59 protein-coding genes (2 of these 59 only partly in view) are annotated in these 55,065 nt (G+C 72.7%); 31 read left to right on the plus strand and 28 right to left on the minus strand.

Annotated elements, in window-relative coordinates:
- Nucleotides 1-91, plus strand: partial view of a hypothetical protein gene (locus tag IF30_RS0114720; RefSeq protein WP_030237389.1) — the end only. Its footprint begins 692 nt before the window's first position; 91 of the gene's 783 nt are visible here — the last part of the coding sequence; the start codon falls outside the window, past its left edge; its stop codon occupies nt 89-91.
- A 210-nt stretch (nt 92-301) separates the two neighbouring features.
- On the opposite strand, the gene IF30_RS46670 is transcribed toward IF30_RS0114720, so the two are convergent.
- From IF30_RS46670 to IF30_RS43570, 3 genes are all read right to left on the minus strand, one after another.
- Nucleotides 302-814 (minus strand): Pycsar system effector family protein, encoded by a 513-nt coding sequence (locus tag IF30_RS46670; protein ID WP_234322701.1) that lies wholly within the window; start codon nt 812-814, stop codon nt 302-304.
- A 243-nt stretch (nt 815-1,057) separates the two neighbouring features.
- Nucleotides 1,058-1,588: a hypothetical protein gene (locus tag IF30_RS46675; protein ID WP_030237394.1), complete on the minus strand. Its 531-nt coding sequence runs from the start codon at nt 1,586-1,588 to the stop codon at nt 1,058-1,060.
- A 51-nt stretch (nt 1,589-1,639) separates the two neighbouring features.
- Entirely contained in the window at nt 1,640-2,404 is a 765-nt protein-coding gene (locus IF30_RS43570) for a hypothetical protein (RefSeq protein WP_158835049.1), read from the minus strand.
- Between the two features lie 134 nt (nt 2,405-2,538).
- Here IF30_RS43570 and IF30_RS0114740 point away from each other — a divergent pair, with 134 nt between their 5' ends.
- The 3 genes from IF30_RS0114740 (at nt 2,539) to IF30_RS0114750 (ending at nt 4,556) form a co-directional block, all read left to right on the plus strand.
- Nucleotides 2,539-2,832: a hypothetical protein gene (locus IF30_RS0114740; protein ID WP_158835052.1), complete on the plus strand. Its 294-nt coding sequence runs from the start codon at nt 2,539-2,541 to the stop codon at nt 2,830-2,832.
- Between the two features lie 117 nt (nt 2,833-2,949).
- Nucleotides 2,950-3,375: a hypothetical protein gene (locus tag IF30_RS0114745; protein WP_030237402.1), complete on the plus strand. Its 426-nt coding sequence runs from the start codon at nt 2,950-2,952 to the stop codon at nt 3,373-3,375.
- 167 nt (nt 3,376-3,542) lie between these two features.
- Complete coding sequence (locus IF30_RS0114750) at nt 3,543-4,556, plus strand: hypothetical protein (protein ID WP_030237404.1); 1,014 nt, start codon at nt 3,543-3,545, stop codon at nt 4,554-4,556.
- An 18-nt stretch (nt 4,557-4,574) separates the two neighbouring features.
- Here IF30_RS0114750 and IF30_RS47795 read toward each other — a convergent pair whose 3' ends face one another.
- Nucleotides 4,575-4,808, minus strand: a complete 234-nt coding sequence (locus IF30_RS47795; protein ID WP_158835055.1) for a hypothetical protein — start codon at nt 4,806-4,808, stop codon at nt 4,575-4,577.
- A 91-nt stretch (nt 4,809-4,899) separates the two neighbouring features.
- Nucleotides 4,900-5,289 carry a hypothetical protein gene (locus IF30_RS0114755; RefSeq protein ID WP_030237407.1) on the minus strand — a complete coding sequence of 130 codons (390 nt, stop codon included), beginning with the start codon at nt 5,287-5,289 and terminating at the stop codon, nt 4,900-4,902.
- Nucleotides 5,290-5,737: 448 nt separating this feature from the next.
- On the opposite strand from IF30_RS0114755, the gene IF30_RS48635 reads away from it, so the two are divergent.
- From IF30_RS48635 to IF30_RS0114790, 7 genes are all read left to right on the plus strand, one after another.
- Entirely contained in the window at nt 5,738-6,370 is a 633-nt protein-coding gene (locus IF30_RS48635; protein WP_030237410.1) for a hypothetical protein, read from the plus strand.
- Between the two features lie 5 nt (nt 6,371-6,375).
- Nucleotides 6,376-8,580 carry a hypothetical protein gene (locus IF30_RS0114765; protein ID WP_030237412.1) on the plus strand — a complete coding sequence of 735 codons (2,205 nt, stop codon included), beginning with the start codon at nt 6,376-6,378 and terminating at the stop codon, nt 8,578-8,580.
- Nucleotides 8,577-9,278 carry a hypothetical protein gene (locus IF30_RS0114770; RefSeq protein WP_030237415.1) on the plus strand — a complete coding sequence of 234 codons (702 nt, stop codon included), beginning with the start codon at nt 8,577-8,579 and terminating at the stop codon, nt 9,276-9,278. Before IF30_RS0114765 ends, IF30_RS0114770 begins: the two co-directional genes overlap by 4 nt.
- A 71-nt stretch (nt 9,279-9,349) precedes the next feature.
- Nucleotides 9,350-11,818 carry a DEAD/DEAH box helicase gene (locus IF30_RS41500; RefSeq protein ID WP_051710304.1) on the plus strand — a complete coding sequence of 823 codons (2,469 nt, stop codon included), beginning with the start codon at nt 9,350-9,352 and terminating at the stop codon, nt 11,816-11,818.
- Nucleotides 11,815-12,486 carry a hypothetical protein gene (locus IF30_RS0114780; RefSeq protein ID WP_030237419.1) on the plus strand — a complete coding sequence of 224 codons (672 nt, stop codon included), beginning with the start codon at nt 11,815-11,817 and terminating at the stop codon, nt 12,484-12,486. Before IF30_RS41500 ends, IF30_RS0114780 begins: the two co-directional genes overlap by 4 nt.
- Nucleotides 12,487-12,581: 95 nt before the next feature.
- Nucleotides 12,582-13,073, plus strand: coding sequence for a hypothetical protein (locus IF30_RS0114785; protein ID WP_051710307.1), 492 nt, complete (start codon nt 12,582-12,584; stop codon nt 13,071-13,073).
- A 224-nt stretch (nt 13,074-13,297) separates the two neighbouring features.
- Nucleotides 13,298-13,609 (plus strand): hypothetical protein, encoded by a 312-nt coding sequence (locus IF30_RS0114790; protein ID WP_158835060.1) that lies wholly within the window; start codon nt 13,298-13,300, stop codon nt 13,607-13,609.
- 96 nt (nt 13,610-13,705) lie between these two features.
- Here IF30_RS0114790 and IF30_RS48640 read toward each other — a convergent pair whose 3' ends face one another.
- Nucleotides 13,706-14,413, minus strand: a complete 708-nt coding sequence (locus tag IF30_RS48640) for a hypothetical protein (protein WP_030237429.1) — start codon at nt 14,411-14,413, stop codon at nt 13,706-13,708.
- A gap of 343 nt (nt 14,414-14,756) precedes the next feature.
- Between IF30_RS48640 and IF30_RS0114800 the strand changes: the two genes are divergently transcribed.
- From IF30_RS0114800 to IF30_RS0114825, 6 genes are all read left to right on the plus strand, one after another.
- Nucleotides 14,757-16,535 carry a hypothetical protein gene (locus tag IF30_RS0114800; RefSeq protein ID WP_030237432.1) on the plus strand — a complete coding sequence of 593 codons (1,779 nt, stop codon included), beginning with the start codon at nt 14,757-14,759 and terminating at the stop codon, nt 16,533-16,535.
- A gap of 60 nt (nt 16,536-16,595) precedes the next feature.
- The gene (locus IF30_RS0114805; RefSeq protein ID WP_030237436.1) at nt 16,596-16,829 is read left to right on the plus strand and encodes a hypothetical protein; all 234 of its coding nucleotides are present in this window, start codon (nt 16,596-16,598) and stop codon (nt 16,827-16,829) included.
- A gap of 335 nt (nt 16,830-17,164) precedes the next feature.
- Nucleotides 17,165-18,235, plus strand: a complete 1,071-nt coding sequence (locus IF30_RS47800) for a hypothetical protein (protein ID WP_030237439.1) — start codon at nt 17,165-17,167, stop codon at nt 18,233-18,235.
- Nucleotides 18,225-18,971 carry a hypothetical protein gene (locus IF30_RS0114815; protein ID WP_030237442.1) on the plus strand — a complete coding sequence of 249 codons (747 nt, stop codon included), beginning with the start codon at nt 18,225-18,227 and terminating at the stop codon, nt 18,969-18,971. Before IF30_RS47800 ends, IF30_RS0114815 begins: the two co-directional genes overlap by 11 nt.
- 37 nt (nt 18,972-19,008) lie before the next feature.
- Nucleotides 19,009-19,560, plus strand: coding sequence for a hypothetical protein (locus tag IF30_RS0114820; RefSeq protein ID WP_158835062.1), 552 nt, complete (start codon nt 19,009-19,011; stop codon nt 19,558-19,560).
- 138 nt (nt 19,561-19,698) lie between these two features.
- Nucleotides 19,699-20,112 carry a hypothetical protein gene (locus IF30_RS0114825; protein WP_030237447.1) on the plus strand — a complete coding sequence of 138 codons (414 nt, stop codon included), beginning with the start codon at nt 19,699-19,701 and terminating at the stop codon, nt 20,110-20,112.
- Between the two features lie 51 nt (nt 20,113-20,163).
- On the opposite strand, the gene IF30_RS0114830 is transcribed toward IF30_RS0114825, so the two are convergent.
- Both IF30_RS0114830 and IF30_RS0114835 read right to left on the minus strand, forming a co-directional pair.
- Nucleotides 20,164-20,514 (minus strand): hypothetical protein, encoded by a 351-nt coding sequence (locus IF30_RS0114830; RefSeq protein WP_234322702.1) that lies wholly within the window; start codon nt 20,512-20,514, stop codon nt 20,164-20,166.
- An 87-nt stretch (nt 20,515-20,601) separates the two neighbouring features.
- Entirely contained in the window at nt 20,602-21,591 is a 990-nt protein-coding gene (locus tag IF30_RS0114835; protein WP_158835064.1) for an ATP-dependent DNA ligase, read from the minus strand.
- A gap of 120 nt (nt 21,592-21,711) precedes the next feature.
- Between IF30_RS0114835 and IF30_RS0114840 the strand changes: the two genes are divergently transcribed.
- Entirely contained in the window at nt 21,712-22,104 is a 393-nt protein-coding gene (locus tag IF30_RS0114840; protein ID WP_158835066.1) for a hypothetical protein, read from the plus strand.
- A 51-nt stretch (nt 22,105-22,155) separates the two neighbouring features.
- On the opposite strand, the gene IF30_RS0114845 is transcribed toward IF30_RS0114840, so the two are convergent.
- A complete protein-coding gene (locus IF30_RS0114845; RefSeq protein ID WP_030237458.1) occupies nt 22,156-22,473 on the minus strand; it encodes a hypothetical protein in 318 nt (105 codons plus the stop codon).
- 301 nt (nt 22,474-22,774) lie between these two features.
- Between IF30_RS0114845 and IF30_RS0114850 the strand changes: the two genes are divergently transcribed.
- Nucleotides 22,775-23,311, plus strand: coding sequence for a hypothetical protein (locus IF30_RS0114850; RefSeq protein WP_158835068.1), 537 nt, complete (start codon nt 22,775-22,777; stop codon nt 23,309-23,311).
- 49 nt (nt 23,312-23,360) lie between these two features.
- The gene (locus IF30_RS47805; RefSeq protein WP_158835070.1) at nt 23,361-23,999 is read left to right on the plus strand and encodes a hypothetical protein; all 639 of its coding nucleotides are present in this window, start codon (nt 23,361-23,363) and stop codon (nt 23,997-23,999) included.
- A 313-nt stretch (nt 24,000-24,312) separates the two neighbouring features.
- On the opposite strand, the gene IF30_RS44570 is transcribed toward IF30_RS47805, so the two are convergent.
- Genes IF30_RS44570 through IF30_RS0114910 form a run of 10 tightly spaced genes read right to left on the minus strand, consistent with a single transcriptional unit; the run spans nt 24,313 to nt 33,291 of the window.
- Nucleotides 24,313-25,593, minus strand: coding sequence for a GNAT family N-acetyltransferase (locus IF30_RS44570; protein WP_063752632.1), 1,281 nt, complete (start codon nt 25,591-25,593; stop codon nt 24,313-24,315).
- Entirely contained in the window at nt 25,590-26,267 is a 678-nt protein-coding gene (locus IF30_RS0114870; RefSeq protein WP_030237471.1) for a DUF402 domain-containing protein, read from the minus strand. Before IF30_RS0114870 ends, IF30_RS44570 begins: the two co-directional genes overlap by 4 nt.
- A 58-nt stretch (nt 26,268-26,325) precedes the next feature.
- On the minus strand, nt 26,326-26,871 hold the full coding sequence (locus IF30_RS0114875; protein ID WP_030237474.1) for a GNAT family N-acetyltransferase: 546 nt from the start codon (nt 26,869-26,871) through the stop codon (nt 26,326-26,328).
- 49 nt (nt 26,872-26,920) lie between these two features.
- Nucleotides 26,921-27,673 (minus strand): NAD-dependent epimerase/dehydratase family protein, encoded by a 753-nt coding sequence (locus IF30_RS0114880; protein ID WP_030237476.1) that lies wholly within the window; start codon nt 27,671-27,673, stop codon nt 26,921-26,923.
- Nucleotides 27,670-28,410, minus strand: a complete 741-nt coding sequence (locus tag IF30_RS0114885) for a coenzyme F420-0:L-glutamate ligase (RefSeq protein ID WP_030237479.1) — start codon at nt 28,408-28,410, stop codon at nt 27,670-27,672. The genes IF30_RS0114880 and IF30_RS0114885 overlap by 4 nt, the downstream gene beginning before the upstream one ends.
- Complete coding sequence (locus tag IF30_RS0114890; protein ID WP_051710311.1) at nt 28,407-29,459, minus strand: glycosyltransferase; 1,053 nt, start codon at nt 29,457-29,459, stop codon at nt 28,407-28,409. The genes IF30_RS0114885 and IF30_RS0114890 overlap by 4 nt, the downstream gene beginning before the upstream one ends.
- Complete coding sequence (locus tag IF30_RS0114895; protein ID WP_030237484.1) at nt 29,456-30,334, minus strand: hypothetical protein; 879 nt, start codon at nt 30,332-30,334, stop codon at nt 29,456-29,458. Before IF30_RS0114895 ends, IF30_RS0114890 begins: the two co-directional genes overlap by 4 nt.
- A complete protein-coding gene (locus IF30_RS0114900; protein ID WP_030237487.1) occupies nt 30,331-31,563 on the minus strand; it encodes a methionine adenosyltransferase in 1,233 nt (410 codons plus the stop codon). The genes IF30_RS0114895 and IF30_RS0114900 overlap by 4 nt, the downstream gene beginning before the upstream one ends.
- On the minus strand, nt 31,511-32,431 hold the full coding sequence (locus IF30_RS0114905; RefSeq protein ID WP_234322703.1) for a Gfo/Idh/MocA family oxidoreductase: 921 nt from the start codon (nt 32,429-32,431) through the stop codon (nt 31,511-31,513). The genes IF30_RS0114900 and IF30_RS0114905 overlap by 53 nt, the downstream gene beginning before the upstream one ends.
- An 11-nt stretch (nt 32,432-32,442) precedes the next feature.
- On the minus strand, nt 32,443-33,291 hold the full coding sequence (locus IF30_RS0114910; RefSeq protein WP_030237492.1) for a sugar phosphate isomerase/epimerase family protein: 849 nt from the start codon (nt 33,289-33,291) through the stop codon (nt 32,443-32,445).
- A gap of 346 nt (nt 33,292-33,637) precedes the next feature.
- Between IF30_RS0114910 and IF30_RS0114915 the strand changes: the two genes are divergently transcribed.
- Together IF30_RS0114915 and IF30_RS0114920 are read left to right on the plus strand one after the other, a co-directional pair.
- The gene (locus IF30_RS0114915) at nt 33,638-35,023 is read left to right on the plus strand and encodes a hypothetical protein (protein ID WP_030237495.1); all 1,386 of its coding nucleotides are present in this window, start codon (nt 33,638-33,640) and stop codon (nt 35,021-35,023) included.
- A gap of 5 nt (nt 35,024-35,028) precedes the next feature.
- Nucleotides 35,029-35,337 (plus strand): hypothetical protein, encoded by a 309-nt coding sequence (locus tag IF30_RS0114920; RefSeq protein ID WP_030237496.1) that lies wholly within the window; start codon nt 35,029-35,031, stop codon nt 35,335-35,337.
- Nucleotides 35,338-35,442: 105 nt separating this feature from the next.
- On the opposite strand, the gene IF30_RS49295 is transcribed toward IF30_RS0114920, so the two are convergent.
- Nucleotides 35,443-36,684, minus strand: a complete 1,242-nt coding sequence (locus IF30_RS49295; RefSeq protein ID WP_030237499.1) for an endonuclease domain-containing protein — start codon at nt 36,682-36,684, stop codon at nt 35,443-35,445.
- A 207-nt stretch (nt 36,685-36,891) separates the two neighbouring features.
- On the opposite strand from IF30_RS49295, the gene IF30_RS43590 reads away from it, so the two are divergent.
- Complete coding sequence (locus IF30_RS43590; RefSeq protein ID WP_030237502.1) at nt 36,892-38,352, plus strand: helix-turn-helix domain-containing protein; 1,461 nt, start codon at nt 36,892-36,894, stop codon at nt 38,350-38,352.
- A gap of 4 nt (nt 38,353-38,356) precedes the next feature.
- Nucleotides 38,357-38,512 (plus strand): hypothetical protein, encoded by a 156-nt coding sequence (locus IF30_RS47810; protein ID WP_158835072.1) that lies wholly within the window; start codon nt 38,357-38,359, stop codon nt 38,510-38,512.
- Here IF30_RS47810 and IF30_RS50210 read toward each other — a convergent pair.
- The 4 genes from IF30_RS50210 to IF30_RS47815 all read right to left on the minus strand — a co-directional run bounded on the left by IF30_RS50210 (nt 38,494) and on the right by IF30_RS47815 (nt 43,290).
- A complete protein-coding gene (locus tag IF30_RS50210; RefSeq protein WP_051710314.1) occupies nt 38,494-40,434 on the minus strand; it encodes an ATP-binding cassette domain-containing protein in 1,941 nt (646 codons plus the stop codon). The genes IF30_RS47810 and IF30_RS50210 overlap by 19 nt on opposite strands.
- A gap of 66 nt (nt 40,435-40,500) precedes the next feature.
- Nucleotides 40,501-41,199, minus strand: coding sequence for a lasso peptide biosynthesis B2 protein (locus IF30_RS45210; protein WP_234322704.1), 699 nt, complete (start codon nt 41,197-41,199; stop codon nt 40,501-40,503).
- Entirely contained in the window at nt 41,196-43,040 is a 1,845-nt protein-coding gene (locus IF30_RS0114950) for an asparagine synthase-related protein (protein ID WP_030237511.1), read from the minus strand. Before IF30_RS0114950 ends, IF30_RS45210 begins: the two co-directional genes overlap by 4 nt.
- A gap of 109 nt (nt 43,041-43,149) precedes the next feature.
- Entirely contained in the window at nt 43,150-43,290 is a 141-nt protein-coding gene (locus IF30_RS47815; RefSeq protein ID WP_158835074.1) for a lasso RiPP family leader peptide-containing protein, read from the minus strand.
- 223 nt (nt 43,291-43,513) lie between these two features.
- On the opposite strand from IF30_RS47815, the gene IF30_RS41520 reads away from it, so the two are divergent.
- On the plus strand, nt 43,514-44,806 hold the full coding sequence (locus tag IF30_RS41520) for a helix-turn-helix domain-containing protein (protein ID WP_158835076.1): 1,293 nt from the start codon (nt 43,514-43,516) through the stop codon (nt 44,804-44,806).
- Between the two features lie 160 nt (nt 44,807-44,966).
- On the opposite strand, the gene IF30_RS0114965 is transcribed toward IF30_RS41520, so the two are convergent.
- Entirely contained in the window at nt 44,967-45,524 is a 558-nt protein-coding gene (locus tag IF30_RS0114965) for a hypothetical protein (RefSeq protein ID WP_030237518.1), read from the minus strand.
- A gap of 314 nt (nt 45,525-45,838) precedes the next feature.
- On the opposite strand from IF30_RS0114965, the gene IF30_RS0114970 reads away from it, so the two are divergent.
- Nucleotides 45,839-46,081 carry a hypothetical protein gene (locus tag IF30_RS0114970; RefSeq protein WP_030237520.1) on the plus strand — a complete coding sequence of 81 codons (243 nt, stop codon included), beginning with the start codon at nt 45,839-45,841 and terminating at the stop codon, nt 46,079-46,081.
- Between the two features lie 85 nt (nt 46,082-46,166).
- Here IF30_RS0114970 and IF30_RS0114975 read toward each other — a convergent pair whose 3' ends face one another.
- On the minus strand, nt 46,167-46,553 hold the full coding sequence (locus IF30_RS0114975; RefSeq protein ID WP_030237523.1) for a hypothetical protein: 387 nt from the start codon (nt 46,551-46,553) through the stop codon (nt 46,167-46,169).
- Between the two features lie 244 nt (nt 46,554-46,797).
- Between IF30_RS0114975 and IF30_RS0114980 the strand changes: the two genes are divergently transcribed.
- The 3 genes from IF30_RS0114980 to IF30_RS0114990 all read left to right on the plus strand — a co-directional run bounded on the left by IF30_RS0114980 (nt 46,798) and on the right by IF30_RS0114990 (nt 49,257).
- Nucleotides 46,798-47,340, plus strand: a complete 543-nt coding sequence (locus IF30_RS0114980; RefSeq protein WP_030237525.1) for a hypothetical protein — start codon at nt 46,798-46,800, stop codon at nt 47,338-47,340.
- A 33-nt stretch (nt 47,341-47,373) separates the two neighbouring features.
- The gene (locus IF30_RS0114985; protein ID WP_030237528.1) at nt 47,374-47,787 is read left to right on the plus strand and encodes a hypothetical protein; all 414 of its coding nucleotides are present in this window, start codon (nt 47,374-47,376) and stop codon (nt 47,785-47,787) included.
- A 294-nt stretch (nt 47,788-48,081) separates the two neighbouring features.
- The gene (locus tag IF30_RS0114990) at nt 48,082-49,257 is read left to right on the plus strand and encodes a hypothetical protein (protein WP_030237530.1); all 1,176 of its coding nucleotides are present in this window, start codon (nt 48,082-48,084) and stop codon (nt 49,255-49,257) included.
- A gap of 100 nt (nt 49,258-49,357) precedes the next feature.
- On the opposite strand, the gene IF30_RS0114995 is transcribed toward IF30_RS0114990, so the two are convergent.
- Nucleotides 49,358-49,861 (minus strand): hypothetical protein, encoded by a 504-nt coding sequence (locus tag IF30_RS0114995; RefSeq protein WP_030237533.1) that lies wholly within the window; start codon nt 49,859-49,861, stop codon nt 49,358-49,360.
- Nucleotides 49,862-50,136: 275 nt separating this feature from the next.
- On the opposite strand from IF30_RS0114995, the gene IF30_RS41525 reads away from it, so the two are divergent.
- Nucleotides 50,137-50,673: a hypothetical protein gene (locus tag IF30_RS41525; protein ID WP_037900002.1), complete on the plus strand. Its 537-nt coding sequence runs from the start codon at nt 50,137-50,139 to the stop codon at nt 50,671-50,673.
- A gap of 83 nt (nt 50,674-50,756) precedes the next feature.
- On the opposite strand, the gene IF30_RS0115005 is transcribed toward IF30_RS41525, so the two are convergent.
- On the minus strand, nt 50,757-51,500 hold the full coding sequence (locus IF30_RS0115005) for an SOS response-associated peptidase (RefSeq protein ID WP_030237535.1): 744 nt from the start codon (nt 51,498-51,500) through the stop codon (nt 50,757-50,759).
- Nucleotides 51,501-51,836: 336 nt separating this feature from the next.
- Between IF30_RS0115005 and dnaE the strand changes: the two genes are divergently transcribed.
- Nucleotides 51,837-55,065, plus strand: the 5' portion of a protein-coding gene (gene dnaE, locus IF30_RS0115010) for a DNA polymerase III subunit alpha (RefSeq protein WP_063752640.1). Its footprint extends 188 nt past the window's final position; only the first 3,229 of its 3,417 coding nucleotides appear in the window; the start codon lies at nt 51,837-51,839; the stop codon falls past the right edge of the window.

Below are 55,065 nucleotides of genomic sequence, written 5' to 3' on the forward strand. Positions count from 1 at the left end.
CACCGGGTTCGTCCGCGAGCGCGGCGAGCGCCAGCTGTGCCTGGGCCTCATCGGCGAGCTGCCGTTGGGCCCCGTCGGCACCGGCCGCTGATTCCGGCAGAGCATGAACGCAGAAGGCCCGCCACCGTCCCCGGTGGCGGGCCTTCTGTCGTTGTACGGCCAGCACGCCGAACGCAGCTGCGGCGGCTCGCCACCCGGCAACCGGGTGCACCGCAGACGCGCGCCCGGGAGCAGCAGGAAGGTGCGGGACCCCTTCTTCGGGAGTCCCGCACCTTCGTTGTCCGCGTCCGGTGCCGATGGGTCAGATCAGCCCCGCGGGCAGGGCGAGCGCGAGGAGAACCAGCGAGACGACGGTGATGTCCACCGCACGGCGCAGCAGGACGTACTTCGCGCGGGCAATACCCGACAGGGCGAGGATGCGGCCAGCGGGGTCGGGTGCCGCGAGGTCCGCGTCGAGGCTGGCGCGGTCGCATCCGGCCCAGTGGACCCAGGTGCCGGGCGCGGCGGGTGCCAGGCGGGGGCGGACGACGGACAGGGCGACGGTCATGGCGAGGACCAAGCCGGCACCGCCGGTGACCACGAGGACGGCGGCGAGCGGCGAGAGGTCGTGTCCGGGTACGACGGCAACGAGGACGGCGAAGGGCAGGGCCAGGGCCGTCAACAGGGCACCGGCCTTCCCGTCCGTTCTGGCCACCTCGGCGGTGACGGCCTTGTCGGCGGCGGCGTACTGGGCGGCGGTGGCGCTCGGCGCCGACGGCTGTTCGGGGATGTCGGCCGCGTTGGGCTCGGTCTGCGTACTGGTCGTGGGTTGCATGGTTCCCTCCCGAGGTGCCCGCCGCCGGAGCGACGGGGCAAGGGCGTGCCGACGGTCGGCCCGCCCGGTTCGCCTCCGGCCAGCCACCGACCGGAGGGTATGGGCCTAACGGGTGTTCAGGCGGTATCTGCTGGCGATCTCTTGCGGGTCCGCCACAGGTGGTGTGATCGGTCGGGGGCTGGCGCGTGGGGGCCGTCCTGCCCAGACCCGTCGGCCCTGGTGTGGTCGGGCGTCGGATCGGGGCTACCGGCGGCGGGCCGCCTCCCACAGGTCCCGATACGGGCTCTCGCCGCAGATGCGCTGAGCCTCGACGCAGGCCTTCGCCATCGCGGTCCGCACGGCGATCTCGTCGGTGCCGCGGGCGGAGGCTTCGGTCAGCGCACTGGAGCCGGGCCGATGCTCGACGCGCGCAACCCCCGGCTGGTTGGTGTAGCGGTCCCGCTCGAAGTCCCAGGCGAACGACCAGCGTTCGGAGCGACTGAGCCACGTCTCCAGCTCTCGGCCGTCCGGCGACCACGCGCGCGGCCCCAGGGCGAGGATGCGCACCCGGGCGGGCACCGCCTGCCGGATCGCCAGCAGTACGCCGGGTCCGTGCTGCTGCCAGCGCTCCCGGGGCCAGACCTCGACGACCGCCGGGCGGTCGCGGTCCTCGGCCCACTGCTGCGTGAGGGCCTCGGCGTGCTCCTGTCGGGCGAAGGGGATCTTCTCGGCGACGGATGAGGTCGTGCTGCCGAGCAGCGCGACGTACACCGGGCTTCCGTCATGACCGGTCATCTCGTTCTCCTGATCTTTCGGGCTCGAGTGTGTTGGGCGCCTGTCCGGCCGCTACTGGCCGGACGGGCTGAGCAGGGTCTGGGCGGTGAGCGCGCGACGGCGCTCGTGCTCGGTGTCCAACTCGGTGCGCAGCCGGGCGGCCTCCACGGCCGGGTCCGACAGCGGGGTCAGGCGCTGCTCCCCGGGCACGGTCTCGGCGTAGACGGCGAACTGTCCCTGATCCGGGACCGGCACGGCGTAGCACGCCTGCGCCGCCTCTTCCCAGGCCGAGATGGCCTTGTGGGCCTTGTCGTGGGCGACGATCCAGGAGTGGTGGGCGGCCTGGAAGTTGGGTGTGGTGGACAGGGCGCTCCAGGTGACCTCGACCTGGTGGAGGGCGCGGTCCCGTTCGGCGCGGGCCTCGCTCTCGGCAGGGAGCAGCTCCACGAGGGTGTTGTGCCAGCGCAGCGGGAAGTACAGGTCCATGACCAGCCGGGTCGCCTGGGACTGCTCCTGCTGGCTGCCACCTCGCGCCGCGATGTCGTGGTGGAGGCGTCGGATCTGGTCCATGTGGGTGTCGGCGGTGCCGGTGATGCCCTGGTATTCGATCTTCTGGAACACGGTGGTCTCCTGTGTCCGGTCACGGGCGTCGATCCCGTGGGAGTCGAGGTCGGTGTAGATCGTCTGGCGGGTGGTGCGGGCCGCCTCGGCGAGCGCCGCGATGTTGCGGTTGCCTGCGCGCCAGGCGCGGGCGACGAGATCCGCCCGGACCTCGCCGGGCGGTTTGGCCCCCCACGCTCGCAATTCCGCCATCGTCTGGTCACGTGGAGTACTCATGCCTCCAGGTTGTGTCTAATCACTAGACATGTCAATTCATTAGACACATGGTGGCCGAGAAGCTTCCCTCCCCGGCGCGATCGCGTTCCCGGAGGCGGCGACGGGTGTCTGCGGCATGGTGCAAGATCGTCGCTATGGGTTCGATCGTCGATGCGGTGTTGCTCGGGTGGTGGTGGCCGCTCGCGGTCTCAGTGGCGGTGGTGGCCGTAGAACATCGGCGCCGCGACGCCGCGCCCGACCGGGCCCGCGAGTATGCCGACATCGCCAAGGCCGTCCTCGCGCTCTCCGCTCCCGCGTTCTGGCTGCTGGCCACCGGGCGGCAGGACGAGATGGCCGGGCAGCTCATCATGGCGGTCTTGGTCGCGCTGCTCGGCTACGGAGGCGCTGGATCGGTGGTCGACTACGTCCGAGGCCGGCGGCGCCCGTGAGAACTGGGCCTCCCTGGCCGGTTGGCACCAGACGCTCCCCTGCCGCGAGCGGCTACCGGGCACCTGCCGCATGGTCCACAATGCGAGCGGGAGACCACTGGTAGCGAGGAGCCGAGCATGGGGTGGAAGGACGCGGCAGCCGCTGCCGAACGTGCCCTGGAGAACCGCGAGGCAAGGCACCCCGACCCCTACCTGGAGCTCCTCCGCCTTGGGGTGCAGCACACCGACGAGGACCTCCAGGTCACCCTCATCGTCCCCGGCGCGATCGTCACAGGCACGATCGTCACGCTCGACCAGTGGGAGCGCTTGATGCTCAAGCAGCTCAAGCAGCAGTCGAGCGCGTTGCGCAACGTCGCCGGAGGAGCGATGGGGGCGCTGGACGACCGGGCGAGTGAGCAGAACCGGCCCCGGCCGGACGAGGACAGCCCCTTCATCCACCTGCGGGACGCGACCTACCGGGCCGGCGGCGCCGAGGTGCCCCTGCCCACCTGGCGCGGGCCCGTCGCCGGACTCGTCGGCTGGACGGTCGGCACCCCCGGCTAGAACTCCCGGAAATCGGGCTGGCTCCGTCGGTGACGACCGCTAGCATGCGCACAGGTCGGTCGTGGGCCGAGCAGCAGCCCACGACCGATCAGTCTCCGGCGTACAGCCCTGCCCGGCCGGGTAACCCCCGTCGCGCCGGAACTCCTCGACGTGAAAGGGCCTCTGACGTGACGGCCAACCTCGACAAGCCCCCGTCCGTGGAGGCCGTGGCGCGACCGGCCTTCGACCCCGCCCTGCCCGAGTCGGTCGTGCACATGGTCGCTGACCTGGCCGACGCCGTTCCGCAGTTGCTCGCCGACGACAGCACTGAGACCCTCACCGTCTCGAGCACCGAGGGCCGCTTCATCCTGGGCAAGTCCTTCAAGGCCGTGGTGTCCGGCGTCATCGTCAGCGCCGGAACTTGGCTGGCAGAACACCTTCTCGGGCAACCCCTGGCGGCTCCCGACACCGACCTCGGCCACCGCACGGAGCAGATCGACACCCTGGCGCGCTCCGCCCTCGACCTGCTCCAGACCGGCGGCGCGACCGTCGCCGCCGCCGGCGCGTGCTGCGCCGTTGTCGCGGTCGGCTTCCAGGCGTCGCAGAACCGCCGGATGAACAAGGCTCTCGGACAGGCCCGCGGGCATTACGTCCACCCGAGCTGGCTCAGCGCCGACGCCGTCCAGCTCCTCAGCCGGGCGCAGCAGGCCGCCGACACCGTCCTGTGCTCCCGGCTGCACACGCAGGACATGGAGGGCCTGGGCGCCGCGAACCGCGTGCAGCTGCCGGAGCGGATCTGGTCCATCGCCCAGTCCCTGCACCGCTTCAGCCGGGCGCAGGCCGCCAGCACCCGGGCGGACGGCGCCGATGGGGCGACGACGATCCAGGAGCTGCTGGAGGGGGAGCAGGTCGCACTGGCCACGGTGCGCTCCGCCCTCGAGGAGCAAGTCCTCGCGCTGGAGGCGTACGCCAGCCGGGCGCAGGAGGTCGACCGGATCGCGGCCGAGCGCAGGGCCGTGGAGCAGGTGGAAGCGCGCAGCGAGGCGCTCATGGACCTGGTTGCCGAGACGGCGGCGTCCACGCTCGCGGTCGGCGAGATCAACCCGCTGACCGAGAAGGCCTCTGCGGTGGCCGCCTCCCTCGCCGAGGCGCTGTCGGCGGCCAAGGACGCCGCGACTGCCGCTCTGCCGCCCGGTAGGTAGCGAGAAGAGCGTCCTGCTTCAGCGTGCAACCCACACCGGGCAGTCGGCGGTGTGCCGCGTGAGCATCAGGACTGTGCCGCCGTCCATCACGCTCGTGGTCAGCGTCGCCGCGCAGCAGGCGGGCTGACCTTTGGCCAGCGTCGTCTGCGGGGCACGCCCGCCGACGGAGCCGTTCGGTGAGGGCTGCGGCATCGGGCTGGCGCCGAAGCGGGCCTGCCGCCGCCGGTGGAGGACTGCTCGTCGTCGGGCCATGGCGACACCCTGCCCGCTGGAGCCGCTTCGCGGTCGACGGCGGCGGGCGACACGCCGGACACGGCTGCGCGCTGGCAGGCCCGGGCGCCGGTCACCAAGGGCGGGGCCGCGGGTCCCTGCGGGGCACTCCGCCGTGGTGGTACCGGATGACCGCCTGGGCCAGGGCGTGCTCGGCCTGCCGCAGGCGTACGTCCTCCATGGACCCCTCGGACTTCGCCCAGTCCGGCAACGGCCGGTCGGGGAGCAGGGTGGTGAACGTCTGCCCGAGCTCCGCGATCCGCACGTCCCACTCGGTCAGCGCGTGCCGGAGGGTGCGCACCAGGAGGTCGACCGCCGCGACCGGGTCCGCGCCGTCCCCGCGGGCCTCCGTGGCCGCCTCCGCCAGCACGTCCTCGTCCAGGTCGCTGAAGAGATCGCGAAGTTCGGCGGTGTGCCGCAGGTGCCGTTCGAGGCCGTCCCGCAGGTCGCCACCCGGTGGCACCGCGGCTTCCTCGCAGGTCAACTGATGGCCGACTGTGGGCGGCTGACCCCGCCGCTGGCCAGCCAGGGTGACTAGCACTCGTTCCGCCTGGGGGCCCAACGGCACCCGGCGTCGACTGCCGCGCCCACTGGAGATCGTGCTGCTCATGCCTGGTCCAACGCGCGAACGCCTGAGCCGGCTACGGGAAGGCGGGGAAGGAGGTCGCCGGACCAGCCCCATCGGGCCCGGCCGCCCGGTGCCCCGCTGTGGACGGGCGGCGCGGGCCGAAGGTGGTCGTCAAGGGGCGGCGAGACGGGACTCCCGGCTGGCCGGTTTCGTCGACGAAACTGCCGCAGCCCCAGACGTCCGCATGTCTTTTCGAGCAAGAAAAGACATTGGACAGGTGATGCCGCGCTCACATAGAGTGCTCTCACTGTCTTTCTCTCGATGCTGAGACTATGGAGTGTGCGTGTTCCTGACGACGGCTCAGGCGGGGAAGGCCCTGGGATGCTCGGGTCCGACCCTCAGAAAGCTGCTGGCCGCCGGGGTAGTCCCCGGCGCCTTCCCCGCTGGTCGTATGACCGTCATCCCAACAGACGCGGTCGAGCAGCTCCGGTCACGGGAGCGAGCCGACCTGGGCGCTCTGCGGCGACCCGAAATCGCGGTGCTGCGAGTGGGCAGTGGCGAACGCGTGGAAGAGCCCGACCGGGCATGGATCGGATTCCACGTCGACCGCTCCGAGCACGAGCTGCTTGCTGCCCTGTCCGGCTGGTGGCGCTGCGACCCGGCCCGGGTGGCGGCTGGCGGGGTCCTGCCAGTGACGATCGCCGGTTTCGTAGTCGCCGTGCTGTCCGGACTCGACGAGTGGGTCGCCGATGGCACCGGGACCTCCCTGCGCTACCGCTTCACCGGTGCCCGCCTGGCCGGATACCTGACCGACCTCACCGCTCCGGTTAATCGCATCACCACCGCACCGGCCGGCACCGACGACCGGCGCCTGGCCGACCTGCTGCTCGGCACCCGTCTGGCGTCCCAGTCGAGCGGGCCGATTGCCTATGTCAGCACCCGCACCACCACCGACCAGCCCACCGAAGGGGAGTGAAACCCGTGAGCGAGACGTACAACGACAAGCTGACCGAGCTGCGCACGCTGCGCCCCCAGGTGGCGAAGGCGCAGAGCGCCGTCGAGACCGCAGAGAAGGTGCTCGCCACAAAGAAGACCGCCTTCGACGCCCTCGCCGACCAGCGCGCCAAGCTCGTGGTGGAACTCGCCCAGTTCGACGATGCCCAGGGCAAGGGCGAGACGATCGCCAAGGCCGCCGGGATGAAGCTCGCGGACGTCGTCCGGATCGCCCCTGTCCTGAGCCCTGTCAAGAACACCGCCGACGACACCGGAGCCGATGCTTCCACCGGCCCCTCCGAGAAGGCCGTCGGCACCGCAGCGCCGGTGTCGGCCGACACGACGGCGCAGCCCGTTCCCACCGGGGCCCCTGTGCCCGCCGTGCCGGAGACCCCCGCGGACGCCTCTAGCGGCCAGGCGCCCGCATCGGTGTCGGCCGCCGAGGCCCGCCCGGTCCGAATCCTGCCCTCGCTTCCGCAGGGCCCGGCCGGAGAGCGGTATCTGATGCCCGTTGCCGACCTGCACAAGAAGCGGCCGGTCTGGGAACAGAAGTGGTACTCGACGGTGTGGCTGGACACCCGGACCGGCGCGTTGGCCATGGAGCCCCCGGCTACGAACGTCGTCCAGGTCGACCTCGGAGCCCGTCGGCCCGGCGACATCCTCGACGCGGTCACCTCCGTGGTGCCCGGTGTCCGGCGGATCTACATCACCGGCGGAGACCCCTGGCACATCGAGGCCGAGCGCTACTCCACGCTCAGGGACGCCGTGGCGGCCTGGCTCAACACGCCCAGCGAGCGGTGGGCGGAGAGCACCGGCGGCGGCCCGAACCGCGATCAGCTCGCCAGCCACCTCGTCCACCACCGCAACCCGGTCGGCCGCTACATCCGGGCCGGGGCCGAGCGGAACAATCCGACGATCGAGATCCACTCGGCTGGCGCGTGGTTCCAGCCCGACGGTGCGGATGTCGCCGTGGTCCGGCACGCCTTCATCCTCATGTACGAGGCCCTCAAGCAGCAGTGGGACGACGTGGTGATGATGGCCGCCCCCAGCGCCATGGGTAAGGACCTGTGGAAGCGCACCATCCCGACCACCGGCCAGTGGGCGGAGGGCTTCCCGGTGATGAGCGAGGAGCTGCGCGGACTGCTGCACGCCACCGCCGGCCAGGGCCGCACCGAGCTGATCGTGCCGCCGCGCGTCCCGGAGCAGCTGCCCGCCCTGTTCGAGGCCGACCGCACCTTCGCCTATGCGCGGCACACCCACCGCAGCAGCGTCGGAACCCCCCGCCGTGTCACCGGCCGGGAGTTCGCGGCGATGGACGCCAAGCAGCGGCGCAGGGCCCTGTACGACCCCTCGCACTGGCACATCCGCGCGACCGTCCCGAACGGCTGGGAGCACGTCGGAGTCCTGCCCGCGCCGGTGCCCGGCGAGCGCGCCTGGGAGTACCCGGCCACCCCGGGCACTACGTTCACCACCTGGGCCGGTGGCCGCGAAGTTCTCCTCGCGCTGGAGAACCCGCAGAAGCTCCCGTGGCGGATCGAGGTGCTGGACGGCCTGGTCTGGCAGGAGGGTGACCCGCTCGACGAGTGGTCGAACAAGCTCAAGGCCGCCTGGTCGTACCTGCTGGGCCTGTCCCAGATGCACGGCGACGAGCGCACCCGCCGCGCCGCCTACCTCGCCTCTCGCGGCATCCGCTCGATCCAGCTGCTCGGCATCGGGGCCTTCGCCCAGCGTCCGCGCGTCAACCACGGCAGCACACCGATCGACCAGACGGTCCCGGACGGCGCGATGATCACCGGTCAGACCGGGGACCGGATCCTCTGGGAGCGGGCCACCCCCAACTCCAGGGACCCCTGGGCGCACCCGGAGTGGAGCGCCGGGCTCTGGTCGGACGCCCGCGCCGCCCTGCTCGACATGACGGTCAAGGACGAGGCCAACAAGAAGACCATCGGCCGGGTCGGCGCCCTGCACCTGCCGCCCCGCTCGGTCGTGGCCCTGCGCACCGACGCGATCTACACCACCGAGCCGATCGGCCACTGGCCGTACTTCGGCCGCCCCGGCGAGTACCTGCTCAAGGGCCACCTCACCGGACCGGTCGACGCCCCCGTCACCGAGGACGGCCTGCTGGCCTTGCGCAACCAGGGCCGCATCCAGCTCACCCAGACCCGCCAGGACAACCAGGGAGGTACGCGATGAGCCCCGCCGACCCGGCCAACCCCAACGAGGCCGCCCGGCTGACCCAGGAACTTCTCGACGAGGGCTACACCAAGCGCCAGGTCGGCACCATGCTCGACCGCAATCCCAGCTACGTCAGCCAGTTCTGGTCCAAGGGCAAGGGCGCCAGCGTGGTCGGCGCGCTACGCCAGTTGATCCAGGCGGTGCGCGGCGGCGAACGGGACATCGAGGCGCTTTCCGCCATCGCGGCCCCCAACGTCAAGCGCCGCACCACCAAGGGCGGCCAGAAGGCCCGGGTGCGGGGCAAGGACATCATCGGCCAGGAGGGGCGCGCTATGACCGGCCGCGCCGGGAAGCAGGCGATCGGGACGGGTGCCTCCCACCTGGCGAAGGTCGTGCGCTCCACCGGCTCGGCCGGCGGGCGCCTGGCGTTCACCGTACGGATGCGCTCCGACCAGTTCACCCTCTCCGCCGGTGACGACGGGGACTCGCCGGGCCTCCGCCGCGGGTTCCTGCCCCGCTCCGACGGCACCGAGGAGAGGTCCTACGGGGACTCCGTCAACCAGGGCTTCGACGCGGCGGAGTGGACCGAGCGGGTCGACCGCCACCACGGCGACGTCACCGAGGCCATGCAGGAGTGGCTGGTCGAGACGGGCCGGGCCGTTCCCGACGCCAAGGTCGAGTACCTGGAAGTCCGCGGCTGGGTACCCCGGTCCTGACACAGCCATCACACCCGGGCGCCGCCGCCCTGCTCACCCGCACCGCTCCCCCAGAGAAGAGGACATCCGTCGTGAACCCCACCGTCGGCCAGCAGGGCGACAAGCTGTCCGAGCAGGCCGCCGCCGACCTGGCCAGCGCCAGGGCCCTGGCAGAAGCCGTGATCCCCGGCCGCCGCCCGGTGCCGCCGAAGGTCCGGATCGCGCCGATGCGCGACTACCAGCGCAGGGCCGTCTCGGCGGCCTACCGCGAGGTCAGGCACGGCGGCCGGGCGATCCTGGAGATGGCGTGCGGCGCTGGCAAGACGCTGGTCTCCGCAAACTGCGCCAAGCGCCTCGCGCGATACGGCCGCGTCCTGGTGCTGATGCCGACGATCGAACTTCTGGAGCAGACAGCCCGCTCGTGGAGCAGCATCGGCGGCCGAACGGGCACCGCGATCGCCGCCTGCTCCAAGGAGGAGGCACTCGAGAGCGCGGAGGCCGGCGGCCACGTCGAAGGCCACGTCACCACCGACGCCGCCGAGCTGTCCGACCTCATCGCCCGGGTGCCCGCGGGCAAGCCCGTCACCGTGTACGCGACGTACGCCTCCCTGGAGAGGATCGTCAAGGCGCACGAGGAGTTCCGCCTCCCCGGGTGGGACCTCGTGATCATCGACGAGGCCCACCGCACCGCGGGTGCCCTGGACAAGACCTGGGCCGCCGTCCACAAGGACGCCAAGGTCCCGGCCGAGCGGCGGCTGTACTTCACCGCCACCCCGCGCATCGCCGACGAACCGGCCGAAGGCGACCTCTCCGACCTGGTGCTGGGCAGCTCCCGCAGCCTGTACTCGATGGACGACGAGGAGGTTTTCGGGCGCACCGTCTTCCGGTGGACGTTCGAAGAGGGGGTCACCGGCGGCTGGATCGCGGACTACCAGATCATCGTGCCGGTGGTCACCGACGAGGACCTGCGCCAACTGCTGTCGCTCCCGGCCGTCTCCGACCTGCGCTCCCAGCGCACCAACGAAGACCTGCAGAGGCTCGCGCTGCAGGTCGCGGTGCTGCGGGCGATCGCCGACCTCGGGCTCCGCCGGGTCATCAGCTTCCACGCCCGGATCGACTACGCGCGGAAGTTCGCGGCCTCCCTGGTGGAGACCGCCGACCTGCTCCCGGACTACGACCGGCCCGAGCGAATCTGGGCCAAGGCGGTGGCTGGCACGGACCCGCGCCGCATCCGCCAGGCCGCCTTCGACGAGTTCCGGGCCCACACCGGGCTCCGGCCAGGGGAGGAGGGCGAGGAGTGCGGCATCCTGTGCAACGCTCGCTTGCTGGCCGAAGGCATTGACATGCCCACGGTCGACGCCATCGTCTTCGCCGACCCGAAGACGAGCCCGGTGGACATCGTGCAGGCCCTGGGCCGGGCCGTCCGCCAAGCCCCCAACGAGGGCAAGACCGCCTACGTCATCATCCCCGTCTACATCGCCTCCCCTGACCACGAAGCCGGTGACGACGAGGCCGACGACCTCCCCGTCGCCGACCCGGCGATCGTCACCCCGGCCGGCCCCCAGGTCCAGGAGGAGGCCGACGCCGCCATCCAGTCCTCCGCGTTCCGCTCCGTCCTGCACGTCCTGCGTGCCCTCGCCTCCGTCGACTCCCGGGTCGTCGGCCGCATCGCCGACCTGCGCACCCACCGCTCCCAGCCCGGCACCACCTTCAACACCGGCCCCGTCCGGCTCACGGCCGCCGCCCCGCAGGCCGACGCCGAGGACAGCGGCCCGCAGGACGAGACCGTCGCCACGGAGACCGAGGCCGCGGTGACGCAGCCGGCGGACCCGATCGAGTGGCTGCGCATCAAGGCCAGCGCCCACGCGGCCGAGATCCTGCGCTCACTGAAGCTCCGGATGTTCAGCCCGCGCACCCAGGAGTGGGAGCGGATGTGGGCCCGCGCCGCGGAGTTCTACATCGAGCACCACCACCTCGACGTCACCGACAAGGACCGGCACCAGGAGCTGATCACCTGGCTCGGCAACCAGCGCTACCTGCGCGAGCAGGGCACCCTGGACGCGGCCCGGGTCTCCGAGCTGAACGCCATCGGAATGATCTGGGACAAGCACGCCCACGCCTGGGCGCGCGGCGCGGCCTACGCCACGGCCTACCAGAAGACCCACGACCACCTGGCCGCGAAGACGAAGGAGCAGCTGGACGGGTACAACATCGGCCGCTGGCTGGAGCGCCAGCGCAAGGCCGACAACCTCACCCCCGAACAGAACGCGCTCCTCGACGCGCTGGACCCACTGTGGCGCCTGGAGCCGGACTGGAACCGCTCCTACCGGCGTCTGGTGGCCTACCTCGCGGCCGGCGGGACGCTCGACGGCCCGGTCAACCGCACCGGTGTGGAGACCGACCCCACCTTCCGCCCCGGCTCCTGGCTGCGCAAGCAGGACAAGGCGCGGTCCGCAGGCGCGCTGACGACCCAGCAGATCAGCCTGCTGGACGCCCTGCACGAGCAGCACGGCGGCACGGCACCGGCTGCCGCCACCTCCGGATCGGAGCACCGCGGATGAACGGCTACGGCCGCATCCTGCTCGCGCAGCACCTCATGGCCGCCGGCCACTCCCTGGACTACGCCGACGGCGCCATCGCCCGAGACGAGCTCGACGTCCTCGACTGGGCCGCCAGTGCCGCGGAGTCGGTGATGTTCGACAGCCCCCGCGACCGCGGCGACGACTACGGCCAGGGGTGGATGGACGGCGTAGCGGCCACCGAGGAGCGGCTGCTCGTCGAAGCCGAACGGGCCCGCCTTGAGGCAGCCGCCGCCGACATCACCGTCCCGCCGCAGTCGCCGTCGCTGCGCCCCGAGCTGGCCGAGCGGGCCGCCGCCCGCGTCGCCGAGCGGCAGGGCTCGCTCGCCCGCGCGCTGACGCCCCGTCCGGCCCGGCTGCCCGCCCGGCCGGAAGGGCCGTTCGTTGAGGACGAGTGCAGGCAGCCCCTGGACGAAGAGGGGGAGCCGGTCCGTCTGGACGTCCACCACGTCGACGGCCAGTTGCTGATCCCGGCCGAGCAGGTGACCGCCATGGTGAGGGGCATCGCCCATCTCTGGAGGCACCAGCGCGGTGGGGGAGCGCCGCTCGACCTGGACACCACCGCGCGGCTGTGCCAGTCCCTGGAGGACTACGCCGACAGCCTCGACGCCGAACTCGCCGCCGCCGACCTCTCCAACCGGACGCCCTGACGGCCGACGGCCGAGAACAACCTCCCGTCCGGCTGGGGCCGCCCAGCCCCGGCCGGCCACCAGCCGAACCCGAACCGCACTGAGGGGAAACCGCCATGGACGCGAACACCGTCGTCACGATCGGCAGCACCGTCATCGCCGCCGCAGCAGCGCTCGGGGGCACGTTACTGGGCCACCTCATGCAGCAGCGGGCCACCCGCGCCCAGCAGCAGATCCAGACCTCCGAGGCCCGTCGCGCCGAGATCCTCGCCACGGTGACCGCCCTGGTGAGCGCCCTCGACAACCACCGCCGCGCCCAGATCGTCCGCACCCGCGCCCTGGCTCTCAACCCCAGCGCTCCCGAGCAGGTCGACCAGGAGCACTCCCCGGCCGTCCACGAGACCCGCAGCGCCGTCACCCCGCCGCGCCTCGCCCTGCGGATGACCTGCCCTGCCCTCGCCCCCGCAGCGGAGGCCGCCGTCGCCGCAACCTTCGCCCTTCGCGGCGCCGCCTCGCTCGCCGAGGTCGACCGCCTGCGCATCAGGGCGAAGGCCGCTTGCGACGCCCTGGTGGCAGAAGCCAGCACCCAACTGGCGACAGCCGTCTGACAGAAGGCCAGGACGCCCGGCCCAGCCCCGGCGGATCCCGGCACGCCTCGCACGGCTGAGCTTCCGTCAGTCCTGTTCGAGCGGCGCGGTGCTAGCCTGAAATCTCATCGCCCCGCTTCGGGATGGCCCTCCGGGCCGGCGCGGCTCGCGCCCCTCATCAGCCCCCTATGGGGATAGCACCAGGCCGATCAGTGCTGGTGTCTCCCATGATGAAGAGGTCCACGATGAAGTACCACGAGTTGACCGCTGCGCAGAAGAAGAAGGCGCAGGGCATCCTCCAGCGGCTCCACTCCGAGGGCGTTCTGGAATCCGTCTCGCAGGTCGCCGTGCATTTCGACAATGCCTGCGCCTGGGATGCCGGGACCATCACCCTGGCCACGCTGCTGGACCGTACCGGATGGACTCGCACCGCGCCCGTGGAGACAATCCACCGCGCCGAGCTGCCCGCCGGTGTGCTGCGGCACGTCCGTACGGTTCTGGCCGCCGAGGGATCGACGGCTTCCAAGGAGGCGCTGGAGCTGCTGCCCGAGGTCTGATCCCCCTTACCCGGGAGAGATCCCCGGAGGCGACGAAGCGGCGGACGCCACCCTGGCGTCCGCCGCTTCGTCGTCCCACCGCGGTGCGGTTACCGCCTAGTCGGCGCCGCCCGTGGTCCACGTAGCCGGTGCGCCGGTGCCGCGCTGTGAGAAATCGTCGAGCCAGGCCATGGCGGCGAAGGTCGGGTTCTCGTCGGCCGGGTGCTCGTAGATCGCCCAGATGAAGGGCCCGGCATGCACAGTGTCGTCCACCGCGCCGCGGCGCCAGGTCTCGGCCGCCTGCACGAACAGCGGGCTGCTGAGGGCGGCCCGGTCCAGCAACGACTGCACCTCGGCGAGAGCCTGCTCCCGGGTAAGTCCGCCCTGTCCGATCATCGGGGCGGCGCCCGGGGCGGTCAGCTCCAGCTGCATGAAGTTCCAGGCCGCCGCCGTCGTGCCTCCGGTGGTGCTTCCCTCCGTGGCTGCAGCGGGGCTGTCCCATTCCGTGTCGGCCTCGTCCACCAGCAGGCCGAGGTCACGGTCGTAGGGCAGGTCGCACACCACGTAGCCGGTGTAGTTGTGGATGGTCCACCCGGTGCGCAGCACGGCCTTCACCGGCGCTGGCACCGTGTCGCGCTCCCGGGGCGGCTTGCCGTTCTTCTTCGGCAGGGTGACCACGATGCAGTGGCCGCTGTCGACGACGTAGCAGTGCCAAGGGGCGAGCTCGTCGGGCAGCTGTCCGGGGTAGGGGTGGCCGGGCAGGGTGTACCCGGCGAGGGTGCGGGCGATCACGTCGGCGGGATCGGGCCGGGACATGCGGGACATGCGGGCGGGTCCTCTCAAGGCGGGCGCTGCCAGCGGGCGGCGGGTTCCACGGTAGACGGGGGCTGTGACACTGCGTGCCGGTTTGGTGGACTGCCGGTGTCGGAGGTTGGAAGGCGCGGTTCGGCCGTGCGGGCGCGGGCCCGGTGGCGGGGCTGACGTGCGAGGATGATCGGGCCGGTCCGGTGGTGGATGCCTCGACAGCTCTCCCCGGGCCGGTTTTTCCGTCCTGTTAATTCGCAACATGTGTTGCGACTTTTGAGGGGGCGTGCCAGGCTGGACCTGTCGAGGCAGGCCCGTCCGCACCCGCAGACGGGTTTATCCACCCCCGTGAGGGAGCACCCCCATGATCACCGAACCCGCCGCGCCGGCCGACCGCTGGCACAGCCACGCCTACACCCGCAAGGGCTTCCACTGGTACCGCGCCGAGGACGGCGGCCCGCGCGTCGACGTCCCCAGCGAGCGGAACCCGCTGTACCGAGAGCACCTGGCGCCCCTGCGGCTCGACCGCTGGGAGGGAGCGGTGCCGCACTTCGCCGCCGAGCACACCGAGACGGTGCTGGACCTGCTGCGGCGCGCCTTCGGCCGCGACGGTCACGACGCTGTCGCCCACGGCGACGTGGACGTGCGCCTGGACCGTGTCGAGACCACCGGCCGCCTGGACCTCACCTGGGCCGGGCTGCTGCTCGCCGTCGCGGGCGAGCACGAGTCGTGGACCAAGCCCCGCACCGAGTACTGCACCGTCGTGGCCGGTGCCCTCCTGCTGGAAGGCCATGGCCCCCAGCGCCGCATCAGCTGGCAGCCGGGCACCGTCCTGCGCGTGCACGACGTCCCCCTCACCTGCCTGGACGGCCAGAACAAGGACGCCTACGCCGTCGTCGCCACCAGCGACGAGGACCCCCACGACGCCCTGCGCCGCGACGCCCACCGCCTGCTGGGCCTGCGCTACCGCACCGACATCCCGCCCTTCCCCGCCGACGCCTCCGAGGGCCGCGTGCCGGGCTTCTTCAAGGACTGGCCGCCCACCCTGCGCCGCGTCCCCACTGACTACCCCCGCCAGCGCGCCGAGCACGACCTCGCCGTCGACCCGCAGGCGGGCACCGTCTACGTCCGCCGCAGCGCCGGCGGCTACTTCACCGAGTACGTGGTGCCGCTCACCGACGAGCGCGCCGCGCTGATCGAGCGCGTCGAGGACGCCTTCACCCGCTCGGCGGCTGCCTACGCCGAAGTCGGTGCCGACGCCGAGGCCGCCGCCCGCCTCACCGGCACCGAGTACACCCCGGCCCGCCTGCACCCCCTGCTGCACACGATGGCGGTGCGCACCGGCGCGGACGCCCGCGCCCTCACCGCCCGCACCCCCCAGCAGTGGGCCGACGCCGGATGGGACCTCAACAGCCACTCCCAGCCGGCCGGACAGCCCATGCACGGCGAGTACGAGCACCAGCGGTGCTGGAGCGCCACCGAAGCCGCCGCCTTCGCCGACGCCGGCATCACCGCCCACCGCGCCTACGAACTGCGCAAGGACGGCGAAAGGATCCGCACCGTCGCCGAGGCCGTCGCGCAGGACACCCTCACCCCCACCGCGGTCGGCCGCCACGCAGTCGACCTGCTCGCGTGGGCCGAGCAGCCCGTCCCCGAGGAACTGCGCACCGCCCTCGCCACCGCCCGCACCGAGCAGACCCGGGCATTGAAGGAGTGGGAGGACAACCACTACTCGTGGGGCGTGTCCGTCACGCTGGCGCAGCACGACTTCACCCTGCTGGACGGCACCGTCCGCACCCTGTGGACGGTGTCCGACGGATGGTGGAGCCGCGGCGAGGACGCCGACGCTGGCGAGAGGACCGCCACCCACCTCGCCGAGGCCGCCGCCCGCTCCGCCTGGCGAACGTGGCGCGAGGCCCACAACCAGCAGGCCGCCGGCGCGGTCAGCGCCCCGGTGGACCTGCCCTGCCCCGGCCCGGACGTCAAGCACTGCGACAACTGCGGCGCCACTGAACCCGGCGACAACGAGTTCCTGCCCGCCCTGGGGTGGATGTCGGCCAGCCTCGGACTCGCCTGCGGCGTGGAGTGCTACGACGCGATGAGCGACGGCATCGGCCGCCACGACCGCCTGCACCACCGCTAACCCACCCGCGGCCCCGCCCCGCCGGGGCGGGGCCGCTGTCTGCTCACGGAAGGCCGCGCGATGACCACCGCCCCCGTCCCCCTCACCCGGGCCGCCCTCGCCCGCCGCTACGGCGTCGACCGCTCCGCCATCACCCGCGCCCTCTCCCAGGCCGCCACCGCCCACCGCAACAACCCCGACAGCCCGCCCCCACCTACCCCTCTGAACCCTGGCGACCCGACCGAACTGTTCGACCCCGAGGTGTTCGACGCCTTCTGGCAGGCCCGCCCCCGCCGAGGCCGCCCCACCTCCTGACTTCCTGACTTCACCGCCTCCGGCCGCCGCCTCGTCGGGCCCGAGGTGGCGTAGCTCCTCGCATGCGCTTGAATACGAATCGTTTGCCCAGGGGCGCCGTGCCGCTAGACTGCTTCGGTACCTATTGAGAGGTATGGGCTAGCGCGCCGAGCCCGAGTCCCGCCGACCTGCCCCGCGACTTGGGCGGCACAGCGGTCAAGGTGGTAGGAGCCGTACGAGCTCCCGCACCGCGCGAGTTGATTGTTCGTCAGGTCCACCCTTTTGTGCTCCGCGCTGATGCTGCGCGTGGACGCCCGGGTCGCGGGACCGAGCCTCCTCGCGCTGGAAGGCATCTCGTGCCGAAGCAGAACCGCTCCAAGAAGCAGGCCGCCCGCAAGAAGCAGCGCACCACCGGCGCCCCATACACCGCCGCCGCCGCTGGCACCGGCCACCAGCACCCCGCCCCGGACTTCGGGGTCATGGACTCCTGTCCGTACGGCGTTACCAGGCAGGTCAACCTCGCCCCCGCCGCCGCCTTGGTCGGCGCGGCCCGGGCCGGGTGCCAGCCGTGCCAGAAGTCCGCGATCCCTGCAGTCCTCGCCGGCGACCGGTTGGTGCTGGCCGTCCTGGCGGGGACGCCGTTCAGCCTGCTGCCGTCCACCGGACTGATGTCGCCCGCCTCCGCCAGGCTGTGGGAGGTCGGTCGGCGGATGCGGGAGAGCGGCTTCGAGGGACCGGCCCCGGCCGCGCCGATGCTCGCCCTCCTGGAGAGCCTGCCGGAGGAGGAACTGCGCGACGTCCTGGAGGACGCTCTCGACATGTGGGCCGGATTCGGAGCCGGTCCCGAGGAGTTCGCCGCGCCCCCCGCCGACGAGCGGGCGGAGCGCGACACTGACGAGGACGACCTGCCGGAGGTCACCGCGCCCCCCGAGAACCCCTTCACCGGCGAGGGCCTGGTCTACCTGAGCGCCGATCAGTTGGCCGCCGGGATCCCGCTGCCGATGCTGCTGCAGTCCGCCCTGGCCGGCACCGTCGAAGACCAGATCACCGAGCATGCCCATGACCTCTTCGACACGCTGGACGAGCGCGGCCCGGCCGCGATCCGCGAAGCTGTGCTGCTGCTGGCCCAGTACCTGCTCTCCGGCGGGACGTACGGGGCAGGGAGCGAGGCCTCCGTACGGTACTACCGCCAGCAGCAGCCGTCCCTGGACGTTCGGACCCCGGCGCGCACCGTCCTACACCTGCTGCTGGCGACTTACATCGGCACCGGCCGGCCCGGCGCCGAGTACTTCCTCGACGGCGACGAGGTTGACGCCGAGCTCGGCGGCGTCCTGCGGATGCTGTTCTGCATCGCCGCGTTCGCGTCCGGCTGGCCTGCCGACCGCCAGCAGGCCCTGACCGAGGAGCTGTGCGCCGATGTCCGCTGACCTCGTACCCCAGGCCGCGCAGACCAGCACCGACCCGGCCGACACCGCCCACCTGCGCGCGGGCAAGCGCATCACCCTGGAGGAGATCACCCTCCACCTCTCCGGCGCCGGTGTGCTGCTCGCCCAGCTGGCCCGCGCCGCCGAGACACCCGACCAGCCGGTCGAACTCGCCGACCTGATCGACCCGCTGAACCGCTGCGCCGCCGAACTCGCCGCCTTCGCGAAGATGGCGGGACATTTGACGGCGATCGTCGCCGGGGACGTGCCGCTGGCCTTGGCGATGCCCGACGGCGCGCGCTGGGGAGCAGCCGCACGAGGCGAGGAGCGGCGAGAGTCCTACGGCGGGCCGGCCGTCGTGCCGACGATCCGCCAGCTCGAGATGCTCGCCGACCGAGTGGCCGCCCACGACCCGGGCGCCCCGGCGTGGCGGCAGAGCCGGTTCGGCCAGGAGACGGAGACGATCCGATTCCCGGAGGCGATGGCCGGGGTGACCTTCGTGGAGTCGAAGGCCGCCCGGGCCCGGCGCGCGGCCGAGCGTGAGCAGGCGATCCGCGCGGAGGTGCTGGAGACGGTGTGCTCCTCGCCGCAGTGCGGGGCTGAGAAGGGTGATCACTGCCGGACCTCCACCGGCCGGATCAGCGAGCAGCCGCACAAGGGCCGCCTGGACGAGGCTAGGGCCACGGTCGACGCCCGGCTCGGGTACGACCTCAACCCGGTGGCGGTGCCCGGTGCCTGACGAGGATGCGGTGCGCGTCGGCACGATGCGGTTGGAGGTGACTGTCGATCGCTACATGGCGGCCCGGTTGGCGAGGTTCGCGGGCAGCCGAGGCCTGTCCGTACCGCGGGTGCTGGAGATGCTGCTCGAACTCTCCGAGATGCGGGCGGACGGCACGCTGCGCCTGGGCCCTTTCGTCGTCGGCTCGGACTGCGGCGCGGGCCCCGACTGGGCTGGCACGGTGTTCGCCGACCCGCCGCAGGTCGAGTACCCCGGCCTGGACGGCTACGGCCGGAGCGTCCTTGCCCGGGTCGCCCCCGGTCCGGCCGGGCGGGATCGCTACGGCACCTACGGCCTGCGCGACCGGACCACTGAGACACCCCGCCAGCAGCAACAGGTCGACTGCGCGGACCTGGTCGAACTCGAGCCGCAGACCGTCCACTCGCACGCCACCGGGCTGACGCCGCCCGGACCTGCGTGCACCTGCGGCAGAGCGCCGTGCGGGGGACTGGCGCCCGTACGGGACGACTGCCCCGAGCACAGTCCGTTCGATGTCCCGCTGTTCTGGCACGGCGGCCGCTTCTGCCTGGCCGCCGACGAGTTGTTCTAGATGCGAGCACGGCGCGGTGACCCCCAGCAGCCGCCGCGCCGTCGGCTTCGGGTCCCGCCCGCGGCGGACAGTCAGCGGTGATCGGCCGCGAACCCTGCGGTGATAGACCTGTCCCATCCAATCGAAGGGGAGCGGCCGATGGTGGGCGACTACTACGCCTTCAATAGGGCGTTGATCCGTCTGGCCCGGGTCATCCTGCTGGAGGCCGGCTGCACTCCCTACGAGGACAAAGGCTCCGGGGTGGAGATCCAAGGGTTCGAGCTCTGTCTGGCCCTGAACGTCACACCGGAGAACCCCCGCTTCCCCATCCTCATCACCGCGCCCGGCCTGCTGACACCGCAAGAGGTGGCCAAGGCCGACGCCGGTCCGGAGGCGCGCGAGCGAGTGCTGCAGGACAAGGCATGGGCGGAAGGGATCACAAGGGTTGAACAGCTCACCGCCTGTGTCGACGCCCTCACCGCGGCCGGGTGGACGGTTGACGAGCTAAACGGACTTGTGCAGGTCACCGCGCCGCCCGCCGCGGTGTTCACCGCGCTGTCCACCCTGTACTGAGAGCTGTTGCCGAGTTCGGCGAAGCGCCGCGGATCCCGCCCCGGCTGGCGGCTAGCGGTGGTCGGCCGGAAACCCCGCCGTGATCGAGCCGTCGCGCCCCCGCCTCAGCCACACCGGGCGGTGACCTAGCTGGGCGACGGACGGGGTGACGAAGAGCAGGCCCGGCTCCTCGCCCGGCTCGGCGGTGTCGTAGGCGGCGGCGACCACCAGGCGCAGCGCCTCGCACGCCGCACCGTCGGGGTCGAGCGCTGCACCGGGCGGGTCCAGGTACGCCCCCAGTTCGATCAGGGCAGTGCGCAGCCCGCTGGTGACGTGGGTGATCTGCGCGCCGTTGAGAGCGGGGTGGCCGGCGGAGTCCGGGTAGGGCCGGACTGTGGTGTTGGACAGTGAGGTTGTGGTCACGGAGGTCATGCTCAGGACGGTAGGCGCAGGGCCCGACAACGACCGGGCTCTGCAGCGCCTGGGTCACCCGATCGAGGACGACGTACGTCAACGCGGGAGAAGGTCGTCCACCTCCAGGTCGGGGCGGGTGCGCAGGACACGAGGCCGGTGGCGCCAGCGCCCGAATTCGAGCTGGCCGGCGTCGACCTCGATATCGACGACGATGGTCGGCACGACCGGCCGGTAGAGAACTGGGGGGCTGCCGGGAAGACCGCCAACGGTGCCGGGCAGCTCAGCCAGCTCGACGGCGGCCGGTTGCAGGCGGGAGGCCAGCTCCGCCCGTACCGCGGGCGGCAGGGGGAGGCTGACCCCGACCGGGCGCAAACGGCCCCTGCTGTCCGGCAGCCCGAGGACGGCGCCCTGGGAGGCGGGGGTCGCGCCCGGGGTGATGCCGAGGACGACGGCGCTCGTACTGTCCTTCACCCGATACTTCAGCCAGTCGGAGCGGCGTCCCGGCCGGTACGGCTGGGTGGAGTCCTTGGCCACGCAGCCCTCGATGCCGCCGCCCAGCGATCCGAACCAGCGCTTGGCCTGCTCTGGGTCAGTGGTGGTCGGCAGCGGCCAGATTCGCCCGCCAGCGGGGAGCACCTCGAACAGCCGGGACCGGCGTTCCGCAAGAGGCTGCGGGCGAAGGTCCTCCGCAGCGAAAGACAGCAGATCGAAGGCGGCGACCTGGACGTGGAAGGTCTCCCGGGGGCGGGGGCCGCGTGCGCCCGCTCGGGTCTGCAGCAGACTGAAGGCCAGAGATCCGTCCGGCTTCACGGCCAGCAGCTCCCCGTCCACGACCGCCTCCGGAAGTCCGGAGGCCGCAGCCGCGATGTCGGAGAACGATCGGGTCAGGTCGGTGCCGTGGCGGCTGAACACGGCAGCACGTGGGCCGGTCCGCAAGCAGACTCTCCAACCGTCGGCCTTCGGCTCGAACCACCGACGGTCCCCGGCTGAAGGCACCGCGGTGACCGGGTGGGCCAGCGCGAGTTCCACCGGCAGGTCGAAGGGCGTGCACCCCGGGCCCACCGCCGCCTTCCGTGTCCTCGGCACAGCTACCTCCTCCCGCTCCTTCCAGGATCGCCCTGCCACCATTCAGAGCCGCTGTAGCCTGATATCCCTTGCCCAGCATGCATTCCGACAGCGGGGCCGTTCACGGAGGAGTCGATGCTGGTGCGCAGGCCCCCAATGGACGACGGACGGCACGGGCCGATACGAGAGACCGACCCCGTCGCCTCGGCCCTCGCCGGAGAGGACGTCCCGCATCTGGTCTGCCAGTGCGGCGTTGTCACGGGGGACTTCCACGGCCATGCTCTGCACGCCCACGACGTGCTCAAGGTTCCCGGCCCAGCGTGGCTGCCGGTCGGTGCCCGGCTCGCGCTCCTCCTGGCCGGTGGGGTCGCCCTGGCCATCGGCCTGATGCTGATCGCGGAGAGCCTGCTCGACGGAACCGCCCGAAAGGTCCTACTGGGCCTGGCCGGGCCAGCGGCCTTCGGCGTCACCATGGGCCTGGCCGTTCTGCTGCGCCCGTACATCGTCCCGAACGGACGCCGCCCGGTCGGATAGCCATGGCCGGAGCTGCCGCCGTGCTGCCGACATCGCTGGCTGGACCAGGGCTCAAGCGGCGCCGTCGTCCCAGACCGAATCCGGCTCGCTACGCCGCTGTTCGTTCCCCTTACCGTCACCGTCGACCCGGATCCGTGATGCCTTCAGTCCGACCCACTTCCACGCGATCTTGATGTACCTGGGCTCGTCACACCGGTTGTGGAAGTACACCGTGGTCGTGGCAAAGCCCGGTTCGTACGAGTATGCGAAGCAGCCGTCCACTCCGCGGGTCATTGTGCGGGTCGAGGCGGCCTCCGCCGTCGTGCTGGTGCCGATGAGCATCGACAGGGCCGCTGCCGCGACAACGACGGTTCGGCTCGGGTGACGCATCGTCCCTCCCGGAAGTTCGGATGCCTGCGGGACTCGCGGCAGGCGCCTGGCCAACCGCGCAGACCGTGCGCAGGTTCGCCAAGATCACCCGGACAGCCGCCTCCGCCCCTCACTCCACCAGATGTGCAGCCGGGAACCGCCTTGGCAGGGTTCGCTCCGGGGGGCCTCCGCGCTGACGGGCTGTGCCGCTACGCCACTCCTTCGAGTGGAGTCGGCCGCAGTCCTGCCCGGGCGGCAAATCGGCGACCGTAGGGTCGGTGGGGCGCAGAAGAGAAAGGCGAAGGGGAGCAGAGACATGCGAGTGACCTGCCAGCCCCGGCAGTCGACGGTCCACTCCGCGCTGCGCGCCGCAGGCTTTGTACCGTACCGACCGCTTGATCGGCATGACGGCCAAGTGGTGCCCGCACGCTCGGGCTACGTCCTGGAACCCGGCGAAGGGCCGGGAAGCCTGCGCCTGACCCATACCGACATCACCTGCGACGAGGACGCCGAAGCCGTTGCGCACCTGGACATGCGGCTCGCCCTGGACGCCGTGGACGGCCTCGTGACCCAGCAGGTCGACGCGGCCCGGGCGCGCAACGTCGCGGTGCACATCACTGCGGACCGCAAGCTCACCGACACCGACACCGCGCTGCTGGCCGCCGCGGGTGATGGACTGCTGCTGCACCGGCGGGGCCGGTGGCGCGCTGCCGACGAGCCGGCCGACGCCCGGGTTACCGCAGACCTGCTGTTGTCCGGCTGGATCAGAACCGGCCGGGACGGTCACGCCGAGCTGACCGCCGCCGGCGCCGCCATCCTCGCCGCAGCACGGCCCGTCCCAGCCATCGATCTGCAGTAGCTTGACGTCTCGGAGCACAGCACGACTGCTGAACCGGTGCCCGTTCTGGATGTCACTCGATGTGGTGATGACACCACTACGCCACTCATGGCTGCGGGACAATCGCGGCGTGTATAAGACTCTGAACCCAACCGAAGGTCAACTGCGTTCCGCGCTGGCGGCATTGGGCGTCGATATCCCGGCCGCGCTGGAGCACGAAGACGATGAGGTTCGCGCCGGGCTGCTCGCCGCGCACCTTCGCCGTGCGGCCGATCATGCCAGCTACAACCTGCTGTCCTCGGCGGACCAAGCCACCGTCTTGACCATCTCGGAGCACGCCACGCCGGGGGCCTGGCCCGTGGTCGAGGACCACCAGGCCGGGGTCCTCGGCCACCTCGGCCGGGCGGACGGCCACCTGGCCGTGCTTGCCTGCGACTTCTCCCCGCCCGGTGCCGTGGCGCTGAACACCGGCGGCGGCCGGATCGAGGAGGGCTTCGCCGCCGCAGCGGCCAAGCTGCTGGAGGCCGCCGACGAGGCGATCCGGTTTCGGTCGAGGCCGGACGGCGCCGACCGCGGGGAGGAGGAACTCCACGCGCAGCAGGTCATCGACCACTTGCACGAGGCGGAGGATCTCCTGAACCAGGCGCTGAACCGGCGGGATGCAGCGGCGGTCGGCGTGGAGGAGCTGCTCTTCCCCGAGCAGGGCTGATCTGGGCTGCCGCCCGCCGCCATAGCCTCAAGAGCCGGTGGGAGGAGCCCGGTGCGGTGGCCGACGAGATCGACCTGATCCTGCGGCATGGCCACGAGCTCTGGCCGCGCACCGCCGCCGACGCTCGCTGACCCGGTCCGCCCTCGGCCGGTACTGAACCGGCGCGAGGCAACTGGAGTCGGAGTGGAGGAGCTGCTCTTCCCTGGAGGAGGCCGGCACGGGCCGAGCGGCGCGCTGAGGGCCGTTCTGCCAGCACCTCTACTGGGCGTCGAGCTCGGTCGGCCGGGTGGTGGTCGGGACGCGCTGGGCCTCCCTACGACGGAGGCCCGGCGGGAAGTTCCCGTGACGGCACGCCAGGTGCCAAGACATACTCCACCTGCTCCGCTCCGTACTCAACGAGGTGCCCCGTCACGCTCAGCCCCAGCCTCTCCAGGAGGCGCCGGGAGCGGTCGTTGGCGGCCTGGGTCACCGCCACGATCTCCCGCTCCGGTTCGGCGGCCCGCACCCAGCGCAGAACCTCGGCGACGGCCTCGGCGGCCAGCCCGCAGCCACCGGCGCTCGGCAGGAACTCGTAGGAGACCTCGGCCCGGCCCGCGGCACGATGGTCCTGGTCAACGGTGACTCTGCCGATCGGTGCCCCGTCGAGGGTGACCGTGAAGTGCCCGGGCCGCCCGGGGGCGTCAGCCAGGCGCTGGCCGACCTGGTCCGGGTCGACGGGCCCGCCCAGGTAGCGCCGGACGGCCGGGTCCGACCACAGGGTCCGCAGCAACGGGTGGTCTCCCACTTCGACGGGGCGCAGCCGCAGCCGGTCGGTAGCCAGCGCCGCCGGCCACCGGGCCGGTCGCCACTGCGGGGTCTCGCCGGTCCGCGCCTGCGGGCGGGCGGCGCTCCAACGGGCGAGGAGCGGTGGCAGGTAGTCCACGACGAGGCCGAGGGCGGGCAGCTGCCCCGCGGAGGTTACGACCTCGATCTGCTCCAGCTCTGGTTCGGCACCGGCGGCCAGCGTGGTGAGCAGTTCCTGGTGGTGCCGACGCAGGAGGGCTTCCGGTACGGGCGGAGCCGCGAAGTGGATCCCGATGTTGCCGTGCTCGCCCTGGGACATCGCCCACGCCTGCAGGTCGTCGGGGTCGGTCCGCAGGCCGACTTCCTCCGCGAGTTCGCGGGCGGCATGTCGGCGCAGGAAGGCCAGGTCGAGCGGCTGGCCGGCCGGTGGTGGTTCGACGCTTCCCCCCGGGAGCTGCCATCGGCCCGGGTGCGCCGTCCAGCCGGCCTCGCGCCCCACCACCAGGCCACCACCGGTCACCCGCTGCAGGACGGTCACGAAGACCGACGACGGCTTCCATGCGCTCGGGATCAGGCGCAGCGCCCGGTACCGGTAGGTGACCGGTGCCCAGGACAGGACCGGCCGCCCAGAGGCGCCAACCTGCAGCGCGACACAGGCGACTGCCGGCCCGTCGAACAGGGCCGGGTTCCCGGCGGTGTCTCGTGCCCAGATCCGGTCCATGGTGGCCCGCTCCTCGGCCGAGAGGACGGGTGCCGCGGTTTCGACCAGCTCCAGGTGCTGGGCGTCGAACAGCTCAACGGCGGGGCTCACCTCGCATCGCCGGCTGCGTAGTCGCCCGCATCGTGGGGGAGCTGCGGGCGCGGCCAGGCGGGATCCGGTGCCCAGGCTGGCCAGGCGTCGGCGAAGGGCCCTCGACGGTCCTGGAGCAGCCCGAGGGCCTGCTCGCGGGCGGCCTCGACTTGGACGTGCAGGTGGTCGTCGATCAGGCCGAGGCGGCGGCCCTGGCGGTATTCATCGGTGTCCTTCCACCGGTACGAACTCAGGTCGGGCTCGACGACCAAGTCGACGAAGAGGTCGAAGGTGTCCAGGCCGATCTGGGTACGGGTGTAGGGGAGTTCGAAGTTGACGTACCAGCGCAACGGCTCGCCGGTCGCAGCGTCCTGGAAGGTGTGAACGCTGAAGTAAGCACCGGCCTCGAAGCGGGAGCGAAGCGTGGTCTTCTCCCATACCCAGGGGCCGAGTTGCCAGTCGCCGGCTGCGAGGTCTTCCAGGCCGGACTGGCGCAGGGCGTGGTCGCCGGTGCGCATCGCGTCCGACCACGTGGTTGGTCCGAGGCTGGTGAGTCCGGGCCAGTAGAGGAGTTCGAGGACGTCGCCGTCGTCGGTGAGGGTGCGGTAGGGCTGGGCGGACCAGACGCGCCCCTGGTGGATGTCGCGGCGCACAGCGGTGCTGCCGGGGGTGAACCGGGCGGTGGCGGTGGTCATGGCGCTCCGGGGTGTCGGGCCGCCGCCGCCTCGGGCCGGGCCCGGTGCGCTGCGCCGGTCAGAGGGGCGTGCGGAGCAGGAGGAGGTCGAGCACCGGTCCGTCGGGGCCGGGGCTGTAGGGGCCGGCGTACCGGTATCCCAGGCGATCGTAGAGCCGCCTGACGGGTCCGTTGCCCGGCATTGCGAGCAGCGACACCCATTCGGTGCGCAGCACGTCCAGCAGTGCGGTGTGGATGTCGGTGCCGACGCCGCGGCCCTGCCAGCCGGTGCGGACGGCGAGTTCGCAGATCCCGGCGAGGCTGTCGGTGTCGCGGGCCTCGGGGGTGATGACCGGCCGGAGCTGCTCGCCGTACCAGTAGGCGGGGGAGCACCGGAAGCCGTAGCCGAAGCCGACGAGCTGGCCCTCGGCGTAGGCGGCGATGAGGACGAAGCCGTCGTGGCGGGCGTGGCCGGTGATCTGGCGGCGCAGCGTGTCGGGGGTGAACCCGGCGGCGGCGACGTCGTCGTGGCCGGTATGGGCTTCGGCCCAGACGTCGGCGAGGGTGTCGAGCAGGTCGGTGGTGTCTCCGGCGCCGTAGCGCTGCAGGGCGAGGGCGGAGTTCATGTGGTCCTTCAGGCAACGGGCGGGAGGACGGCGTCAACTCGAGACGAGATCATGCACTCTCCGCGAAGGCCCCGCCTTGCCAGCGGTCGGTGGGCGGGTCAAGGCGGGGGTGATCGGCTGCGCAGTCGACTGGCTGGTAGCCCAGGACGTCCCAGCCGGTACGGGGCCACCAGCTGCCGGGGTTGTCGGAGGTACCGAACACCGACAGGTAGGGCTGCGGAAGCGGCCGGGTGGCGGCGGCGTAGATGAGCGCGGCGCTGTCGCGGGGGCTGAGCCAGGTGGCGGCGTGCCGGGGCTCGATGGGCCGCGGGCGGTGGCTGCCGATGCGCAGCGCCACGACCTCCAACCCGAACTTGCGGGCGTATAGCTGGCCGAGGGCTTCAACGGCGACCTTGCTGACGGCGTAGAAGGAGTCGGGGGCGAGCTCGGCTCCTGGGGACAGCGGGTGGCCGGCGGGGTGCATGCCGACGACGTGGTGGCTGCTGGCGAGGACGACGCGCGGGACGCGGTGGCGGTGGGCGGCTTCCAGGACGTGGTGGGTGCCGGTGATGTTGTGCTGGAGCATCTCGGCGAGCGGGGCTTCCTGGCTGAGTCCTCCCAGGTGCACGACCACGCTCGCGCCCTCGGCAGCGGCGGTGACGGCCTGTTGGTCGCGCAGGTCGGCCGGGACGAACTCGGCGCCCGCCGGGACGGTGGCCGACGGGCGCAGGTCGGTCAGGCGCAGCGGGATGCCGAGGGCGGCCAGGCGCGGAGCCAGGTCGAGGCCGATGCCGCCCGCTGCGCCGGTGATGAGCCAGGTCACGGGCGGGTGCCGTGGTGCAGCATGGAGCGGACCCCGTCGTCGCTCGGCTCGTAGGCGATGCCGCGCAGGACGGCGACCGGGGCGCCACGGCCGCGCTGGCCGAGGATCAGTCCGGCGGCGGCGGCGACCATGTCGGTGAAGGTCTCTTCCTGCCGCTTCGTCTTGCCGCCAGGCTCCGTGTGTTCGGTGACGCGCAGCGGGGCGATGCCGGCGGCGCCGATGGAGATGACGGTGGCGCCGCGCCGGTCGGCCCGGCCGTCGGAGTCGGCGATCACCACGGCGACGTGAGCACCGGTGGCGGTGATGATCGCGTCGCGTAGGTGGCGGGCGGAGGCGTCCGGGTCGGCGGGCAGCAGCCACGCGCCGTCCGGGCCGTCGCGGTCGATCCCGGCGGAGGTGAGCTGGTAGCCCAGGTGGTGCCGGGCGATGATCGGGCCGCTCGGGGTGGCCAGAAAGTGCTCGTCGGACTCAGCGAGGATCAGCTCGGTGATCTCGGCGGGCTTGCCGGTGGCGGCGGACAGGGCCAGGGCCTCCGGGCCGGGTGTCACGGTGGCCAGGTCGACCCGGCGCTTCTCCGCGATGCTGACGACCTTGGAGGCGACCACGACGATGTCGCCGCCCTGGAGCTGCGCCTGCTGCTCGCGCAGCGCGGTGGTGATGAGGTCGGCGAGGTCGTCGCCTTCGGTGACGGTCGGGAAGGGCTCCACGGCGAAGGCGGAGAGCGCGGTGGTGGTCATCGGGTGCTCCGGGTGACGGTGGCCAGGTGGTCGGCCAGGTCGGCGTGGGCGATGGCGAGCTGGCGAGCGCGCTGCTCGGGGGCGGCGGCCCGGGCGGTGGTGAGCCAGGTCCGTACGCGGTCGAGGTAGTGCGGCCACAGGTAGGCGGCGGCGGTGCGGGGCGTGGCCCCGTTGATCACCATCTGCCAGGAAGCGGCTACGTGGTGTGGCCACGGGTGGGCATCGTAGCGCGCAGCGGTCGGGCCGAGGGAATCCAGCGCGGTCAGCATCTGCTGCAGGCGCTCGCCGGTCAGCGGCCGGTCGGCCACCCGGTAGTCGGCGGGCCCGGGTGCCGGCTGGGGCGCGTGGCGGGGTGCGTAGGCGAGGAGGACGGGGACGGCCTGGGCGAAGATCGTGGGCAGGTGCGGGAATGAGGGGGCGTGCAATTTGGGGGCGTCGAGCCGGACCGAGGTGATGGTGTGGCGGGCGGCGGAGGCGAGCAGGAGGAAGGCGTCGATGCCGTACCCGGCCACGGCGTCGGCGAGCTCTCGGTCCGCGCTGGGAGCGGCGCCGAGGACGTCGTCGGCCGCGGTGGCGGACAGCGCGACGTCTCCCGCCAGCGGCTGGGGGACGTCGAAGCCGGTGGTGGCGGCGATCAGCGGCCGGGCCAGGTGGACGGTGAGGTTCGCCTCGTCCCAGAACCGGGGGTAGTCGGCGATGGCCAGCCCGGCGTCGGCCCGCACCGCGTCCAGCAGCGCCCGGTAGACGGCCGGGTCCGGGTGGTGGGTGTCGGTGTCGGCCAGCAGCACCGGCCCGTCGGGGCGGACGCGGTGCAGGGCGGCGAGGACCTGGGCGCCCTTGCCGCGGGGCAGGTCGGTCAACTGCAGGGTGCGGGAGCGGGTCGCGGTGGCCGCGAACGCGGCGGCGGTGGCCGGGGTGTCGGAGGAGTCGGCGTGCACGATCAGGGCGCGGGCGTCGTCGAGGGCGGCGTCGACCGCCTTGGTGACGGTGGCGACGGTGTCCGGCTCGTTGCGGCTGGGCAGCACGGCGACACCGGGGGAGCGGGTCATCGGTTGTACTCCCTCGCGATCAGTTCGGCGGCGGCCCGCGCGCCGGCCGCCTGTAGGTAGAGGTAGGGGGTGCGCTCCAAGCGGTCCAGCAGATGGGAGCGCCAGCGGGCACAGTCCGGGGTGTCGATCGGCCAGACCGGCCCGTACGGCGTGCCGCTGACGCCGGTCAGCGGGGTGGGCAGGCCGGAGATGTAGCGGGCGAGCATCTCGTGCAGGCGCAGCCGCTCGTTCACGCTGAACGGCGTCGCGGCCAGCAGTCGCCCGGAGCCGGCCGCCGGGTGCACGCCCAGGCGCACGATCAGGGCGAGCGGCGTCGGCCGGTCGGCGAACGGGGCGAGGTCGACGATCGGCTTGGGCAGGTGGTGCAGCGCAGGGTCGGCCGGGCGCACCGCAGCGGTGGGCTTGCCGGGCAGCACGCTCAGGGTGCCGTCGGCGTCTTCGGCGAGGACGACCAGGTCGTCTCCGGCGTGCGTCCAGCCGAGTTCGCCGAGGGCGAGGGTGGTGGTGGTCTTGCCCGTGCCCTTGCTGCCGAGCAGCAGGACGGCCCGGCCGTCGGGGGCGACGGCGGCGTTGGCGTGCACGCTCACCCGGTGCTGCTGTTGGCGCAGCCGCTCCAGCGCGGTGTAGGTGACGTAGGCCAGGGTGTCGGTGCGCAGCTGCCGGGCCGGCAGGCTCAGGCGGATGGCGTGGTCGTCGGCGCTGACGGAGCAGGGGCCGGAGGTGATGTCGAGGAGGACGGGCCCGGCGGCCGGGCCGAGGTGCCAGCCGCCGGGCAGCATGCGGGCCGCCCGGGCGGCGGCCGTCGGGTCCGCGCCGTCGGGCAGGCGCAGGACGGCGGTGACGTGGCCGGTGGTCACGGCCGCCGTGGTGTTCATGCGCCTGGTGCCCGGTCGAGGTCGGCCAGCAGCCCATCGAGGGGCTCGATGCGCGGCAGGTAGCGGGCGTTCTCCACCAGGTCGTGCACCCAGTCGGTGCGGGCGAGGACGGCGCGGACCAAGTCGATGGCCTCGGGCTGGTCGGTTCCGTCGGCGGTGGTGGTCTGCAGCAGGGCGGGCTGGTCGTAGGGGGAGCCGTTGTGCCACATCAGCGCGACGCGGCACGGACCGAAGCGCATCCCGACGGCGCGGGCGGCCTCGTCGGCGAGCCAGCCGCCGACCTTCCCGACGTGGTAGGCCGGGTTCTTGCCGAAGGTAGCCTCGTTCCCGGCGCCGTGGGCCCCGCTGATCACGCCGCTGCGCGCGTTGCCGCGACCCACCATGCCGTCCTCCCCGAAGTCCACAGCGCTGCCCGAGACGGTGAAGTACTGACTCGACAGCGGCTCGGCGCGGCTGCCCTTGGTGTTGACGACGACGTCGACGGGGCCGGGCAGGCGCTTGCCGAGCTCGGCGGTCAGCGCGTCCGCCTCCGCAGTGAGGACGTCGGCGAACTCGGCCGCGCTGCCCAGGTGCCCGGCCAGCGCGGGGACGCATGAGGTCACCGAGAACTCCCCGCCGCGCCGCACCACCAGGGCCTTGATGTCGCTGCCCGCCCACGGGCAGCGCCGCCACCAAGCCTCGGTGGCCAGGGCGAGCGTCTCGGCGGTAGTACGCGGCCAGGTGCCCACCAGCAGCGCGGTGTCGTTGGAGAACGCAGTGGGGCGCTCCGGCAGGTCGGCCAGGGACCGGGGAGCGAACCAGGTCGGGAACTTGCTGCTGTCGGTGGTCTCGTGACGGATCTGCAGTTCGACCCGCTCGAAGCCGGGCAGGGCCTGCTGCAGCTGCTCGCGGGCGGCCCGCTCCAGGATCTCGCGCACTGGGATCGGCCTGCCTTCGAAGCTGGTGGAGATCCGGCCGCCGAAGACCACCCGCAGCGGCCGGTCGTAGCTGCCGCCGGTGTCGGTGAAGGCGGCCCGGCCGCCGAGGACGGCGACCTTGTCCAAGTTGTGGTGCAGCACCGCGCCGAAGGCGTCCAGGCAGTACTGGCTGTAGTGGGCCGAGGCGAGCTCGGCGATGCCGTCGGCGAGGGTGTCCGGGTGGCCGAGGCCCTTGCGCTCGACGACCTCCACCCCCTGGTCAAGCGGCAGCGGCAGCAGGGGCGAGGACGCGCTCGGCGTGGGCGTAGACATCGTGGATCGCCTCCAGGTGGCGCCGCAGGTCGGAAAGGGGGAACAGGCTGGGGTGCGCCGGGCCGCCGTGGGCGACAGCCGTCAGCGCGGTGTAGAGGTCGCGGCGCAGCTGCTGGTGGTCGGGGGCCGCGGCAAGGTCGCCGAGTCCGGCTTCGAGGTTGCGCCCCCGCACGGCGAGGGCGGTGCCGTCGGCGAGTTCGAGGTCGACGTGGTGGAGCGGGGGGCCGTCGTCGTCGACCCTGGCGTCGACCGCGATCGTCCGGCCGCCCGGCAGGGAAAGGCGGGCCGTGACGCGGTCCTCGGTGTCGGCGAAGGCCCGGTGGTGCTCGGTGCGCGCGACGGGCGGTGCAGCCAGGTTGCCGGGCATCAGCCGCAGGGCCAGCGCGAGGCCGTGGATGGCCTGCTGGTGCAGGATCCCGCCGGCGGTGCCGAAGCGGGCCCGCCAGCCCCGGTAGTACGCCCTATCCCGGCGGCAGGTCAGGCTCACCCGCGCGTGCTGGATCGACGGCGGATCGAGCAGGAGCTCCGGCAGGCCGGGTGCGAAGTGCGGCTGGAAGGCCACGTAGATCCGCTCGTCCCCCGGCAGGGCGGCCAGATCGGCCGCGTCCAGGGTGACCGGCTTCTCCACCAGCACCACCGCGCCGGTGGCCGCCGCGTCCCTGGCGGCCGTCAGCGCCACCGACGGCGGCGCGGCGACGATGACCAGCTGCGGCTGCAGCACGGTGAGCGCCGCCCGCCACCCGGCGAACAGCGGCAGCCCCCGCTCCAGCGTCAACTGCGGGTGTGGGTCGGCGACCGCCGCCACCTCCAGCCCGGGTGTGGAGCGCAGCGCCTGCAGGTGCTTGGCGCCGACTTCCCCCGCCCCCACCAGCAGCACCCTCAGCACGAGCCGCCGCCCGCCGCCCGGGCGCGCAGGAACGCCGCCCCCTCGGCCAGCGCGGCGGCCGGATCGCCCTTGACGTGCGTCTCCAGCCCGTACGGCAGCCCGGCCCGGACCTCCTCCAACGCGGTGAGCAGCTCCAGGTAGGGGACGTCACCGCTGCCGGCCGCGCAGAACTCCAACGTGCCCTCCGGCTGCGCCCGCCAGTCCTTGATGTGGACATACTCGGTGAAGGGGGCCAGCTCCTTGACGGTGGCCGCGGTGGCCTGGCCGACTTCGTGGAGGTTGCCTAGGTCCAGCCACAGGCCCAGCTCCGGGTGCTTGCCGAGGATCTCCAGGAGGGCGTCGGGCCGGAAGACCGTGCACACCGGCTCGTTCTCCAGCAGCAGCCGCACCCCGGCCTCGCGGGCTCGGTCCAGCGCGTAGGGGAGCAGCGGGTCGTCGGCGAGGGTTTCGGTGAGCGCGGGCTCGACGCGCAGGTAGGAGAAGACCCGCACCCGGGGAGCGCCGAGGATCTGTGCGACCGTCAGGGCTCGGTCGATCCAGCGCTCGCGGTCGGCAGGCGCGACCTGGGTGGGGAAGCCGAAGGAGTCGACGCGGCCGGGCGTCGCCTCGGGCCGGCACCACTTCCACAACGGGGCGGCGAGCGCGGCCACCCGCAGCCCCCGGGCGGTGGCGTCGCAGCGCAGGCCGTTGAGCCGGTCGTCGTCGGCGAGGAGCAGGTTGCGGCCCCAGGCGGTCCGCAGCTCCAGGTCGCGGATGCCCAGCGAGACGGCGAGGTCCATACCCAGGTCGGGGTTCTGACCGAGTTCGTCGGGGTTGAGCACGAGGGTGGGCTGACTCTGCATGTGATCCTCCGTCAGGATGGAAGGGCCCCTGGCGGGGCGGCCGAATTCCGCTCGGCCGCCCCGCCAGGGTGTTGCACCGGGTGCCGCTCAGCGGCCGGGGTACGGGGGCGGCGGAGGCTGCGGAGACATGGCGGAGCTCCTCTCGGTGAAGGGGTGAGGTGGGCCGAGGCGGCCCGGGCGGCCGGGCCGGCACTGGCCATCGCCTGCGAGCGAACTCCCGCTGGCGACGGCTGCCGTGTCCCTGGCCGCCCACCTAGAATCCGCCCCGCCGAACGCCCTGGACCAGTACCGTGGGGGTCGCGAACCGTCGCGGAAAAGTTACGGTGAGTAGCCATCAGGGGGGGCCATGAGCAAGGGCACCGTCAACGCGGAACTGCAGGCGTGGGTGACGGCCAGTGGGCTGTCCCACGGGGAGATCGCCCGCCGCATCACCGCACTCGCCCTGCGATCCGGACACCGGCAGGTCGCACCCGACACCACCCGCGTACGCCGCTGGCTGGACGGCGAACACCCCCGCCCGCCGGTGCCCGAACTCCTCGCCCAGGTCCTCGGCGACGAACTCGGGCACTCCCTGACGCCCAGTGACCTCGGCCTGGTTCCGACCGGCGTCGCGCTGGATACGATCCAGGTACCGCTGCTCACCGAACCCGCGGCGGCGACTCTGGCCGGATGGACCCGGATGGACCTGCTGATGCTCGACCGCCGCGAAGCCCTGACCCTCGCCGCCGGCACCACTCTGGTGGCCCTCGCCGAACACCTCCTCGGCGGCACCTCCCGCACCCTCGCCCAGTCTGCGACCGGCTTCGACGCCGACAGCACCACCGCCCTCGAGGTCGGCACCCGAATGTTCACCGACCTGGAGGCCGGACCGGGCAGCGGCATCTATCGCACCGCCATCGTCGGACTGCTCGCCGAGGTGGCCCGCCGCATCCAAGACGGCGTCCCGACCGGCCTGCGCCCCCGGGTGTTCGCCGCCACCGCCGACCTGGCTGCCCTGGCCGGGTGGGTCAGCCATGACGCCGGACGCTACGGCACCGCCCAGCGCTACTGGAGCTATGCCATACACGCCGCCGTCCAGGCCCGCATACCCGGACGCGGACCGGAGATCGTCACCCGCATGTCCCACCAGATGATCTACCTCGGGCGTTTCGACGACGCGCTGGGCCTGCTCGACGTCGCCGCCGCGAAGGCCGACCGCGACGGGCAGCCGTTGGTGCGTGCCCTCATCCAGTCCCAGACCGGCCGCGTCCACGCCGCCCTCGGCAACCCCCGGCAGTCCGCCCGTCATCTCGACCACGCCGACCAGCTGCTCGCCGACGCGGCAAGCACTCCCGCCCCCGCCTGGCTGGCGTACTTCGACGGTGCCGAGCACGCCGGCGCCCGGGCGGTCAGCGCCCGGGACCTGACCCACCAGGGCTACCGGGGGCACCCCGCCAGCCCGCATTTCGAAGCCGCTCTGCGTCTGCGGGCCCCCGGCTACCAGCGAGTGCGGGTGATGGACCGGATCGGCCTCGCCGCCGCCCTCCTGGACGAAGGTGAGCCCGAGCGGGCCGCGGCCGCCGGCCAGCAGGCACTCGACTCCGCCGGACTGGACTCCGCGCTGGTCGCCAGCCGGATGAACACCCTGCTCGCCGCCGCCGACCGCTACCGCGCCCCAGAGGTCAGCCAGCTCCGAACCCGGGCGGCCGACTTGATGTCCCGGGCTCCGCTCTCTACAGCGATGGCCGCGTAGCTGCGATGGTGAGTGATCCGTCCTTCACGATCTACATCGCCGCCTTCATCACGCTGATCCCCGCCGCAGCCGCAGCCCAGAGAGAAGTGGCCCGACGCGGCTGGCGCCGTGCCCCGCAGGCCGTCGTCGCCATCAGCATCGCGGTCATCGTGCTCTCCGTGATCCACCTGATGGTGTTCGCCTGGATCACCTACCAGTGGTTCGCCGGGCAGTGCAGCAGCACCCAGTTCTGGATGGCGGTCCTCGGTTCAATGCTCGGCGGTTTCGCCTACGCGCTGGTGCCGGAACCCAAGTGGAGACGGCGGACGGAGTAGACCGGCTCTTCCACCTCCGCCGGTCGGTTGCCTTCTGCCGTACTGGCGCAAGGCTACCGGCCACTCGACGAGCGGATCCGGGCCGGCAGCCCCTCGACCCGAGGGTCAGGAGTGCTCGATCGCCAGGTCCGCGACCCACTCCAGGGCCGTCGCCGCGTCGACGGTCTCCTCCCAACGAACCTCTCGGTTGGGGTGGGCTGCGCAGTGCAGCCGGGCGAGGAAGCCGCCTTCCGGCAGTTGCTCAAGGACGGTCGAGGGCTCGGCGGTGCATCGGCCGTGCCGCGCGGTGGCGCTGAGCCGGGCGGCGGCCAGCGCGGACAGGTGCCGGGGCGGAAGGCCGCCGGTGGTACGGCAGCCGTTGCACTCCAGCAGGTGCCGTACCGCCAGACCATGATTCCAAAAGGTCCGCCAGATACCCTTCTGTGCACGTTCGTCCTGGTTGCAACTCGCGCAGGCCGGCCCGCGGACGAAGTCGTGGCCCGCCTCGTGGCAGTGGTCCCAGACGGCGGCCTGCCGCACCCCGCACACCACGCAGAGGTAGCCGTCGGCGCGCGTCGCCCGCCGCCGCTCGCTGGTGTAGCGCACGCCCCGCATCGAACCGCCGTACAAGCGGTGCTCGCCGCCGGCACAGGCCGGACACTGGGTGATCCAGCCGTCCGCACCGGAGGACCGCCAGTCGAGGTTCTGCAGCGCCCGGCCCGCCACCGTCCGCCCGGAGAGGTCCTCCACCGCACCGCACCCCGCACACCGCTGCGCCCGCGCCAGCAGCGCCACGTGCTCGGCACGCCACCGGTCCAGCACCTCCGCCCACCGCGCGGGGATACTCCACACCCCGGCCCGGCGGCGCACCACCTCCATCACCACCACGCCGGCCACCACCAGCGGGCCACGGCCGTCGGGCTCCCGGACACCTCCGAGCAGCCGGCTGAGCTCCTTCACCGCCAGGCGCTGCACCGCGGGGTCGAGTCCGGCGTCGAGGAGGTCCGCGGCCGGCACGCGGCGGCGGACCCGGGCGGCGCGGTCAACGAGTTCACCCTGGACGGCCAGGCGCCAGTCGTCGTCGAAGCGGCAGCCCCGGTTCAGCTCCGTCCACGGCAGCCCCAGCGGGACGAGCCGGCCCGGTGCGGCTGCCACCGCCGCGAGCTCCTGCAGCGCTCGGTCGAGCAGGGCCTGGTCGACGTGCCACACCCCACCGCGCTTGACGCCGGGCAGCGCGGTGGCGCCCAGGTACATGTGGCCGGTCTCGCGGAGGAAGTTGGAGTGGAGGCCGTCGGCGGCGAAGCGCAGCGCGGGAGCGGTGAGCACGGACGCGGCCGTCGTCCGGGCGTCGGCGAGGGGTATCAGCACGGGGGCAGGGTGCCAGCACGTACTGACAACACCCCGCAGGGTAGCCGGAGCCAAAGCCAACGGGAGGCCCGTCCTCTGGTGACGGTCGTCATCGGGCCCCGCTCGACCGCTGCAGTCGGTCGGGCTGCCGTTGAAGTCGGCACCATCGCATGCCAAATTGGCATAGAGTAGAGCCGAAATGGCATGCCGATGCTGAGGGAGCGACACATGGCCAGGTACCCGGACCCGAACGCCGTGATCAGCGCGAGCTCGCTGATCAGGCGGGCCAGAACCGGCACCCCCGACCTCAGCCAGAGCGACCTGGCCGCCGCCGCGGGGATCGGGCAGACGGCCCTCAACCGCTACGAGCTCGGCAAGCGCGAGCCCACCTTCGCGGACCTGCAGAACATCGTCGGCAACAGCGACTACCGACTGGAGGTCTACCTGCGTCCGGAGCCGCGCCACCAGAGCTCCATCGAGACGCTGCTCAGCTACAACGCGGAGCGCTTCACTGTGGCGGACCAGGACCTGGCACGGCTGCTCCCGCCTCACCTCGCTCCGGAGAAACTCCAGGACCGGCCCTCCGAGCAGGACGGCCCTCGCCTGTCGGACGCGCTTCTGCACTACTACGAGATCCAGGACCTCCTGCGGGACACGCGCCGCGTGGAGGAGCGCCTCCAGCGGACCTTCGAGCAGTTCGGCAACGCGCGCGACATCGAACTGATCCACCAGATGCTCCAGGTCGGCATCGGTGCCGGCCAGGCCGCCACCACGCTCGCCCGGGCCATCGACACCGGCGCCACCGCCGGACCTGCGGGCCGCAGGAAGACGGATCCACAGGACGAGCCGCGCCTCACCCGGACCGTGTGGGCCCACATCGCGTGCTGCCTTCGAGCGGAGGAAGCGATCCTCCGCGACCGCGTAGAGCGCCTGCACCAGGCCCTCACCGCCGCCGACCACCGCGACCAAGCCGCCACCCGCCTCCGCGAAGCCGAAGCCCTCGCCCGCACCGACAACCGGACCAGCGATGACCCCCACGTCGAACGCGCCCGCGCCGAGCTCGACGCGGCCACCCGCCGCTGCGCCGCCCTCAGCCGCAACGGCGGGACCGCCGACGTCGGTCGGGCCGGCGAGCGCTACCTCGCCGTCGAACTCGCCGAACTCGCCGACCGGGCCAGCGCGCTGTTCTCCGCGCTCGCCGCCGATCCGGCGTTCGCCCAGTGGCGCAGCGAGTACGCCGCCTTGGACCCGCTCTACGACCAGTGGCTGGACGGGCCGCTGTCTGCTGCGCTGACGCCGCCGCGGCTCTACACGGACACGAACGCCTTCTACGAGGCCAACCCGCCCCTGGCTGCGCCGTGGAAGACCGAACTGGAATGGGGCGCAGCCGCGCGGTCTCCCTTCGGCAGCGACGAGCGCCGCGCCGTCGACCATCTCGACCGGGAGTGGCAAATCACCATCGTCGGCCCCACCAGCAACGATCCGCGAGAGTGGCCGAAGCCGGAGGCGGTGGTCGTGGCCACCTACTGCCCGGACCTGTCGGCCGACGACGAAAGGTCCGCCCTCTACGTCCTGGCCGAGAACCTGCACGGGGCCCAAGCCGCCAACCTCATCCAGACGGCCCCGAACCCGGCATCGCTCACCGGCATCGCGGCCAGGCTCACTGCCCGGTCCTCGCCACGGGGATGACCCGATGAACAGCCGGTTCCCCAACGCCTCGGCCGGTGCGGTCCGCTCCTTCGGGCAGTCCCCGGCCGGGCCGGCCGCCGTGCCACAGACCCGCCTGGCCGGCCGGCTGCTGGCCACGCGCGCCACCGGCACCGGCTGCGGCTACGGGACAGGGGCGTAGGCGCGCGCCTGGGTGGTCCACATCGCCGCGTACTCCCCGCCGGCGGCCAACAGTTCGTCGTGCCCGCCCTCCTCCAGGATGCGGCCGTGGTCGAGTACCACGATGCGGTCCGCGTGCTGGGTCGAGCCCAGGCGGTGCGTAATCAGGATGACGGTCCGTCCGGCGGCGAGCTCGCGGATACGGTCGTAGGCGGCCTGCTCCGCCCGTGGGTCGAGCGCGCTGGTCGGTTCGTCGCAGATCAGCACCGGCGCGTTGCGAGCGTAGGCGCGGGCGGCGGCAATCCGCTGCCACTGCCCCCCGGAGAGGTCCCGGCCGCCGGACTGCGAGGGCCGGATGTGGGTCTCCAGGCCGTCCGGCAGCGAGTCAATGACCTCGGTGGCACCCGCGGCACGGGCTGCGGCGAGAACAGCCCCGTCGCCCTGGTCGCCCTGGCCCAGGGTGATGTTCTCCCGGAGGGTGGCCTGCCAGCGGGCGATGTCCTGGGGCAGCATCGCCACGCGGGAGAACAGCTCGTCCGGATCGGTGGCGGTCAGGTCGGTACCGTCCCAGGTCACGGTGCCGCTGGCAGGCGCGTAGAGACCGGCGAGGACCTTGGCCAGGGTCGACTTCCCGGCGCCGTTGTGGCCGACGATCGCCAGGACCTCCCCGCGGCGGACGGTCAGGGAGATGTCGGTCAGCACCGGGGCGGCTGCTCCCTCGTACGCGAAGGTGACCCGGTCGGCGCGGATGACGGCGGGGTTCACCGGAACCGGGGCGGGGGCGGCCGGAAGGGCGGTGCGGGCCTTCGCGTCCGTGAGGAAATCTGCCCAGTCGCCCAGGTAGAGACCCATCCGGTAGGAGGTGGTCAGCCCGGTGGCCAGGCCGTTCAGCAGCGCCCGGCTGGTCTGGACGGCGATCAGCGCGGTGGCCGCGTCCGCGGTCGGAATGCGGCCGTGGACGGTCAGCCACAGCAGCGCCCCGTACACCCCGAGCGCGGCGGCGCCGGCCAGGGCGTCGCCGCCGAGCTGGCGCAGCGCGTTGTCCGTGCCGATGCGCGCGGTGTGGTCCTCCAGGCGGCGGCTGACGGCCCGGTACTGGCCGAGCAGCCACGGGCGCATGGTGGCGGCGCGCACGTCGAGGGCGGTGCTGCGGCCGGAGGCGAGGTACATGAGGATGTGGCGGGTGCGGCGGTCGCCGACGGCGTGCCGGTCGGCGCGGTGGGCGGCTTGGGCGGCGTGCGCGGCGGCCCAGGCCCTGGGCAGGACGGCCAGCAGCAGCAGGGGCAGCAGCAGCGGGTCCAGGCCGGTCAGGATGCCGCCGGCCGCGGTGATGCCGAGGACCGCACCGATTACGGCGGTGAGGGATTCGAGCATGAGGTGCGCGTCCTTGGCGGCCCGGTTGGCTGCCTCGCCGTGGTCGCACCAGGCGGGGTTGTCGTAGGCGGCGAGGGGGACGCGGGTGGCGGCTTCCAGGTAGGCGAGTTCGGCGCGGCTGTCGACGGCCGGCCCGAGGCGGGCGGCCTGGGCGAGGGTGGCGGCGGAGGCCAGGGAGCGTGCGGCGGCAACGGCGACCAGGGCCAGCAGGGTGGCCTCTGCCCGGCCGAGCCGCTCCAGCGGGGCGCCCGCCGCGAACAGGACCGCGAACGCGGCGCGGGTGAGGTGGAGGCCGACGGCGGTCAGCGCCCCGGCGGCGAGCTGGAGCCCGAGCAGGCGCAGCAGCGCGGTGCGATCGGCCTGCCAGGCCAGGCCCAGGGCGATGCGGGCCAGGCGGGGCAGGGTGCGGGCCATGGTGAGCAGGCCGTCGGCGCGGTCTTCGTGCCGCTCGCTGCCGAGCTGCCAGGCGGGGAGCGGACCGGGTGCCGTGCGCCGGCGGCGCAGCCGGAGCCCGATCCGCTCCAGAACAGGGGTGCGGGGGGCCGGGGTTCGGAGCTGTGTGTCTGTCACATCTGCCGCAACGCTTCACCCATACGGGTGGACACGGCCATACCCCCGTTCCACCACCTGTTCGAATCAGTCGGTGGCCAGGACGGCCAGGTACGGCCAGACGCGGTCCGCCTCCTCCTGGCCGATCACGTGCCCTTCGGCGACGACCCAGGCGTGGGCTCCGCGCGGCGCGAACCGCACCCCCAGCACCCAGCAGACCCGGCGGCCGGTGAGGGCCGAGCCGAGGTGGACGGCCAGGGACTCCTCCAGGCACGCGACCCGGCCCGGCCACCAGCGCCCCGCGCTGCGCACAGCGGCCAGGACGGATTCGGCGTCGCCGAGGCGGGCTGGGCGGCCGGGCAGGCGGGCCGCGGCACGGGCGAGGGTGTGGACGTGACGCATCGGCAGCAGCCGCAGGAGCAGCACGGCGGCGGCCAGGCCGACCGCCGCGGCGGCTCGGGCCCGGACAGTGGGGCGGGCGGCGGGGGCGAAGCGGACCGGCGGGAGCGGACCGGGCGGGGTGCGGTGGACGGGGCGCCCGGCGAGCAGCCGGTCCAGGTCGCCGACGGCCCGCTCCAGGTCGGCCCGGACCCGGTCGGGTTCGGCGCCGGTGGCCGCCCAGCGGGCGGTCAGCTCCTCGATGGCGGCGGCCCTGCCGTCCGGGTCGGCCAGCAGGTCGAGGAGGTCGGCGGCGACCGGGTCGAGCATGATCCATCGGCCGGTGGCGAGGTCGAGCACCCCGGCGCCGGCCGGGCCCCGGGCGGCGTGGACGCGGCCCGCGGTCACCGGGCGCCCTCCCGGGCCAGCGTCGGCTCCCACCAGGCGCCGAAGGTGCTCTGCTGGTTCGTCAGCCACACCTCGGCGGCGACCAGGGCGTGCAGGCTGACCAGGTCGGCCGGGGAACCGTGGGCTGTCCGGTCGAGGGAGGCCAGGACGGCGGCCAGGTCGAGCAGGCCCGCCTCGGCCAGCGCCGATCCGGCGAGCAGGGCGCGCAGCGCGGGGGCGTTGTGGCGCAGCCCGTCGTAGATGCCGTTGAACGCCGTCTTGGTGCGGCGGGCCAGCAGCGGGGCGTGGACCAGGCCGGTGAGGGCGGCTCGGGCCAAGGGCTTGAAGTCACCCGGCTGGCGCCGCTCCCAGGCGGGGACGGCCTGGCAGATGTCGACAATCCGGGTGTCGAGGAACGGGGCGTGCAGCGGCAGGCCGTACAGAGTGCGGGTCAGGGTGTCGAAGTGGGTGAACTCGGCGCCGGTGGCCTCCAGGGCCAGGCGCTCGCGCAGTGCTCCGGGGCCCAGGTCCGGGTCTGCGGTCTGCGCGCGGTCACCGACCAGGTGGGCCACGGCGGTGCGCCCGGCGGGGGTGAGCCAGCGGGCGGCGGGCAGTGGTCCGCACCAGCGGGCGGCGTCGGCCGGGTCGGGCAGCCCGCTCGGGGCCCGCCCGGCCGGAAGAGTGTCGGCGAGGCGGGCCAGGCCCTTCGGGTAGGAGGTGCGGGCGGCTGCTGCGGTGGCGCGCAGGAGGGGGTGGGCGGGAGCTCGGCGGTCCCGGGCGAGCTGGTGGGCGTCACGCAGCCCTGCTGCGCGGGCACCCGAGCGGTAGCGGTCGGCAGGGGAGGGCAGCGCGTCCAGCACGTTGTCGCCTCCCCAGCCGGTCAGGTGCCCGGTGCTGCCGGCGGCGAGCGCGGGGGCGAGCTGCGCCCGCATGATGCCGAGCATGGCGACGCTGAGGGCGGGGGCATCGGTGCCGGGCACGGCCGGCGGGTCGGCGAGGTGGTCGAAGTGCCGGGATCCGGCGGTCCGGCCATCCACCAGGTGCCGGGTGACGGCCGGGTAGGCGGCGGCGACCTCGGCCGCGTACCGGGTGTCGTCCTGACCGGCCATCGCCGCGTCCACGTAGGTGATCGCGATCAGGTCCGTGTGGGCGGCGGCCAGGCAGGCGATCGAGCTGGAGTCCACGCCGCCGGACAGGTCGCCCGACAGCTGCCCGTCGGCCAGGGCGCGGCGGCCGACCGCGAGCGGCAGTTCGTGGCGCAGCTGCTCGGCGGCGTCGGCGAACGAGCGGGCGGCGGGGAGGGGCAGCCGCTCGATCACCAGTGGCGCGCCGGGGGCGAGGGTCAGCGCGGCACCCGGCGGGACGCGGTGAACGCCGTCGAACCAACCGTCACCGCCGGGTTCCGTGCCCCAGGTGGTGACCTCGGCCAGCAGCCGGGCCAGATCCGGGGCGGCGCCGGTGAGGGCGGCCAGCGCGCCGGCGGACGTCGACCAGGTCACCGCCTGCCTGGTGGCGGTGAAGTGCACCGGGATGGCGGCGGCGCGGTCACCGATGATCCGTACGGTGCCGCCGGCCCGGACGATGGCCAGGTAGGAGCCGGGCAGCCGGGCGGCCTCGTGCCACCGGCCGACGGCGGCGGCGTCGGCCGCGCCCCGGGCCTCCTCGGCGGTGGGCGGGCACACGCCGATCAGGATCACCTGCGCGGTGCCGTCCCGGGAGGCCGAGCACCGGACTTCACCGGGGTCGTGGCCGACGGCCCAGACGCGCAGGGTGCCGTCGGCATGGATCTCGTTCCCGCCGCGCGGGCGCGGCCCGGACTCGGGCGGGGTTGTACGGGCGACCGTGCCTGCGACATACCTCATGTCGGGGGCTCCCTTGGTGGAGTGGCGTTCCGGAAAGAGCCGCGCACCCCGGCGGGTGCCGGGGTGCGCGCTCACCTTCGGGTGGCGCCTACCGGCGCCGCGGGGGCGGTCAGCCCTGCCAGTACATGGTGGAGTCGGGGTTGTTGAAGCCGCCCGACCCGAGGGTGACCTCGGTGACGTCGCCCAGGTCGTCCACGGCCGGCGCCACGTACGCGGTCCCGGTCTCGGTGCCCTCGATCTCGATGTCCATCTCTGCCTCCGCAGGGGATTTCGGTGTCCGGCTCGGGGCCGGCTGACAACGAGCGTGCCGCCAAGTCAGGTGTTCGAGAACACGCAGGGCCGATCTGTGTGGCTTCTGTGTGGAGTTCTCAAGCCACACAAGGGAGTTGACGCCGCATAGGCGGGGCTGCGGCGGGCCGCCCGGAGTCGGTACGGTGGGCGCCAGGCAGCCGCTCACGGCCCCGGGGGGCGTCATGGACAGCAGCAGAACCCGGCAGCAGGTGGTAGGCCGGCGCGTCCGGCGCCTCCGCAAGAAGCTCGGCCTCACCCAGGACCACGTCGCCCAGGCCGCCCGGATCTCCACCTCGCTGTTGGAGAAGATCGAGGCCGGTCAGCGCGCGCTCTCTCCCCCCGTGGCGTCAGCGCTGGCCAGGGTGCTCGGCACCACCCAAGACGAACTGCTCGCCCCAGCAAGCCCGGAAGAGACCTCCGTCTCCGATACGCTGACCAGCACCCCCGCCGGCGAGTTGGAGGACGATGTGCGACGCCGCCCGTTCCTGGGTCTGGCCGCGGCGGTGCTCGCCCCGGCCGCCCTCCAGCAGGACGCCCACGCCGCCGGACCGCTGTCCGGACTCGAAGACCTGCTCCTGTACGGCACCGGCCGCCTGCCTGCGCCCCGTCAGGAACCTAACGCCCAATCGGTGGCGGCGGCACTGGCCGCCTCGCGCCAGGAGTTCCGCGACGCCCGCTACGACCAGCTCGCGGCGGCGCTGCCCGCCCGGATCGCCGCCGCGCAGATGGTCGGCACTCCGGAGCAGCAGGCCGTCAGCACGGCCGCGCTCTACAACGTGGCGGTGCGGCTGTGCATCAAGGTCGGCGACAACAACCTGGTGGCGGTCACCGCCGACCGGGCGTTGACGTCCGCGCGCACCGGCGGCGACCCGCTGGTGCTCGCCGAGGCCCATCGGATGGTCTCCAGCTCGTGGCGCCGGCAGGGCTCCCTGGCCCGGGCGACCGACATCGTGGTGGTGGCGGCCGAGGAACTGCTGGCCGACGCCACGGTGCCCGAGGCCGAGCGGCTGGCGCTGCGCGGCGACCTGTACGCGACCGCCGCGTACACCGCCGCCAAGGGCGGTGACCGGGGATACGCGCACGCGCTGATCACCGAGGGCGCCGACAGTGCCGCCACGGCCGGGCGCTCCTCCGGCCTGGTCGACGGGGTGAAGGGGGTGACGCTGCATGAGGTTTCGGTGCACTATGAACTCGGCGACGCCGGCCGGGCGATCGAGGTCGCCCGCACCGTCGACCCCTCCGCGTTGCCGACCGCCGAGCGTCGGGCCCGGTTCTTCACCGACGTGGCCCGCGCCTTCGACCAGTGGGGCAAGCCGGAGCAGTGCTACCGGGCGCTGCTCGCGGCCGAGCAGGCCGCCCCCCAGGAGGTGCGCCGCGGTGCGGTCCGCGACCTCGCGGCCGGGCTGCTCCGGCATGACCGGCGCCTGCCCGGGGTGCGGGACTTCGCCACCCGCGCCGGACTGTCCGCAGCATGACCTGGGTCTGACTGGCCTCGGCCACCGCCTGTACGGAGGAACCGCGCGAGTGTGAGGTACGGCGACAGATGTGTCAGATACCGCGACATACCAACGGAGTTGTGTCGCAGTGGGGGTGACGTTTGTCGGTCGCGGGGAAGCGTACGCCGATGGGGCCGGATCAGGCCGTGAAGGTCTTGCCCGTGACCGCGCTGACCAGGACCGTACCCGGTTCCGGCAGTACGGGGAACTCTCCGCCCCGCTGCTCGATCAGGCGGTTGATGACCTTGTGCTGCTCGGCGGAGGGCCCGCGGAAGGCGGCGGTGGGGTTGACCTGCCACAGGTTGTCGTCCGGCCGCTCGGGTGAGAGGAGCAGGGAACGGTCGGCCAGCTCCTGCACCGCTGCCGTGATCTCGTCGGTCTCCGCGCCGAGGCGGCTTGCCAGGTCCTCCGGATCCAACTTTGCCAGGCCCTGGCAGCTGTGGCAGTCGCCTTCCGGGCCAGCAGTAGCGCCTGGCTCCGCGAGCGCCGTTAGAAATACCGCGTGGGCGAGTCGGCTGATGCCGTACTGGGGGAGAACCTGCAGCACCTTGGTCGAGACCATGGTGTACGCCGAGGCGGCGTCTGTCATCGGGAAGATGTAGCCCTTCGGGTACGGGGCGATCCGCGCGCCAGGGGTGTTCTCCCCGTCGAGCCGGATGTGCCGCTCCTCGCCTTCGCCATCCCGGTCGTCGTTCACAGCAGCCTTCCTTCCCTCCTGACCCGCAGCACCGTCTGACGGCGGCACCGAACGGTGCAACGACCGTCCCCCTATCCAGTCACTGCCACCAGGGGATTCGGCTCTGGAGGTGGCACCTCGTACTCGACCGGCGGTCAGGAGTGCTCGGCCACCAGGTCCGTGACGCAGGGCCCGGCAGATGCGGCCGAGTTCTTCGATCACGGGATGCCGATTAGGGGTTCTTCCTGTTGGGGGAGGAGAATCGCACCCCGTCCGAAGAGTCGGCGCACGCTGTCCCGTCGCGTCCCCGACGCCTTTCCAGCAGGAGGCTTGCGGTGCACGTTTCCCCCGAACCGATTACGACGCGGGAGGAGGCGGCGCAGGAGCGGGAGAAACTGCTCGACTTCTTCGCCCGCGGGCTGTGCTGCACCATTGCCCACGGCGCATCAGCTGACCGCGCTGAGCCGGGTGAGGATGCACTCGCGCAGGCCAAGGTGCTCGCTGATGACTACTTGGCCGCCTATGAGGAATGGTTGGTGCGACTCGCCGCACGCAACGCGGAAGAGGGCCCACAGTGAAGCGCTCTGTCCGCTGTCGGGGATCTTGAGGAATCAGTAAGGGTGCTGGCCGCCTTGGGGTTCCGGCCGATCGCGGGACGCAGGCTCAGCTGTGGTTCGAGTCATAGACGTCCTCGCAGGCGCGCCGGTCTTTCACCCCGTCGAAGTCGACGCACATCCGGCCTGAGAACTCCATCCAGCCCCAGTCCGCGCTCAGCGTGTCCCCGTGCCGGGTGGCCTTCTGCGGGTAGTGGACCTCCTTGCCGTCAAGGTAGAGGTGCGCCGTGGCGTCGGTGGCGCCCTTCGGCGGGTTGGTCCAGATCGCCGTGACCTTGTCGACGTGGGTCCCGGTGCCCTCGATCCTGATGCAGACCTGCGGGCCGCCCCGGTGTGTGCAGGCACTCGCCGACCGGGTCGCGGCATCTGCGGCCGGCGCGCTGAAAGCGGAGACGGCCAGAACGGCAGCAACTACCGCAACGGCGGAGCGACGCACGAGGAACCTCCTTGCTGATGGATCATCCGGTGACCCGCTAACCGAGGCGTCCCCCTCAAGGTCGTGGGTGAGCGATCCGGTTCACCCGAGTGCCGCCTCAGGAGCAGGCACCGATTCGGACAGCGCCCTGGAACGCGGCGCTGTTCACCCGATCGGGTGACGACACCCTCTTGGACCATCGTGGCCACTACCGTTGACCGGCAGCCGGACTGTCGGCTGCGCCGACCAGGGACAGGAGCGACGGATGGCCCGCGCCGCGGTGGAGATGAACGTTCGCGAGGCCAGGGCGGCCATCGGCGAGGCGGTCAGTGCCAGGATCGTGGAGCTGTTCGAGGCCGACCTCGCCAGAATGCGCGAGAACGGCATGGACGAGATCTACGCCCGGACTTGGCGGGGATCGGATCTTCCCGGCCACAACCCGTCCCGGGTCCCGCCCGTCCCGCGCGCCCTGGTGACCACCGACCTGGCCTACTCCGTCCCGGGCGTCATCTTCACCTGGAAGAGCGAGTACCAGGACGCCCCGTACTTCCGGATCAACACCCCGCAGGGTTGGGTTTCCCGCATCGCCCACCGGGGCCTGGCCGTCATCGCCGGGTCGCCGGTCACCGCCGTGCTGGAGTGGGACGCCGACCATCACCCCACGCGGATTCAGACCGTCGCGCTCTACGGGCATTTCGACAACAGCATCCACGGCTGGCGGGCCTGGTCCTCCGACGTCGTCCGCGGCGTCGACTGGACCGACCCGGCCGGGCCCCGGCTGTTCGCTCCGGAGACAACAGCAGTGTGACCCCCAGCGAATCTCTTCCGGCCGGAGGCGCCGATGAGCGACCAGCACCTGCACACATTCCCGCTCCGCCTCACCACGAGCGCCCAGGACACCGATCCGGCGGACCAGCAAATCGCCGAGCTCCTCGGCGCTGCCTACGAGGGCTGCACCAGCTGCCAGGACGGGCAGCTCACGCTGATCACCACCAGCGCCTCCGCCACCGCCCGCCTGGTGCTCCTGGCGCTGGAGCTCACCGTCCAGCGGCTGGGCCTGGTTCCATCCGAGCTGACGGTCGACGCCGTACCCGGCCGGGCTGCCCTGCCTTTCCGGCGGCTGGCCCGCACCTCACCGGATCCCGCGCAGATGCTGCGCACGTGTGAAGGGCTCCTGCCCGGTCCCCGCCGTGCTGCTGCGAACACCGCGATCGACATCGCAGTCGGCTTCGCGGCTGCCTCGCCCGGACGGTGACCCGGAGCAGTCCTTGCCGCCAAGCCGGGCGGACTGCGGACGCACCGCGGGCCCAGGGAGGGTGTGACCGGCCGGTCAGGCCGGTGGCACGGCCTCGCCCGGAAGGCGAACGCCAGCGTGCCGCGCTGCGCTACGCTCTTACCGGCGTTGGTGACCGCCCGACTCCCACCCCATGGCTCCCACGTGGCCACGGCCCGTGGACAAGGTTCTCCGAATCTCACCACCGAACTCCGATGACCTGATCACGAGCATGCTCAGGCGCGGGACGTGGGGCTGCGCCGGAATCGACTGACCATGACTCGCGACCGCGCCCGGAAGATGGCCACCAGGGCCGCCGCCAACGGCAGCTACGCCCGCGCCGCCCGGATCGCCAAGGACACCCCGAACATCCTCACCGAGGACGCTCACCGGAGGATGCTCGGCGCGTTCGGCGCCGCGGGGTGGCCTACCGCATCGGACGGCTTCCCGGAAGGCGGCCAGTGGGACGGGTACCCGGGTCCGCTCTGGTCGATCCTCACCCGGCCCGATCAGGAAATCTGGGACGCCGACCCCGACGATGGCGACCAGGTGGACCTCACCATCGTCCCCGAGTTCACGTTCATCGCACCGCGGATCAGCCTCAACTCCGGCGAGGCGATGGTTCACCGGGTACCGGCCACCACGAGCCCCACCGACCTGGTGACCGAGGTGTCCGCCGCCCTCGCCCAGGCCCGTGAACGGGAGATCGCCAAGCTCACCGACCACGCCGCCTGCACAATCTGCGGCGACCACTACCCCGCACGCCACCTGCTCGCCCCGACCGCCAAGGACGAGCTCACCGTCTGCCCGGCCTGCGTCTTCGACGGTGACCTGCTCGCCCGGGCCCACCCCACACGGCTTGCCTTCGAAATCGACCGCCTCATCGACGAGGACCTCGCCATCCCCGCCGGCTGGTCCGCCGTCGCGGCGCTGCTCGCATCCGCCGGAGGAGAGGCGTTCGCTGCCCACCTCAACGAGGCGGGCGCGATGTACGTCCCGGCCGAGCACTGGTCGGACCCGTCGTTGCTGTGGATCTGGCTCCCGCCCAACTCCCGCCCGGCCGCTCTCGCCAGTCTCGGTCCGGGGGCCAGCCTGAAGGCGGTCGTTGAGGCCGTCGAACGAGCTCACCCCGACCTGCGCGAGCGCTTCCGGGCGACCCTGGCCGAGGATCTCGAAGAAGACCCGGATGCCGATCACGAGGACTACTTGGTCGAGACACTCTGGCCGGCCGTCATCGCCTACGTGGTGACCCTCGGTACCCAGAGCCAGGAGCGCCCTGGGCACCGCCCGCCCTGGCACGTCCTTTCCGACTCGTTCGAACCAGGCACACTGGCCGACCACTTCGCGGAGCTCGGCAGCGGTCTCGACGGCCGCAGTCTCCACGTCACCTTCACCCTGGAGGTCGGCGTGCGCACCGTCGCCGAGGCCCTGGGCTGGACCACGGGTTTCTGAGTCCGGTCGTCGGACGGGCCGGGTCCCGGGTAGTAGGTTCCCGGAGACTCGGCCGACCGAACGTCCGCGGCCAGGAACACCTCCTCCCCGCGGCAGTGCCCTAGAGCAGGTCCATCCAGCAGCCGCACTGGGCCGTGTCAGTGTCGGTCGTGGGCTGCCCGCATCGGTCGCAGGGGATGACGTCGTTCTCGCCAAACCCGGTGGTGCAGACGAGGCAGAGCCAGGCCGCGTCGATCCGAGGCAGGGTCAGCTCGGGGCAGAGGCGATCCACCTCCGCGAAGATCCTGGTGACGGCCGCGTCGCCGCCGCTGCTGAAGGCCGCATTCATAGCCTCGCCGAGCGCCTCGCGCTCCTCCTCCGGCAGCACGCGGTGCAGCTTCGGCATGTTCAGCAAGTCGAGCAGAGCCCCGGCCTCGCACTCGGGGCACTCCGAGAGCGCGGCGTAATCGCCCTTGCGGTGATCGCGGGAAATCGCCGAGGAGTACTCGGAGCTCAGGCCCGGTACGGCCCTGCCTACTGCGATTGCACGCAGGGCCTGCTGGTAGGTCTCGGTGGTGACGAGCATCCGGATGCGGGCGATCCGCTGCAGCTTGCTGTCCGCCATGACGGTCTCTCTTCGGGCACGCCGCCGACCTCGCCGCGCCGGAGAATTGGAAACCGACGTCGATGGAGTTGTGCTGCTGCCGGCGAAGCTGAGCTTCTTCTGCCCGGCGTCCCGGCTGCAGGTCGGTGCCAGGCGCCCGTACGGGCAAGGAACCCGGAGGCCCGCGCTCATGCTAGCGAACTGCAGCCAGCTTCGAGTCGTGCTCGGGGTGCGGGGCCGACGGGCCAGGCCCAGGGTTGGAAGCCCGGTCACCGACTTCCCGGACGGAGCCCAAGATGAGCACGATCGCCTCCTATTTCAAGGCCATGGAAGAGCGCAACGCGGCACTCGCCCAAGCCTCCGGCGCGTACCTGCGCGGCTTGGAGGCCAGCCACGGGTTCTCGAGCCTTTTCACCGGCGCGGCACTCACGGCCTACACCAACCCCGTCATGGAGCAGTACAACGCCAGCCAGGCTCTGCTCGCTTCGCTGCGCTCGCCCACCGCGGGCGCAGCCACAGACTGGGCCAGAGGCCACACGGCCTTCACCCAGCGCCTCGACGTCGCCAAGCAGAGGATCGACCCGAGGCCAGCACCTGACAGCGACGATCAGGAGCAGCCGCTCGTCAGCGTCAACGCCCGGCTGGCCGGACTCGGCGACGAAGACCTCGGACGTCTCCTCGCCTCCGTCACTACCCAGGTCTTCTGCACCCTGTCGGGTGTTCTGCCCGAGCGCAGCGACGAACCCTCCGACCAGACGCTGCGCATCCTCGGGCTCGCCCTGGAGGCCGGCCTCGCTGCCCAGGCCCTGTGGGAGCAGATCACCTCCGACTGAGCAGCGCGACGGCACAGCGTCCAACTCGCTCGGCGACTGGGGCCCTCGCGAAGCGACCGCAGCTCGTCGCGTACCCGGTGTGCTCAGACGGGCAGGGGGTCATCCACCTCGGTCAAGAGGTCGGGCCGGTCGTTGCGGACGTTGTTGACGTCGGTGCTGACGGCCGTGACGGTGAGCTCGGTACCGGAAGGGGTGTGCAGGAGCGCCCGCAGGCTGTCGGGGTCGGTGTGGTCGGGGTCGAGCCAGGCATCGCGGTTGGCCGCGGTGATGGTCAGCGGCATGCGGTCGTGGATGCGGCCGGCGGCGTCCGTGGCCTCGGTGGTGATGATGGTGCAGGTGGTCAGCCAGGCCAGCGGGTCGTCGTCAGGTCGGGTCTTGTCCTTCCAGAACTCGTACAGCCCGGCCATCCCCAGCAGCGCCCCGTCTGCGGGGGCCAGGTAGTACGGCTGCTTGTAGGGCTTGCCGTCCGGACCGGCCGGGGCCTGGCGCCACTCGTAGTAGCCGTCGGCGGGGACGATGCACCGCCGCGCGGCGAAGGCGCGCTTGAAGCTGGGCTTCTCGTGGACGGTCTCGACCCGTGCGTTGATCATCCTCGCGCCGCCGGACGGGTCCTTGGCCCAGGACGGCACGAGTCCCCAGCGCAGCGCCCGGACCTGCCGGGCGATCTCGCCACTCTCCTTGTCCAGGCGCTCGAGCACGGCGAGGACGTCGCGGGTCGGCGCCACGTTCCAGCTCGGCGCGAACCCGTCGTCGGGCACTGCCAGCGTTGCGTCGAACAGCCGGGCCAGGTCCACCGGGCCGGTCGTGGAGACGTACCTACCGCACATAACCCCAGCCTCGCACGCCGTTGGGGGCCGTCTCTGCCCGGCTACCGCGTGTCGGCATCTGCCTCATGCCGAGGCTGGGGTTGTACCACTTCGCTCGGCTTGCCGCTTCTAGGTCGCCCTCCCGGGGGCACCCCAGGGCCGGTTTCAAGATTCTTTCGAACACCCGGCCCAACCGCTGCTTGCCGCGCCCCCAACGGCCGGAGAGGTAGTCGCGCACCGTCCCGAAGCCCCGACCTGCGGTAATGCAGCTTGCACGGATATTCGAACATATGAGCTACTGGGGGTGCCGGAAGGGGAGTCCGGGTGACAACGAGAAGGGGCTGACGACCGGAGGTGATCGAGGTGTTCGCGCACCTCCACTCCGCGTCGGGCTACTCAGTCCGCTACGGCGCCTCCCTCCCGGCTGCGCTGGCCGAGCGGGCCGCCGAGCGCGGTCTCACGGAGCTGGCGTTGACGGACCGGGACACCGTCTCCGGCGTGGTCCGCCACGCGAAGGCGTGCGCCGCCGTGGGGTTGCGGCCGTTGTTCGGTGCGGACCTCGCGGTCGGCTTGGCCGAGCCGCCCGCCGCGGCTGGGCGGCGCCGGTCCCCAGCGCGCGGCGGGGCCTTCGTGGACGAGTCCGCGCCCCGGATCACGGTGCTGGCCCGCGACAAGGCCGGCTGGGCGAACATCTGCGCCTTGGTCAGCGCGGCCTGGGCGGCCCGGGCCGCGCGCGGCGGCCAGCCGGTGGTGCCGCTGGATGTGCTGGCCGGCCACACCGAGGGCCTGACCGTGCTGCTCGGCCCCGGCTCGGAGCCGATGCGGGCGCTGGCGGCCGGCCGCCCGGACCGCGCCACCCAGCTGCTCGCCCCCTGGCGGGAGATGTTCGGTCCGGCGCTGCGCCTGGAAGCCGTTCACCTCGGCCGCCCGGGCACCGGTCCGGGCTCGCTGCGGCTGGCCGCCCGCACGGTGGGCCTTGCGGCAGACCTCGACCTGGAGGCGGTGCTCACCAATGCGGTGCGCTACGCCGACCCCGGCCAGGGTCTGGTGGCGGACGTCCTGGACGCCGCGAGGCTGCTACGCCCGGTGCCGCGCGGCGGCGCTGACGGCGGCGAGCGGTGGCTGAAGCCGCCGGCGGTGATGGCCGAGCTGGCCGGGCAGGTCGCCGAGGCGGCCGGGCAGGGTGCGGGCGGCGCGCAGCGGCTGCTGGCGGTGACCGCCCGCACCGCAGCCGAGTGCCGCCTGGACCCTCACTCCGACCTGGGAATCGGCAAGGTGCACTTCCCGGAGGAGGACCGGCTCGGCCTGGTGCCGGGGTCCTCGCCGCGGGTGCTGCGCGAGCGGTGCGAGGCGCAGATGGTGCGGCTCGGGCTGGACCGGCGCCTGGACGGGCCGGAGCGGCTGCGGGCGGAGCTGGACGTGGTGACGGCGCTCGGCTGGTCCGCGTACCTGCTGACGGTCGCCCAGGTCGTCGAGGACATCAAGGCGCTGGGGATCCGGGTGGCCGCGCGCGGTTCGGCGGCCGGCTCGCTGCTGGTGCACCTGCTGGGCATCTCGGTGGCCAACCCGCTGGACCACCAGCCGCTGCTCATCATGGAGCGGTTCCTGTCCTACCGGCGCAAGAGCCTGCCGGACATCGACGTGGACGTGGAGTCCGAGCGCCGCATCGACTGCTACCGGGCCGTGCTGCAGCGGTTCGGGCCGGAGCGGGTGGCCACCGTCAGCATGCCGGAGACTTACCGGGTGCGGTGGGCGATCCGGGATGCCGGCCTGGCGATGGGCATCGACCCGGCCGAGGTCGACCGCCTGGCCAAGGCGTTCCCGCATATCCGGGCGCGCGAGGTGCGCACCGCGATGGCCGAGCTGCCGGAGCTGCGCCAGGTGGCGGCCCAGGCCGAGCGTTACGGGCGGCTGTGGGACTTGGTGGAGGGCCTGGACGGGCTGCCGCGCGGGATCGCGATGCACCCGTGCGGGGTGCTGCTCTCGGACAGTTCCCTGCTGGCCCGCACGCCGGTGATGCCGACGGCGGGGGAGAGCCTGCCGATGAGCTGCTTCGACAAGGAGGACGTCGAGGACCTCGGGTTGTTGAAGTTGGACATCCTGGGCGTGCGGATGCAGTCGGCGATGGCGCACGCCGTCGCCGAGATCGAGCGCACCACCGGCCGCCGCGTCGACCTGGACGACCGCGAGCAGGTCCCGCTGACCGACGAGGCCGCGATGGAGCTGCTGCGCGAGGGCGAGTCGCTGTTCGTCTTCCAGCTCGAGTCACCCGGGCAGCGGGATTTGCTCGGGCGCTCGCAGCCCCGGGAATTCCAGGATCTGGTGGTGCAGATCGCCCTATTCCGGCCGGGGCCGCTGGCCGCCGACATGGTCAAGCCGTACCTGGCGGCGAAGAACGGCACCCGCCCGCCGGCCTACCCGCACCCGGACCTGGCCGAGGTGCTCTCCCCGTCCCGGGGCGTGCTGGTGTTCAACGAGCAGGTCGCGCAGATGATCGCGATCCTGACGCGCACGGATGTCGCGATGGGGGAGGAGGCCCGGCGCGCGCTCGGCAAGCCGGAGCGGCTGCCCGCGCTGGAGTCCTGGTTCCGCTCCCGCGCGGCGGCGGCCGGATACGACCAGCAGACCATCGACCGGTGCTTCAACTCCCTTGCTGGGATGGCGAATTACGGGTTCGCCGCCGCGCATGCGGTCGCGTTCGCGGTGCCGGTGGCCCAGTCGGCCTGGCTGAAGGCGCACTACCCGGCCCAGTTCTTCGCCGGAGTCCTCGCCGCGGACCCCGGGATGTACCCGCTGCGGGTGGTCCTCACCGACGCCCGCCGCCGGGGCGTGCCGATCCTACCGGTGGACGTCGAGCACTCCGGGGCCAGCTACCGCGCCGAGACACTGCCCGACGGCAGGGTCGGCGTGCGGATCGCGCTCACCTCCGTCAAGGGCATCACCGACGGCGAGGTGGAGCGCATCACCGCGGCCCGGCCGTACCGGTCGGTGGAAGACTTCTGGGAGCGGGCCCGCCCCTCCCTGCCCACCGCCCAGGGCCTGGCCCGGATCGGCGCGCTGAGCTCGGTCCCGGGCGGCGCCCGGCCGCGCCGCGACCTGCTGCTGCTCCTGGACGAGCTCCACGCCCGCCACCGCGCCCGCCCCGTGCCCGACCAGCTGGCGCTGCCCGCCGAACTGGCCGACGGCGCCCCGGCAGCCACCGGCCTGCCAGCGATGACGCCAGCCGACGAGCTCCAGGAGGAGCTGGCCGTGATCGGGATGGACGCCTCCCGCCACCTGATGTCCGACCACCACCCGCTGCTGGCCGAGCTCGGCATCACCCCGGCCACCGGCCTGCGCGAGTGCGAGAACGGAGCCACCGTGCTGGTGGCGGGCGCGAAGACGGCAATCCAGACCCCGCCGCGCGCGCAGAAGGACGGCCGGCGCACCATCTTCCTCACCCTCGACGACGGATCCGGCGGCCAGCTAGTCGACCTCGCCTTCTTCCACGGCCCCGACGCCGAGCGCGCCGCCCACACCCTCTTCCACAGTTGGCTGCTGGTGGTCCGCGGGCAGCTCCAGCGCAGGGGCAAGGCCCTGTCGGTCG

The sequence above is a fragment of the Streptomyces sp. NRRL S-350 genome, from assembly GCF_000719705.1.
GTDB lineage: Bacteria > Actinomycetota > Actinomycetes > Streptomycetales > Streptomycetaceae > Kitasatospora.

Bases quoted from the DNA above. Each gene is read 5' to 3' on its own strand.
- IF30_RS48640 (WP_030237429.1), bottom strand. From the start codon at position 14,413: ATGTCCCGCATGTCCCGGCCCGATCCCGCCGACGTGATCGCCCGCACC.
- IF30_RS0115005 (WP_030237535.1), bottom strand. From the start codon at position 51,500: ATGTGCGGTAGGTACGTCTCCACGACCGGCCCGGTGGACCTGGCCCGG.
- IF30_RS47805 (WP_158835070.1), top strand. From the start codon at position 23,361: ATGTCACTCGATGTGGTGATGACACCACTACGCCACTCATGGCTGCGG.
- IF30_RS0114990 (WP_030237530.1), top strand. From the start codon at position 48,082: ATGACTCGCGACCGCGCCCGGAAGATGGCCACCAGGGCCGCCGCCAAC.
- IF30_RS0114845 (WP_030237458.1), bottom strand. From the start codon at position 22,473: ATGCGTCACCCGAGCCGAACCGTCGTTGTCGCGGCAGCGGCCCTGTCG.
- IF30_RS47810 (WP_158835072.1), top strand. From the start codon at position 38,357: ATGAACAGCCGGTTCCCCAACGCCTCGGCCGGTGCGGTCCGCTCCTTC.
- IF30_RS0114815 (WP_030237442.1), top strand. From the start codon at position 18,225: ATGTCCGCTGACCTCGTACCCCAGGCCGCGCAGACCAGCACCGACCCG.
- IF30_RS0114805 (WP_030237436.1), top strand. From the start codon at position 16,596: ATGACCACCGCCCCCGTCCCCCTCACCCGGGCCGCCCTCGCCCGCCGC.
- IF30_RS43590 (WP_030237502.1), top strand. From the start codon at position 36,892: ATGGCCAGGTACCCGGACCCGAACGCCGTGATCAGCGCGAGCTCGCTG.
- IF30_RS0114895 (WP_030237484.1), bottom strand. From the start codon at position 30,334: ATGAACACCACGGCGGCCGTGACCACCGGCCACGTCACCGCCGTCCTG.
- IF30_RS0114745 (WP_030237402.1), top strand. From the start codon at position 2,950: ATGGGGTGGAAGGACGCGGCAGCCGCTGCCGAACGTGCCCTGGAGAAC.
- IF30_RS0114780 (WP_030237419.1), top strand. From the start codon at position 11,815: ATGAACGGCTACGGCCGCATCCTGCTCGCGCAGCACCTCATGGCCGCC.
- IF30_RS0114890 (WP_051710311.1), bottom strand. From the start codon at position 29,459: ATGACCCGCTCCCCCGGTGTCGCCGTGCTGCCCAGCCGCAACGAGCCG.
- IF30_RS41520 (WP_158835076.1), top strand. From the start codon at position 43,514: ATGGACAGCAGCAGAACCCGGCAGCAGGTGGTAGGCCGGCGCGTCCGG.
- IF30_RS0114920 (WP_030237496.1), top strand. From the start codon at position 35,029: ATGGTGAGTGATCCGTCCTTCACGATCTACATCGCCGCCTTCATCACG.
- IF30_RS0114825 (WP_030237447.1), top strand. From the start codon at position 19,699: ATGGTGGGCGACTACTACGCCTTCAATAGGGCGTTGATCCGTCTGGCC.
- IF30_RS0114790 (WP_158835060.1), top strand. From the start codon at position 13,298: ATGAAGTACCACGAGTTGACCGCTGCGCAGAAGAAGAAGGCGCAGGGC.
- IF30_RS0114875 (WP_030237474.1), bottom strand. From the start codon at position 26,871: ATGAACTCCGCCCTCGCCCTGCAGCGCTACGGCGCCGGAGACACCACC.
- IF30_RS41525 (WP_037900002.1), top strand. From the start codon at position 50,137: ATGAGCACGATCGCCTCCTATTTCAAGGCCATGGAAGAGCGCAACGCG.
- IF30_RS0114885 (WP_030237479.1), bottom strand. From the start codon at position 28,410: ATGACCACCACCGCGCTCTCCGCCTTCGCCGTGGAGCCCTTCCCGACC.
- IF30_RS0114910 (WP_030237492.1), bottom strand. From the start codon at position 33,291: ATGCAGAGTCAGCCCACCCTCGTGCTCAACCCCGACGAACTCGGTCAG.
- IF30_RS0114870 (WP_030237471.1), bottom strand. From the start codon at position 26,267: ATGACCACCGCCACCGCCCGGTTCACCCCCGGCAGCACCGCTGTGCGC.
- IF30_RS0114985 (WP_030237528.1), top strand. From the start codon at position 47,374: ATGAGCGACCAGCACCTGCACACATTCCCGCTCCGCCTCACCACGAGC.
- IF30_RS0114740 (WP_158835052.1), top strand. From the start codon at position 2,539: ATGGGTTCGATCGTCGATGCGGTGTTGCTCGGGTGGTGGTGGCCGCTC.
- IF30_RS43570 (WP_158835049.1), bottom strand. From the start codon at position 2,404: ATGAGTACTCCACGTGACCAGACGATGGCGGAATTGCGAGCGTGGGGG.
- IF30_RS0114980 (WP_030237525.1), top strand. From the start codon at position 46,798: ATGGCCCGCGCCGCGGTGGAGATGAACGTTCGCGAGGCCAGGGCGGCC.
- IF30_RS0114800 (WP_030237432.1), top strand. From the start codon at position 14,757: ATGATCACCGAACCCGCCGCGCCGGCCGACCGCTGGCACAGCCACGCC.
- IF30_RS46675 (WP_030237394.1), bottom strand. From the start codon at position 1,588: ATGACCGGTCATGACGGAAGCCCGGTGTACGTCGCGCTGCTCGGCAGC.
- IF30_RS47795 (WP_158835055.1), bottom strand. From the start codon at position 4,808: ATGGCCCGACGACGAGCAGTCCTCCACCGGCGGCGGCAGGCCCGCTTC.
- IF30_RS0114900 (WP_030237487.1), bottom strand. From the start codon at position 31,563: ATGTCTACGCCCACGCCGAGCGCGTCCTCGCCCCTGCTGCCGCTGCCG.
- IF30_RS0114785 (WP_051710307.1), top strand. From the start codon at position 12,582: ATGGACGCGAACACCGTCGTCACGATCGGCAGCACCGTCATCGCCGCC.
- IF30_RS0114915 (WP_030237495.1), top strand. From the start codon at position 33,638: ATGAGCAAGGGCACCGTCAACGCGGAACTGCAGGCGTGGGTGACGGCC.
- IF30_RS46670 (WP_234322701.1), bottom strand. From the start codon at position 814: ATGCAACCCACGACCAGTACGCAGACCGAGCCCAACGCGGCCGACATC.
- IF30_RS0114770 (WP_030237415.1), top strand. From the start codon at position 8,577: ATGAGCCCCGCCGACCCGGCCAACCCCAACGAGGCCGCCCGGCTGACC.
- IF30_RS0114950 (WP_030237511.1), bottom strand. From the start codon at position 43,040: ATGAGGTATGTCGCAGGCACGGTCGCCCGTACAACCCCGCCCGAGTCC.
- IF30_RS0114995 (WP_030237533.1), bottom strand. From the start codon at position 49,861: ATGGCGGACAGCAAGCTGCAGCGGATCGCCCGCATCCGGATGCTCGTC.
- IF30_RS47815 (WP_158835074.1), bottom strand. From the start codon at position 43,290: ATGGACATCGAGATCGAGGGCACCGAGACCGGGACCGCGTACGTGGCG.